The sequence below is a fragment of the Siccibacter colletis genome, from assembly GCF_025914095.1.
GTDB lineage: Bacteria > Pseudomonadota > Gammaproteobacteria > Enterobacterales > Enterobacteriaceae > Siccibacter > Siccibacter colletis.
The window spans coordinates 2,283,045-2,339,922 of record NZ_CP074352.1 but is presented as its reverse complement, the minus strand read 5'-3'; the positions used below and the strand labels follow the sequence as shown (position 1 = coordinate 2,339,922).

The window sequence follows — 56,878 nt, the reverse complement described above, 5'->3', positions numbered from 1 at the left end:
GCGCCATCAGTCCTCCCAGCCGCTGCGCGCCCGTACTGCGGATGCGATCCTGCGTCTGATGGGCAATCGTCGTAAGTCTGCCCAGCCGAGCGAGCCTGACAGCAACAGCAACGCGATGGTGCCGGTTCCGGCTGAGGCCTTCGCCGAAGAAGAGCGCTACATGATCAACGGCGTGCTGACACTGGCTCAGCGTTCACTGCGCAGCATCATGACCCCGCGCGGCGAAATCAGTTGGGTAGACGCCAGCCTGAGCGTGGACGAAATTCGTCAGCAGCTGCTCTCGTCACCGCACAGCCTGTTTCCGGTGTGTCGCGGCGAACTGGATGAAGTGATTGGTATCGTGCGGGCGAAAGAGCTGCTGGTGGCCCTGGATGATAACGTCGATGTGGCGGCTATCGCCTCTGCCTCGCCGGCCATCGTGGTCCCGGAGACCCTCGACCCGATCAACCTGCTTGGCGTGCTGCGTCGCGCCCGCGGCAGCTTCGTTATCGTCAATAACGAGTTTGGGGTGGTGCAGGGTCTGGTAACGCCGCTGGACGTGCTGGAAGCGATTGCCGGTGAGTTCCCGGATGCGGATGAAACCCCGGAAATCGTCCATGACGGCGACGGCTGGCTGGTAAAAGGGTCCACCGACCTGCATGCCATTCAGCAGCAGCTGGATGTCGATCATCTGGTGGATGAAGATGAAGATATTGCGACGGTCGCCGGGCTGGTGATCGCGGCTAACGGACGTATCCCGCACGCCGGGGACGTAATCCACGTCGCGCCGCTGCATATCACCATCGTCGAAGCGAACGACTACCGCGTCGATCTGGTGCGCATTACCCGCGATAAACCGCTGCACGAAGATGAAGAAGAGTAATCGTAGCGGCATAGCATGACCGCTGTGTCCGGCAGGTGGATGCGTTCTGCCTGCCAGCACGGCGTAAGATGATGCCGGAGAAATAAAAAAGCGCCGCTTAGCGGCGCTTTTTTTAATCAGTCACACTGGACCTTGATGGCGAGGCCACCGCGCGAGGTTTCGCGGTATTTGGCATTCATGTCTTTGCCGGTCTCGTACATGGTTTCGATAACCTTATCCAGCGATACGCGCGGCTCGCTGGTGCGACGCATCGCCATGCGCGCAGCGTTGATCGCTTTCACCGAGGCGATAGCGTTACGCTCGATGCACGGCACCTGCACCTGGCCGGCGACCGGATCGCAGGTCAGACCGAGGTTGTGCTCCATGCCGATTTCTGCGGCGACGCACACCTGCTCCGGGCTGGCACCCAGCAGCTCGGCAAGCCCGGCTGCGGCCATTGAACAGGCCACGCCCACTTCGCCCTGGCAACCCACTTCAGCACCGGAGATGGACGCGTTCATTTTGTACAGCGCGCCGATAGCGCCTGCCGCGAGGAAGTAGCGAATGTAGATGTCCGGGCTGACCGGCTCGATAAAGTGATCGTAGTAAGCCAGAACCGCCGGCACGATCCCGCAGGCACCGTTGGTCGGGGCGGTTACCACGCGACCGCCTGCGGCGTTCTCTTCATTCACCGCCAGCGCAAACATGTTCACCCAGTCCACCACGATCATCGGATCGTTGGAGAGCTTATCGCTCGACACCAGCAGACGGCGCAGCGCCGAGGCGCGACGCGGCACGCGCAGTGGGCCTGGCAGCACGCCTTCGGTATTCATACCGCGGTCGATACAGGCGCGCATGGTCTGCCATACGTCAGCGAAGTAAGCCTCGATCTCGCTTTTGCTGTGCAGCGCCAGTTCGTTCTGCATCACCATGCCGGAGAGCGACAGCCCGGTCTCTTTGCAGAAGCCGAGCATCTCTTTGGCGGAACTGAACGCGTAAGGCACCTGCACTTCGCCCACCACGTCTTTGCCGAAGTGCTCTTCATCAACGATAAATCCGCCGCCGATGGAGTAGTAGGTTTTGCTGTAGAGCAGCTTGTCGCCGCTGAAGGCGTGGATCTGCATACCGTTTTCGTGCAGCGACAGGTTATCGCTGCTGAAACGCATGCCGTTGTCTTTCGGGAAATCGACCTCGTGCTGACCCTGGGCCAGCAGCAGGCGCTCGCGCGTTTCCACATCACGGATAAAAGCCGGGATGGCGTCGATATCGACGGTCGCAGGCTCGTTGCCGGCCAGACCCATAATAATGGCGATATCGGTGTGGTGGCCTTTACCGGTAAGCGAGAGGGAACCGTAGACGTCAACCGCGAGGCGGGTCACGTCATGCAGAATGCCTTTTTCGACCAGATCATCGACGAACTGCTTCCCGGCCTTCATCGGCCCGACGGTGTGGGAAGAGGAGGGGCCAATGCCCACCTTGAACATGTCGAATATACTAATCACGTTTAAACTCCTGCCAGGGTCATCGGGTTGTCGCGATGACGATGTTAGATCAGCGGCTAGTGTAAGAGGTTATTGGTTCCGGAAGGCAACTATTCACATGAATTAAACTAATCGATAAAGCAAAAAACGCTAATATACTATTTTACTTAAGGCGCTGTTTTGCAGCATTTATCTCTGAAGTATAGCCTGGCTATGATGTAAACAACTGGGGGCAGCGCACAGATTTCACGCCTGGCCCGCGCTCAGACCTCGCCTTCCGGGCGAAGCCCGAGCTGAAGCGCCAGCTCGCGAATGATCCCCGCCGTCATACCCCAGACAAAGTAATGCTGATACCACGACAGCCAGACCCGATGCGCATTCCCGCGCCGATGAATATCCAGCGGATGGTAGCGCCCGAGGTTGAGCGCCTCGGCCAGCGGCATTTCAAACACCGCCGCCACTTCATCTTCGCTGGCGTGATAGTGCAGATCGGGCGGAATAATGCCCACTACCGGCGTGACCTGAAAACCGGTGACGCTGTCCACCGGCGGCAGAATGCCAATCACCTCGACACACTCCGGTGGGATCGCCACTTCTTCTTCGGCCTCACGCAGCGCGGCGGCAATCAGCGAGGCGTCGCTGGTATCCACCGCGCCACCGGGAAACGCCACCTGACCGGCGTGTTTACGCAGCCGTACCGAGCGCTGGGTCAGCAGCAGTCCGGGCTGCGGGCGACGCACTACCGGCACCAGTACGGCAGCCTGGCGCTGGTTAAGCGCGCCGCGCCCGGGGGCCGGACGCAGCAGCTGAAAACGGGATAAAAAAGTATCAAGCGTCAGATCCATCGCACGACTCCAGATTGCGTAAGATACGGTTAACTTTATCAAAAGTTTCCTGATATTCCGCGGCTTCCTCGCTGTCGGCCACGATCCCGCCTCCGGCTGAGCAGTAGAGCGTGCCCGCCGTGGCGGTAAGGGTGCGGATGGTGATGCTGGTATCCATAGTGCCGCAGGCGCTGATGTAGCCGATGCTGCCGCACCAGGCGTTGCGCCGCTGCGGCTCCAGCGCTTCGATGATCTCCATCGCCCGCACTTTTGGCGCGCCGGTAATGGAGCCGCCGGGGAAACAGGCGCGCAGCAGGTCGGTGGCATGGCGATCGGCGGGCAGTTCGCCGGTGATGGTACTCACCAGATGATGCACCGCCGGGAAGGGTTCCACCACGAACAGCTCCGGCACCCGCACGCTGCCCGGCGTGGCAACGCGCCCGATGTCGTTGCGCATCAGATCGACAATCATCAGGTTTTCAGCGCGATCTTTCGGTGATGCCGCCAGACGTTGCGCCTGCGCCGCATCGGCTTCTGCATCAGCCAGCCGCGGCAGCGTGCCTTTGATTGGGCGAGTTTCGATGCGGCGCTCGGCGAGGTGAATAAAGCGCTCCGGCGACAGGCTGAGTATCGTCTGCTCCGGCAGACGCAGGAAGGCGCTGAATGGCGCGCGGTTCGCGGCGTTGAGCTGAACAAACGCCTGCCACTCGTCCCCGGTGTACCCGGCGCTGAAGCGTTGGGCAAGGTTCACCTGATAACAGTCGCCGCTGGCGAGAAACGCCTGCACCTGACGAAATTTATCGCCATATTCGGCGCGGGTCATGTTCGCCTGCCACGGGGTGGTCAGACGCAGCGGGGCAGTCGCCGGCGCGGTTTGCGCCTCAAGCCACGCCAGCCGGGCGTGCACGTCGGTGCGACTGACCAGCGTCACGTTCTGCAGAAGGTGGTCGACAATCAGCGCCCAGTCATAAATGCCCACCGCCATATCCGGCGTCTGCACGTCGGCTTCGGCCTGTTCAGGCAGCGATTCGAAGCGGCGGCCTAAGTCATAGCCAAACAGGCCCATCGCCCCGCCGGTAAACGGCAACGCCGGGTCGGCCTCGCCGGACCAGTTCATGGCATCCAGCGCCTGCCGTAACAGCGCCAGCGGATCGGCTTGCTCTTCGCGCACGCCGGTGGCACTGGCTATAGCCGTCACCCCACCACGGGTCTGCAGCGTGACGTGCGGCTGGGCCACCAGCATGTCGAAACGATTGTGGGGATGATCGGCAAAACCCGAGTGGAGCAGCATCGCCCAGGGCTGATGGGCCAGCGGCGCAAAATAGCGCGCAGCGGCGTCAGGTTCCCAGGGGAGGGAGAGACGCGAGAGAGTGTGGTTCGATACGGTAGTCATTCACGCTAACCTGAAAGCCTGCGGTGGCGGTCACGGCTGGTAACCCCGCAGGGGACATGAAATAATAACAGCCCGCCAATGTATCAGGAGTCAATCATGTTTGCAGGTTTACCTTCACTTACCCATGAACAGCAGCAGCAGGCTGTAGAGCGAATTCATGATCTGATGACCCAGGGCATGAGCAGCGGTGAAGCCATTGCCCTGGTCGCGCAGGAGCTGCGTGAGAATCATACCGGCGAGCGCGTGGTCGCGCGTTTTGAGGATGAGGACGAGGAGTAACGCCCGGGCCGCCACCGTCACCCGGTAGCGGCAGACCATTACACGGCGGCGATAATCTTGATTTCCACCTTATAGCGCGGGTTCATCAGGCGGGCCTGCACGGTGCAGCGCACCGGCGCGGAGCCTGCCACCACCCACTCATCCCAGGCTTTGTTCATCAGCGCGAAGTCGTCCCCGTCGGCAAGGAAAATGGTGGCATCGAGAATGCGTGATTTGTCGCTGCCCTGCGCGGTTAACAGCGTGTCGATCTGCGCCAGGGTATTCCGGGTTTGTTCATAAGCATCAGCATCCAGATTTTCCGGCACGCCGGTGTAGTAGATAGTCTGATTGTGGATCACCGCGTCAGACCAACGATCTGCGGGATCGATACGCACGATTGTCATCGCTGTTTCCTTTTTCTGTTGTCATCAATGGTCTGCAAGCCTGCCATATTGTGCAGCGCGCGTCATCTCTTCGGCTGGCTAAAATCGGGCTGCCCTGACATAATCACTGGCAATTTCCACAGGGGGTAGTGTGACGGACGATTTCGCAGTCGACGGGCAACTCGCAAAAGCGATTCCCGGTTTTAAACCGCGTGAGCCACAGCGTCAGATGGCAGAAGCGGTCTCCGGGGCCATTGCACGCGGCGAGCCGCTGGTGGTCGAGGCCGGTACCGGCACCGGGAAAACCTACGCCTATCTCGCTCCGGCGCTGCGCGCGGGCAAAAAAGTCATCATCTCTACCGGCTCTAAAGCCCTGCAGGATCAGCTCTACAGCCGCGATCTGCCTACCGTCGCCCGCGCGCTTGAATTTAAAGGCAAGCTGGCGCTGCTGAAAGGCCGCTCCAACTACCTGTGCCTGGAGCGCCTGGAGCAGCAAACCATCGCCGGCGGCGATCTGCCGGTACAGACCCTGAGCGATGTGGTGATCCTGCGCAGCTGGGCCAACCAGACGGTGGACGGCGACATCAGCACCTGCGCCAGCGTTGCCGAAGACTCCCAGGCCTGGCCGCTGGTCACCAGCACCAACGACAACTGCCTCGGCAGCGACTGCCCGCTGTATAAAGACTGTTTCGTGGTCAAAGCGCGTAAAAAAGCGATGGATGCCGACGTGGTGGTGGTCAACCATCACCTGTTTCTCGCCGATATGGTGGTGAAGGAGACCGGCTTCGCTGAGCTGATTCCCGAAGCCGAGGTCATGATCTTCGACGAAGCCCATCAGGTGCCGGACATCGCCAGCCAGTACTTCGGCCAGTCCATCTCCAGCCGCCAACTGCTCGATCTCGCCAAAGACATCACCATCGCATACCGCACTGAACTGAAAGACACCCAGCAGCTTCAGAAGTGCGCCGACCGTCTGGCGCAGAGCGCCCAGGATTTCCGGCTCCAGCTTGGCGACCCCGGTTTTCGCGGCAACCTGCGCGAGCTGCTGGCCGACCCGAACATCAGCCGGGCGCTGCTGCTGCTCGATGACGCCCTGGAGCTGTGCTACGACGTAGCGAAGCTCTCGCTGGGCCGCTCGGCGATGCTCGACAGCGCCTTTGAGCGCGCGACGATCTACCGTGGCCGCCTGAAACGGCTGAAAGAGATCAACCAGCCGGGGTACAGCTACTGGTACGAGTGCAACGCCCGTCACTTTACCCTGGCGCTGACGCCGCTCACCGTGGCGGAGAAGTTCAAGGACGTCATGGCCCGCCAGCCCGGCAGCTGGATTTTTACCTCGGCGACGCTGTCGGTGAACGATGAGCTGCACCACTTCACCAGCCGTATCGGGGTGGACGAGGCGCAGACCCTGCTACTGCCCAGCCCGTTCGACTATGCCAGCCAGGCGCTGCTCTGCGTCCCGCGCAACCTGCCGGAAACCAACCGGCCTGGAGCAGGGCGTCAGCTGGCACAGATGCTCAGGCCGCTGATTGAGGCCAACAACGGGCGCTGCTTTATGCTCTGTACCTCCCACGCCATGATGCGCGATCTTGCCGAACAGTTCCGCGCTACCATGACGCTACCGGTGCTGATGCAGGGGGAGACCAGCAAAAGCCAGCTGCTGGACCAGTTCGTCAGCGCCGGTAACGCGCTGCTGGTAGCAACCAGCAGCTTCTGGGAAGGGGTGGACGTGCGCGGCGATGCGCTGTCGCTGGTGATTATCGACAAGCTGCCCTTTACCTCGCCGGACGATCCGCTGCTGAAAGCGCGCATGGAAGATTGCCGATTGCGCGGCGGCGATCCTTTTGCCGATGTGCAGCTGCCGGATGCGGTGATCACCCTGAAACAGGGCGTTGGCCGTCTCATTCGCGATACCGACGATCGCGGCGTGCTGGTGATCTGCGATAACCGTCTGGTGATGCGCCCTTATGGCGCGGTATTTCTCGCCAGTCTGCCGCCCGCGCCGCGCACCCGGGATATTAATCAGGCCGTTGCGTTTCTCGGCAAGCGCGAAGCCAGGTAATGTGGCGCGGAATGTGGTACTATCCGCGCCACTTTTTCTTTAGCTGACTGCGAGAGCGCTTATCTCATGCGAATTCTGGCAATTGATACTGCGACGGAAGCCTGTTCCGTTGCGCTGCTGGACAACGGCACCACCCACGCCCACTTCGAACTCTGCCCCCGGGAACACACGCAGCGCATTCTGCCAATGGTGCGCGATGTGCTGAACCAGGCGGGTGTTTCACTGTCTGATATTGATGCCCTGGCCTTCGGACGTGGGCCGGGAAGTTTCACCGGCGTGCGTATCGGGATCGGTATCGCCCAGGGGCTGGCATTCGGCGCGTCGCTGCCGATGATCGGTGTCTCTACGCTTGCGACCATGGCCGAAGGTGCGTGGCGCAAGACCGGGGCCACCCGCGTGCTGGCTGCCATTGATGCCCGCATGGGTGAAGTCTACTGGGCAGAGTACCAGCGTGACGAAAACGGCCACTGGCACGGGGAAGAAACCGAAGCGGTGCTCAAGCCGGAGGCGGTGACCGCGCGCCTGACGTTACTTGACGGTGAATGGGCTATAGTTGGCACAGGGTGGCAGGCGTGGCCTGACATGGCCGCCGGGTCCGGCATCACGCTGCGCGACGGCGACATGCTGCTTCCGCAGGCGCAAGATATGCTGCCGCTGGCGGCAACGAAACTGGCCCAGGGGCTGACCACCGCGGTGGATCAGACCGAGCCGGTCTACCTGCGTAATGAAGTGGCGTGGAAGAAACTTCCAGGCAGAGAGTAATTGCTCATCGCCCCCGGGCGGAGTTAAGGAGTTGCACATGGCAAGCCATAAGCTACTGGCAGGTTGTCTTCTCGCAGCGGCGACGCTGCTGTCCGGCTGCGTGACCGTGCCTGATGCCATCAAAGGCACCAGCCCGACCCCGCAGCAGGATCTGGCGCGGGTGATGAACGCGCCTGAGCTGTTTGTCGGCCAGGAAGCGCGCTTCGGCGGCAAGGTGATGGCGGTGGAAAATCAGCAGGGGAAAACCAGGCTGGAGATCGCCACCGTACGCCTGGATGAAGGCGCGCGCCCGACCCTTAATGAGCCGTCCCGCGGGCGTATCTATGCCGAGGTGACCGGTTTCCTCGACCCGGTAGATTTCCGCAATCAGCTGGTCACCGTCGTGGGGCCGATCACCGGCACCGCAGAAGGAAAAATCGGCAATACGCCGTATAAATTCCTCGTGATGCAGGCCCAGGGTTACAAACGCTGGCGCGTCACCCAGCAGGTAATGATGCCGCCGCAACCGATGGATCCCTGGTTGTGGGGACCGCATCCCTGGCGCGGCGGCTATGGTTATGGCGGGTGGGGCTGGTACAACCCCGGCCCGGCGGTGATCCAGAACGTTGTTGAATAACATCTTGATTTAGCAAGTAAAGAGACAGCGGCCGGTCCGCTGTCTCTTTGTTTGTACAACATCATAAAAATAATTAGTGACGCGCTTCGCAACCTGACATCGGGTTAATTAATAAACTGGTACGCTGAGTTAATATAATGTTAACGGCTTGTTTATTTGGTTGGGGTTGTGATGACGACAAACAGCAATTTCAGAGGTGAAGTAGTGAATAAGGTATGGCTTAACCGCTATCCATCCGACGTACCGGCCGAAATCAACCCCGACCGCTATCAGTCGCTTGTCGAAATGTTTGAGCACGCTACCGCGCGCTATGCCGATCAGCCCGCGTTTATGAACATGGGCGAGGTGATGACCTTCCGCAAGCTTGAAGAGCGCAGCCGTGCCTTTGCCGCTTATCTTCAGCACGGTCTGGGTCTGCAGAAGGGCGATCGCGTAGCGCTGATGATGCCCAACCTGCTGCAGTACCCGGTGGCGCTGTTCGGTATTCTGCGCGCCGGTATGACGGTGGTGAACGTTAACCCGCTCTATACCCCGCGCGAGCTGGAGCACCAGCTCAACGACAGCGGGGCCAGCGCGATCGTCATCGTTTCCAACTTCGCGCATACCCTGGAGAAGGTGGTCGCTAAGACCCAGGTTCGACACGTGATCCTGACCCGCATGGGGGACCAGCTCTCCAGTGCTAAAGGCACGCTGGTGAACTTCGTCGTCAAATACATCAAGCGGCTGGTGCCGAAGTACCATCTGCCGGACGCGATTTCGTTTCGCAGCGCGCTGCAGGCGGGCTACCGCATGCAGTACGTGAAGCCGGAACTGCTCGGTGACGACCTCGCGTTTCTGCAGTATACCGGTGGCACCACCGGGGTGGCGAAAGGGGCGATGCTCACCCACCGCAACATGCTTGCCAACCTGGAGCAGGTGAATGCCACCTACGGCCCGCTGCTGCATCGCGGTAAAGAGCTGGTAGTCACCGCGCTGCCGCTGTATCACATCTTTGCCCTGACCATGAACTGCCTGCTGTTTATCGAGCTGGGCGGTAACAACCTGCTGATCACCAATCCGCGCGACATTCCCGGCCTGGTCAAAGAGCTGGCGAAATATCCGTTCACTGCCATGACTGGTGTGAATACCCTGTTCAATGCGCTGCTGAATAATAAAGAGTTCCAGGCGCTGGACTTCTCTACGCTGAACCTCTCCGCCGGCGGCGGTATGCCGGTGCATCAGGCGGTCGCCGATCGTTGGGTGAAGCTTACCGGCCAGTTCCTGCTGGAAGGCTACGGCCTGACCGAATGCTCGCCGCTGGTGAGCGTCAACCCGCACGACATCGACTACCACAGCGGCAGCATTGGTCTGCCGGTGCCGTCCACCGAGGCGAAGCTGATTGATGATGCGGGCAACGAAGTGCCGCACGGCGAGCCGGGTGAGCTGTGCGTGCGCGGCCCGCAGGTGATGCTCGGCTACTGGCAGCGTCCGGACGCCACCGACGAGATCATTCAGGACGGCTGGCTGCGCACCGGTGATATCGCGGTGATGGACGACGAGGGCTTCCTGCGCATCGTCGATCGCAAAAAAGATATGATTCTAGTTTCCGGCTTCAACGTCTACCCGAATGAGATTGAAGACGTGGTGATGCAGCACAGCGGCGTGCGTGAAGTCGCGGCGGTCGGCGTGCCGTCCGGCGTCAGCGGCGAGACGGTGAAGATCTTCGTGGTCAAAAAAGAGGATGCGCTCACCGCCGAGGCGCTGATCGCGTTCTGTCGCCGCCACCTTACCGGTTATAAAGTGCCGAAGCTGGTGGAGTTCCGCGATGAGCTGCCGAAATCCAACGTCGGCAAAATTTTGCGGCGAGAATTACGTGACGAAGCGACAAAGCCAGGCAACAATACCCCCTGAGCGTTGATTACGTCGCCTGACGCCGGCTAAGCCGGCGTTTTTTATGGGCGCAAACCAAAGAGAATGTAATTTGAATTATCAGATGATCACCACCGACGACGCGCTGCGCACCCTGTGTGACGCCGTGCGTCAGTCACCCGCCATCGCCCTGGATACCGAATTCGTTCGCACCCGCACCTATTATCCGCAGCTGGGCCTGATTCAGGTGTTTGACGGCGAGCAGCTGGCGCTGATCGACCCGCTGCCCATCACCGACTGGGCGCCGTTCAAAGCGCTGCTGACCGACAGCGCCGTGACCAAATTCCTGCACGCGGGCAGTGAAGATCTTGAAGTGTTCTCCTCGCGCTTTGGCGTGATGCCGGAGCCGATGATCGATACCCAGATCCTGGCGTCGTTTACCGGTGAAGCGCTCTCCTGCGGTTTCGCCACGATGGTTGAAACCTGGACCGGCGTAAAACTCGATAAGAGCGAGTCCCGCACCGACTGGCTGGCGCGCCCGCTGACCCAGCGTCAGTGCGACTACGCTGCCGCAGACGTCTGGTATCTGCTGCCCATCGCCAACAAGCTGGTGGCAAAAACCGAAGCAGCAGGCTGGCTGCCCGCGGCGCTTGATGAGTGCCGTCTGATGATCAAACGCCGCAGTGAAGTGCTGACGCCAGACGACGCGTGGCGTGAGATTGGTAACGCCTGGCAGCTGCGCCCGCGTCAGCTCGCCTGCCTGAGGCTGCTGGCCGCCTGGCGTCTGCGCCATGCCCGCGAGCGCGATATGGCGGTGAACTTCGTGGTGCGCGAAGAGAATCTCTGGCAGGTGGCGCGTTATCTGCCGTCGAGCCTCGGTGAGCTGAGCAGCCTCGGCCTCTCCGGCAGCGAAATCCGCTTCCACGGTAAGACGCTGGTGGATATGGTCGCTCAGGCGCAGGCCTTGCCGGAAGAGGCGCTGCCCGAGCCGCTGGCAAATCTGGTGGATATGCCCGGCTATCGCAAAATCTTTAAGGCGATTAAAGCGCTGGTGCAGCAGGTGGGAGAAGAGAAGGGCGTTAGCGCGGAATTACTGGCATCGCGTCGTCAGATTAACCAGCTGCTGAACTGGCACTGGAAGCTGAAAGCGCAAAATAATATGCCGGAACTGATTAGCGGCTGGCGCGGAGAATTATTAGCTGAGCCGTTAAAAGCCGTGCTGAATGACGCCTGAATGCGCTGGATATAATTACAGGGGTCTGGCTGTGTATGCGCTAAATAATTTGCGCTGACGGCAAAATGGCTAAAAAAATAACCCAGGGCATGCCCTGGGTTATTTTATTGCGATTATTTTGTCTCTTCGGCTTCCGGCAACGTAACGTTGAGTTCCAGAATCGAGATATCGTCGCCTTTTTGTTCGAGCTGGACGGTGACCATTTCCGGATCTATCTGTACATATTTACAGATCACTTCCAGAATATCCCGCTTCAGCTGCGGCAAATAATGCGGTTCGGCATCGCTACGACGACGCTCGGCAACAATAATCTGCAATCGCTCTTTCGCGATATTTGCGGTGGTCTTTTTTCTGGAGAGAAAAAAGTCGAGTAATGCCATAACTTATCCTCCGAACAGGCGTTTGAGGAATCCTTTCTTTTCTTCTTCAATGAAGCGGAAAGGGCGTTCTTCTCCCAGAAGACGGTCAACGGTGTCGGCATAGGCTTTGCCGGCATCAGCATCGGAATCCAGAATAACCGGCTCGCCCTGGTTGGAGGCGCGCAGCACGGACTGATCTTCAGGAATGACGCCAACCAGCGGAATACGCAGGATTTCCAGCACGTCTTCCATGCTCAGCATATCGCCTTTGCTCACGCGGCCCGGGTTGTAACGCGTCAGCAGCAGGTGCTCTTTAATCGCGTCCTGGCCACGTTCGGCGCGGCGCGATTTTGAAGCCAGAATGCCGAGAATGCGGTCGGAGTCACGCACCGATGACACTTCCGGGTTGGTAGTGATGATGGCCTCGTCAGCGAAGTAGAGCGCCATCAGCGCGCCGGTTTCGATGCCCGCCGGGGAGTCACAGACGATGAAATCAAAATCCATGGTCTGCAGTTCATCCAGCACCTTTTCCACACCGTCGCGGGTCAGGGCGTCTTTGTCGCGCGTTTGCGAAGCCGGGAGAATAAACAGGTTGTCGGTACGCTTATCTTTGATCAGCGCCTGGTTTAAGGTGGCGTCGCCCTGAATCACGTTAACGAAGTCGTAAACCACGCGGCGTTCACAGCCCATGATCAGGTCAAGGTTACGCAAACCGATATCGAAATCGATAACCACGGTTTTCTTACCCTTCTGGGCCAGACCCGTAGCGATGGCCGCGCTGGAGGTGGTCTTGCCAACGCCTCCTTTACCCGATGTAACAACAATAATGCGTGCCATAAAGGTGTTCCTTGTTAAAAAGGGCTTAACTCAATGTGTCGACAGTAAGCACGCCGTCAGTCAGTTTCAACCGCGCTGCTTTGTCATAAAATTCGGCCGGGATTTGATCGCTCAGCCAGTATTCACCCGCAATAGAGACCAGCTCCGCCGCCAGGTGGGTACAAAATATTTGTGCGTCCCTGTCTCCGCTTGCGCCAGCAAGGGCGCGCCCGCGCATGTGACCGTAAATATGGATATTGCCATCGGCAATCAGTTCGGCACCGGCGCTGACGTGACTGGTCACAATCAAATCACAGTGTGGGGCATAAATGCGCTGACCGGAACGTACCGGAGCGTCAATTAAGCGTGATTTTGTGACCGGAGTAACAACAGGCGCAGCGGGAGAGGGGGCGTCGGTCTCGGGGGCCTTCGCAGCACGGGGGGCTTTCTCTTTGCCTTCAGTCAGCAACGGCAGGCCCGCCCGGGCGATCGCTGATTTGAGGCGTTCGTCTTTACAGCCGCTGATGCCCACCACGCGCAGACCACTTTGCGCGATAATGTGCTGCAGCTGCGTCCAGTCTGCTTCGCCATTGAGCTGTGAAACGTTCAGTACCACCGGCGCATTTTTCAAAAAAGCGGGCGCCTGGGCAATTTTGTCTTCCAGAGCCTGACGGATTACCTCGGGTTTTGCATCATGCAAATGAACCACAGATAAGGTGAAACTACTTCCTTTAAGCTCAATCGGCGTGTTTGACATCCTGGCCTTACTCAATTCAGTTTGAATCACCCATCACTGGATGATATTCCGAAGACTATCAGGCATGTTATAGTCACTATTATATTGAGGCAAGTCACCATCCGGACAAATTCGAGTAAAAATATGTTTTGTGCGATCTACCGAAGTAACAAACGCGATCAGACCTATCTGTATGTTGAAAAAAGAGACGATTTCTCTCGTGTGCCGGCGGAACTGATGGAAAGTTTTGGTCAGCCGATTCTGACGATGTTATTGCCGCTGGACGGTAAGAAAAAATTAGCCCACGCCGATTTGAGTAAAGTGAAAGAAATGCTCAACGCCCAGGGATATTATTTGCAAATACCGCCGCCGCCGGAAAATTTGCTCAAAGAACATTTAAAGTTACAAAACAATAAATAGTATTTGCTGCACATCCCGGCGCTTTCCTGGCTAAATTAACCAGATGTTATGGTGTAAACGTTCAGGAAAGCGCATGAAATACCTCACCCCAGGCCTCGTTGCCAGTACTGTTTTTTTCTCTGGCCTCTGTGCGGCGCAGCCCGCTGCTACCGCCCCGGCTCCTGAGCCCGCCACCACCCAGCGTCTGGCAGAGACGGGCCGTAACCCCGCTGAGTTTCCGGCCTACGTCGAGACCCTGAGAAGTAAAGCGCGCGCCGCAGGCATCAGCGACGCGACGCTCACTGCCGCCTTCGACAATATTCATTTTGTTGACCGGGTAATCAAATCCGACCGCGGTCAGCTCGAAAATAAAATCCTGCTTGATGATTATCTCACAAGGGTTATTACCCCTGAGAAAGTGCGCGACGCCCGGCGTATGGCACACGAGCATCGCCACGCTCTGCAGCGCATCAGCCGGGAGTACGGCGTACAGGCTCACTACATCGTGGCGCTATGGGCGATGGAAAGCCGCTTCGGTAAAATTCAGGGTAAAGAGGATGTCTTCTCGGCGCTGGCCACCATGGCCTTCGAAGGGCGGCGCGAGGCATTCTTTACCGGGGAGCTGATCGCTGCCCTGAAAATGGTGGATAAAGGTGAAATCACCGCTGATCAGATGAAAGGCTCGTGGGCCGGCGCGATGGGGCAGAACCAGTTTATGCCCAGCTCCTATCTGCGCTATGGCGCGGACGGGGATGGCGACGGCCGGATCGATATCTGGAACAATCTCGACGATGTGTTCGCCTCGACGGCCAACTATCTGGCGGAAGAGGGCTGGCAGATGGGGGAAGGGTGGGGGCGCGAAGTGCGGCTTCCCCAGGGCTTCGATAAAACCGAGGCTGGCACCGACAGCGGCCAGGGGAAAACCGTTAACGCCTGGCGCACCGCCGGCGTAACCCAGGCCGACGGGAGCCCGTTACCTGCGATTGACCGGCAGGCCTGGATTATTCTGCCGGAAGATGGTCAGCAGCGTGCTTTTATGGTCTATCCCAACTTCCGCACGCTGATGCACTGGAACCGCTCGTGGTACTTCGCGATCAGCATCGGTACGATGGCCGACGCCATTCTCAGCGATTGACAGCAGCCCGGCCGGACGCGGATAGTGTTTTTTCTAAATGACGACAGGGGAAGGATATGTATCAGCATCATAACTGGCAGGGCGCTCTGCTTGATTTTCCGGTCAGCAAGGTGGTGTGCGTCGGCAGCAACTATGCGAAGCACATTCAGGAGATGGGCAGCGCGACGCCGGAGGAGCCGGTGCTGTTTATCAAACCGGAAACGGCGCTCTGCGATCTTCATCAGCCGCTCTCGCTGCCCCAGGGGCTGGGCTCCGTTCATCACGAAGTGGAGCTGGCCGTGCTGATTGGCGCTACGCTGCGTCAGGCAACGGAAGAACACGTCAGCCAGGCGATTGCCGGTTACGGCGTGGCGCTGGATCTGACCCTGCGCGATCTGCAGGGCGCGCTGAAAAAGGCGGGGCGGCCCTGGGAAAAGGCCAAAGGCTTCGATAACTCCTGTCCGATCTCCGGCTTTATTCCCGCGGCGGCCTTTGACGGCGACCCGCAGAACGCGACGCTGGCGCTGAGCGTGAACGGCGAAATCCGTCAGCAGGGCACCACCGCGGAGATGATCCATAAGATCGTGCCGCTTATTGCCTATATGAGCCGCTTTTTCACTCTGCGCGCCGGGGATGTGATCCTGACCGGTACGCCGGAAGGCGTCGGCCCGCTGGCAAACGGCGATGAGCTGGTGGTCAGCCTTAACGGCGAATCCGTCACCACCCGGGTGCTGTAAACGCACCTCCCACCCGGCCCGCTTTGCGTGCGGGCCGTGCAGCTGATAGAATTCGCCTCCTTTTTGTCCGCCTGCAGCGCGGACGTCCGTGCAACAAAATGTGGTAAACGATATGGCTGACATCCCGTTCTGGCAGAGCAAAACCCTGGATGATATGAGTGACGCAGAGTGGGAATCCCTGTGCGACGGCTGCGGTCAGTGCTGCCTCCATAAGCTGATGGATGAAGACAGCGATGAAATCTACTTCACCAACGTTGCCTGCAGCCAGCTCAATATCAAAACCTGCCAGTGCCGCAACTATGAGCGCCGCTTCGACTACGAGCCGGACTGCATCAAACTGACGCGCGAAAACCTGCCGACCTTCGAGTGGTTACCGCATACCTGCGCCTATCGTCTGCTGGCAGAAGGCAAACAGCTGCCCGCCTGGCACCCGCTGATTGCCGGCTCCAAAGCCGCCATGCACGGCGAGCGTATCTCGGTGCGCCATATTGCAGTGCGTGAATCGGAAGTCCGCGACTGGCAGGACCATATTTTGAATAAACCGGATTGGGCACAGTAAACCCTTGAGGGGCCCGATAAACGCCCCCCCCGGTTCTGGTTATTACCCGCAAAATTAATTAGCCTGATAAATATTATTTTTTACCCGCTAACGATCGCTAATTAATATTCGCAATATATGTATTGCCCGCAGCCACGACACGCTATTTCATTATTGCCGTGAATCAATATTCACCGCATGATGGCGTGCTACCGTGGCGGTTCCCCTCTCTACAGGATAACCATGATGAACATCAGGGCGTCAGGCGTTGTTGTGTTTGTGGTAATTGGATTAATATTCAGCGATGCGGCGTTAGCAAAGGGTAGCCGCCCGTCGGATAACAAGATAAAAGAAGAAATTATTGCGGACTCGATTGCCGGGTACGATGGCAACTGTCCGTGCCCGTATAACCGGGCGCGCAACGGCAGTTCCTGCGGCAAGCGCAGCGCGTGGAGCCGCGCCGGAGGCGAAGCACCGCTCTGTTATAAAGATGATGTCAGTCAGGAGATGGTTGACGAGTGGCGCGCCACACACCATTAAAACAGGAGTAATCCGCTGGTGTGAATCACTGGTTCACACCCGGACATACTCTTTTGATTGGTTTACGAAAAAAGAGTATCTATTTAATGCGCTTCAGTGCATCGTAAGCACTCGTTGCGAAACCGTCGCTGCAGTCGCTTCTGCCTTTCCTCTTTGTCAGAAACATTCTCCTCCGCGGTAATAACACCCTTTCTATACCTGATGGCTGTTAATAACTCGTAATAACGTAGCGCCGTGCGGCACATTATTTGTGACCACAACCGCTACCACTTTTTTATTGCTGGTAGATGACACTGAATGCCTCAAAATTTTAAAACTGAATTTTTACATCCGCGCCACTGGATGACCTGGACTGGCGTAACCATTCTCTGGTTGCTGGTGCAGCTGCCTTATCCGCTGCTGGTAAAACTTGGCCGCACTCTGGGCCGCCTGGCGCGCCCGTTCCTGAAAAAACGTGAGTACGTTGCCAACCGCAACCTGGAATTGTGCTTTCCGGCGATGGATAACTTCTCGCGCAGCACGCTGCTGACCGATAACTTTACCTCGCTTGGCATGGCGCTGATCGAAACCGGCATGGCCTGGTTCTGGAGCGATGCCCGACTACGCAAGCACTTTGACGTAGAAGGCTTTGCCAACCTGCAGCGCGCCCTCGATCAGGGCAAAGGCGTGATGGTGGTCGGCGTGCACTTTATGTCGCTGGAGCTGGGCGGCCGAGTGATGGGCTTATGTCGTCCGATGATGGCGACCTATCGCCCGCACAACAACCCGGTGCTGGAGTTTGTGCAGACCCGGGGTCGCCTGCGTTCTAATAAAGCCATGATCGATCGCCGTAATCTGAAAGGCCTGGTCAGCGCGCTGAAGAAAGGCGAGGCGGTATGGTTCGCGCCGGATCAGGATTATGGCCGCAAGGGCAGCGTGTTTGCGCCGTTCTTCGCAATGCAGAACACTGCCACCACGAACGGCACCTTCGTTATCTCACGCCTCTCCGGCGCGGCGATGCTGACCATCACCATGATTCGGCGTAAAGATAACGCCGGCTATTGTCTCTATATCGGCGATATGCTTACCGATTACCCGTCGGGTAACGAGCAGGCGGCAGCAGGGTACATCAATAAAAAAATTGAAGATGAAATTCTGCGCGCCCCGGAACAGTATCTCTGGGTGCATCGCCGGTTTAAAACCCGTCCGCTGGGCGAAGCCGCCTCTTATTAATCGCCGCCTTAAGTCAGCCTGGCTGGCTTGCAGGCAGTAACAGCCGCACGCGAGAATTCCTTAATAAACGTGCGGCTTATTTTTTCATTCCGGTTATTTCCGCGTTAAATGCTTCGTAATCAAAAAACTCTTTCACCCTGACCTGTATTTTTTCCTTCCGCTGTCGATAACTTCTTCAGAACAATTTTTTGTAGCGCACGTGTCTGACAGCGATGTGGATATTCCGTTAACCATCATTCCTGACGCCTCATGAGCTAACAACGACCCGCATACCGTGGAGGGAAAAGTGGATAACTTTCAGAAAGAGATTGATGAGAGGGCGAACCTCGCCCTGTCAAATAAGTTTGAGCTGCTGCTGTTTCGCCTGGGCACCGCGCTGCACTCTGACAAGTCAGAGCTGTTTGGCATCAACGTCTTCAAGCTGCGCGAAATTGTCCCGATGCCAACCATCACCCGCGCGGCGGGCATGAAATCCCCGTTGCTGGGCGTGGTGAGCATCCGCGATCAGATTATCCCGGTTATCGATCTGCCTGCGGTTGCGGGCTGCACGCCCACCACCGGCCTGAACCTGCTGCTGGTCACCGAATATGCGCGCAGCACTCAGGCGTTCGCCGTGGAAGCGGTGGACAATATCGTGCGCCTCAACTGGAACCAGGTACATCCGGCCGAGTCGGCGATGAGCACCCGCAACATCACCAGCATCGCCTGTCTCGATGATGACCAGCAGGCCAACGAACTGGCGATGGTGCTGGACGTGGAACAGATCCTGTATGACATCATTCCGTCGGCCCGCGACGTGCCGATGAAAGAGGTGAAGGATCGCACCTTTAACATCAAACCGGGCGCGGTGGCCATCGTGGCAGAGGATTCGAAGGTCGCCCGCACCATGCTGGAGCAAGGGCTGAAGAGCATGGGCATTCCGGCGCTGATGCACAACACCGGGCTGGAAGCCTGGGAAAAGATCAAGCTGATGGCGAAAGAAGCGCAGGCAGAGGGCAAACCGATCGGCGATAAAATCGCCATGGTGCTGACCGATCTGGAAATGCCGGAAATGGATGGTTTTACCCTGACGCGCAACATCAAGCTGGACGACAAACTGAAGCGCATTCCGGTGGTGATCCACTCCTCGTTGTCGGGAAGTGCTAACGAAGAGCACGTGCGTAAAGTGGGCGCGGATGCTTACGTCGCCAAGTTTGAAATCAACGAGCTTTCTGCGGTGATCCACCGCGTGCTGGACGCCCCGGTAAGTTAACTGCTGAAGCGTATCCTGGCCACAGGAGATAAAAAAGGTCGCCGAAGCGACCTTTTTTTACTACTTTTTCGTCGGAACCGGTTGTTTATCGCCGGATTCCGGCGCATCGTTCGGATTGTCTTTCTCTACCTGCATCAGAAAATAGTGCATTCATTCCTCCTCAGTTGCCGGACACAGGCTAAGTATAGAAAAGCCTGCGCCAGACAAGCCAGGCGGCAGAGACAAAAAACGCGCCCTGAGGCGCGTTCTGCTTAGCGACCAAACAGATCGCGACGTTTCGGTTTGAACGGCTGGGCTATCAACACCAGCAGCGCGACCAGCATGTAAGCGGCGAAAATACCGATCAACCACTGCGGCATTTCCAGAGAGAGAAACTCCCACTGGCGCACCGAGCAGTCGCCGGAAGCGACAAACACCTGCGGCAGCCATTTGTCGAGCGGCAGCCAGGTGGGGAATTTTGCCGCGAACGGGCAGACGGCAAACGGCGACGGGTGCAGCTGCAGCATGGTGTGCTCATACGAGAGCCGTAAGCCTTCCCAGGCGCTGTAAATCCACAGGGCGATAGCCCCATAGCGCAGCGGTGATTTCGGGGCGATGGCACCCAGCAGGCCCGCACCCATCACGCCGAACAGCGCGCAGCGCTCATAGATACACAGCACGCACGGCTTCAGCAGCATGACGTGCTGGAACCACAACGCCACCATCTCCAGGGCAAACGCCGTCAGGGCCATTAAAAGCCAGGCGCCACGTCCGCGCGAGCACTGATTCAAATATCGCAACATAATCTGATTTCCCTGCATTATGCGGTAAAGCGGCAGTGTAAACGAAAACCGCTCTGCCGCCACCTGGCAGCCAAAAAATATCTGACGAAACGGGAGTTTATTGACGTGAAGCGGCATATCGGGCGGTATTCACCCGATATGCCAGGAGCAGGCGTTATTTCGCGATAAGACCGCTGGCGAGCAGCCAGTCGGTAAACGGCACCAGCGTGTACTCCACGCACAGCCAGCCGGTGAGGGTGAGCACTATGGTGTAGGGCAGCGCCATCCACACCATTCGCCCGTAGGAGAGCCGGATCAGCGGTGCCAGCGAGGAGGTCAGCAGGAACAGGAACGCCGCCTGGCCGTTGGGCGTCGCTACCGAAGGCAGGTTAGTGCCGGTGTTAATCGCGACCGCCAGCAGGTGGTACTGCTCCAGCGAAATGATGCCCTGTTCAAACGCATGTTTCGCCTCGTTGATATAGACCGTGCCGACAAACACGTTATCGGAAACCGACGACAGCAGGCCGTTGAACAGGTAGAACAGCGACAGCTGAGACTGCGGCTCCGCCTGCAGCACGTAGCCGATAATCGGCGCGAACAGCTGCTGATCGATGATCACCGCCACGACAGCAAAGAACACGGTGAGCAGGGCAGTAAAGGGCAGCGACTCGGTAAAGGCTTTGCCAATGGTGTGTTCATCGGTAACGCCGCACAGCGAGGTGGCGAGAATAATTACCGACAGGCCAATCAGCCCGACTTCGGCCAGGTGCAGGGCGAGGGCGATAATCACCCAGACGCCGATAAGCCCCTGAACCACCAGGTTGAGGCGCTCCTGGCGGGTGCGTCTGGCGCTGGCATCCTGTTCGTAATCGCGCAGAATATGGCGCACCTTCTCCGGCAGCGGCTCGCCGTAACCGAAGCGATGACTCTTCTCCAGCAGTACGCAGGTCAACAGGCCCAGGACCAGCACCGGCATGCTCACCGGAGCGACGCGCAGCATAAACTCGCCAAACGACCAGTCAACGGTGCGGGCGATCAGCAGGTTCTGCGGCTCGCCGACCATGGTGACTACGCCGCCAAGCGCGGTACCCACGCCGGCATGCATCATCAGGCTGCGCAGAAAGGCGCGAAATTTATCAAGCGTCTCGCGGCTGTCATGGGCGAGGCCGGAATCGTCATGCAGTTCACCCGGTTCGTCGCCGCGCGAAGCGACGCGATGGTAAATGCCATAGAAACCCAGCGCGACGCTAATGACCACCGCCACCACGGTGAGGGCATCCAGGAAGGCAGAGAGAAACGCCGCCGCACCGCAGAACGCCAGCGACAGCAGGGTTTTCGAGCGAATGGTCAGCAGCAGTCGGGTGAAAATCAACAGCAGCAGCTGTTTCATAAACCAGATGCCCGCCACCATAAAGATCAGCAGCAGCACCACTTCGAGGTTATTCGCGATCTCCTCGCGCACATGGTCGGCGCTGGTCATACCGATGGCGACCGCTTCAATCGCCAGCAGCCCGCCGGGCAGCAGCGGATAGCATTTGAGCGCCATCCCGAGGGTGAAAATAAACCCCACCACCAGCAGCCAGCCGGCGATAAAGGGGCTGACGAGGAATACCAGTGGGTTAATAACCAGAAAAGCCAGCAGCGTCAGTTTGTACCAGTCGGGCGACTGGCCGAGGAAGTTGCGATACAGAGCACGACCAAATGAGATATCCACACGCGTTTCCCTTGCGGGTTCCATGAAAAGAAGTACGTAACGGCTGAGCCTAGAGGACGTGCGCCTGTCAGGCAAGACGCAAATCTGCATTACGCTGACATTCATTGACAAAAATCGAAGAACGATCCCCTTTTTGGCCCCCGCAGCGGCTATCTGCGGGTCCGGGGCTCTGGTATGATGAGTGAATTTGCTAAAGCAATGTAATGGAAATCTCTCTATGGTGATTAAGGCGCAAAGCCCTGCGGGTTTCGCGGAAGAGTATATTATCGAAAGCATCTGGAACAGCCGCTTCCCCCCGGGATCGATCCTGCCTGCTGAACGTGAACTCTCTGAACTGATTGGTGTTACCCGCACGACGCTCCGTGAAGTATTGCAGCGCCTCGCCCGTGATGGCTGGTTGACCATCCAGCACGGCAAGCCGACAAAGGTGAATAACTTCTGGGAAACTTCCGGCCTCAACATCCTGGAAACCCTGGCGCGTCTCGACCACGAAAGCGTGCCGCAGCTTATCGATAACCTGCTGTCGGTGCGGACGAACATCTCCACCATCTTTATTCGCACCGCCTTCCGTCAGCATCCGGAAGAGGCGCAGAAGGTGCTGGCCACCGCCGATGAAGTGGAAGATCACGCCGATGCCTTCGCGCTGCTCGACTACAACATCTTCCGCGGCCTGGCGTTCGCCTCCGGCAATCCGATTTACGGGCTGATTTTAAACGGCATGAAAGGGCTGTATACCCGCATTGGTCGCCACTACTTCGCGAACCCGGAAGCCCGCAGCCTGGCGCTCGGCTTTTACCACAAGCTTGGCACGCTGTGCCGCGACGGCCTGCACGACCAGGTGTATGAAACCGTGCGCCGCTACGGCCACGAGAGTGGCGAGATCTGGCACCGCATGCAGAAGTCGCTACCCGGCGATCTGGCGATGCACAGCCGCTAAATAAAAGGCCACCCCAGGGTGGCCTTTTTACTGCATCGTGCCGGGCTACAGCCTTGTAGGGCGGGTAAGCCTGCGCACCCGCCGCAGCTGCATTTTCAAAGGTGGGTGCGCTACGCTTACCCACCCTATAAGCTGAACTGTTCGATGGCCTTTGTACTGCATAGCCCGGGCTACAACGTATTCAGCCGCGGCGGGCAGCGCTCCAGCAGTTCCACGCTGCCGTCGTCGTTCTGCTGCTCCAGAATCACGTCAAATCCCCACAGGCGATGCACATGCTTCAGCACCTCGCGACGGCCCTTGTCCAGTGGCGCACGGTTCTGCGGAATGTAGCGCAGCGTCAGGGAGCGGTCGCCGCGCAGATCCACATTCCACACCTGAATATTGGGTTCCAGGTTGCTGAGGTTGTACTGCGACGACAGCTTGTTGCGGATCTCGCGGTAACCGTCTTCGTTATGAATCGCCGAGATCTCCAGGTAGTTCTGGCGATCGTCATCCATCACGGTAAAGAAGCGGAAATCGCGCATGATTTTCGGCGACAGGAACTGGCTGATAAAGCTTTCGTCTTTGAAATCCCGCATCGCAAAATGCAGCGTCTCCAGCCAGTCGCTGCCGGCGATTTCCGGGAACCAGTACCGGTCCTCGTCGGTCGGTGACTGACAGATACGCTTGATGTCCTGGAACATGGCAAAGCCGAGGGCGTAGGGGTTAATACCGCTGTACCACGGGCTGTTATAGGGCGGCTGAAATACCACGTTAGTGTGGCTGTGGAGAAACTCCAGCATAAAGCGGTCGGTGACCTTCCCCTCGTCATACAGGTGATTGAGAATGGTGTAGTGCCAGAAGGTGGCCCAACCCTCGTTCATCACCTGGGTCTGCTTCTGCGGATAGAAATACTGGCTCACCTTGCGCACGATGCGCAGGATCTCACGCTGCCAGGATTCGAGCAGCGGGGCGTTTTTCTCCATAAAGTACAGCAGATTCTCCTGGGGCTCGGCGGGATATCGCCGCGCTTCGGCGACGGTCTTCTCTTCGTCGCGTTTCGGCAGGGTGCGCCACAGCATGTTCACCTGGCTCTGGAGATACTCCTCGCGGCTTTTCTGGCGCGCTTTTTCCTCCTGCAATGATATTTTCTGCGGACGCTTGTAGCGATCGACTCCGTAGTTCATCAGGGCGTGGCAGGAATCGAGTAGCTTCTCCACTTCCTCAACCCCGTAGCGCTCCTCGCACTCGGTGATGTAGTTGCGGGCAAAGATCAGATAATCGACGATGGAGCTGGCGTCAGTCCAGCTGCGGAACAGGTAGTTATTTTTAAAGAAGGAGTTGTGCCCGTAGCAGGCATGCGCCATCACCAGAGCCTGCATGGTGATGGTGTTCTCCTCCATCAGGTAAGCGATGCAGGGGTTAGAGTTGATGACGATCTCGTACGCCAGCCCCTGCTGGCCGTGCTTGTACAGCCGCTCGGTCTCAATGAACTTTTTACCGAATGACCAGTGGGTATAGTTGATTGGCATCCCTACGCTGGAGTAGGCGTCCATCATCTGCTCGGAGGTGATGACTTCAATCTGATGCGGATAGGTGTCGAGACGGTAGAGTTTCGCCACGCGGTCAATCTCCGCCAGGTAGTCATCGAGCAGCTCGAACGTCCAGTCGGGTCCGTCGCTCAGTCGGGTGGCATCCTTCATACTGTAATCAGTTACTGTAGCCATTAGCGCGCCCTCATTGTCACGGGCTCTTTTTCAGGTAAGAGCCTCATTCACAAGCATAGAACACGGCGTCCAGTTAGCGCGTGCAGCAAAAATTTTTTGTTTGCGATTTCGCATTTGAAATGCGCCGCTTCTGCCGCTTCCGGCAGAGTTTTACGCTACGGAAAATTGAAGTGCAGAAGGAGATCCTGAAACCAGCCATCCCGCACCGGTGCAGCGATGTGTGAGGCAAGTCACCATAAAAAAGCCGTATGTTGAATAACATTTTCAACTGAGTTATCAATTTGTAATCAGAAGATTATTCTTTACCTCGAAGCGGAGTCGATATGCGTGTAGTGGTGCTGGGAAGTGGGGTGGTCGGCGTGACCACCGCCTGGTATTTGAATCAGGCAGGTCATGAGGTTACGGTGATTGACCGCGCGGAAGGATCGGCGCTGGAGACCAGCGCGGCCAACGCCGGGCAGATCTCACCGGGCTATGCGGCCCCGTGGGCAGCGCCAGGCGTACCGCTGAAGGCGATCAAATGGATGTTCCAGCGCCATGCCCCGCTGGCTATCGGCCTCGACGGCAGCGCCTTCCAGCTGAAATGGATGTGGCAGATGCTGCGCAACTGCGACATGCGCCACTATCAGGAGAATAAAGGGCGCATGGTGCGCCTCGCGGAATACAGCCGCGACTGCCTGAAAACGCTGCGCAGCGAGACCGGCATCGAATACGAAGGGCGGCAGGGCGGCACGTTACAGCTGTTCCGCACCGCGCAACAGTTTGAAAACGCGGCAAAGGATATCGCCGTGCTGGAGGAGGCCGGGGTGCCGTGGCAGCTGCTGGAGTCGCATCGCCTGGCCGAAGCCGAACCGGCGCTGGGGGCTGTGGCGAACAAGCTGACCGGCGGCCTGCGTCTGCCCAACGATGAAACCGGCGACTGCCAGCTGTTTACCCAGCGCCTGGCGCGTATGGCGCAGGACGCCGGCGTGGTATTTCGCTACAACACGCCGGTGGATCGCCTGCTGTACGAAGGACATAACATCTACGGTGTGAAGTGCGGCGATGAGGTGATTAAGGCCGATGGCTACGTGATGGCGTTCGGCTCCTATTCAACCGCCATGCTCAGGGGGCTGGTGGATATTCCGGTCTATCCGCTGAAAGGTTACTCGCTCACGATTCCCATCGCCGACGAGAGCGGTGCGCCGGTCTCGACGGTACTGGATGAAACCTACAAAATCGCCATTACCCGCTTCGATAACCGTATTCGCGTCGGCGGCATGGCGGAGATCGTCGGCTTCAACACCGATCTGCTGAAACCGCGCCGCGAAACCCTGGAGATGGTGGTGCGCGATCTCTATCCGCGCGGCGGGCATATCGAGCAGGCTAGCTTCTGGACCGGCCTGCGCCCCATGACGCCGGACGGCACGCCCATCGTTGGCCGCACGCCGTTTAAAAATCTCTGGCTTAACACCGGCCACGGCACTCTCGGCTGGACCATGGCCTGCGGTTCAGGTCAGATGCTCAGCGACGTTATTTCCGGGCGCACGCCGGCTATTCCGTTTGAGGATCTCTCGGTGGCGCGCTACGACGCCCGCTTTACGCCGCAGACCGCCCGGGAGTGGCACGGCGCGCATCAGTAACAAGGAGCTGTCATGTCACGTCCCATTACGGCGAGCCTGAACCTCGAGGCGCTGCGCCAGAATTTACAGATTATCCGCCGCGCCGCGTCCGGGGCGCGGGTCTGGTCGGTGGTGAAAGCCAACGCTTACGGTCACGGGCTGGATCGCGTCTGGAGCGCTCTCGGCGCCACCGACGGTTTCGCGCTGCTTAATCTTGAAGAGGCTATTCTGCTGCGCGAGCGCGGCTGGAAAGGGCCGATCCTGATGCTGGAAGGCTTTTTCCATGCCGATGAGCTGGAACTGTTCGACAAATACCGGCTCACCACCAGCCTGCACAGCAACTGGCAGGTGAAAGCCCTGGCCAGTGCGAAGCTGCACGATCCGATCGACGTCTACCTGAAGATGAACAGCGGCATGAACCGACTCGGTTTCGCCCCGGAGCGGGTGCACAGCATCTGGCAGCAGCTGCGGGCTATTCCCAACGTCGGCGAGCTGACGTTAATGGCGCATTTTGCCGATGCTGAAAAGCCGGACGGCATTATCGAACCGATGAAGCGTATTGAGCAGGCCGCCGAAGGGCTGGCATGCCGCCGCTCGCTGGCGAACTCTGCCGCCACGCTCTGGCATCCTGAGACCCATTTTGACTGGGTGCGTCCGGGCATTATTCTCTATGGCGCCTCGCCGAGCGGGCAGTGGCAGGATATTGCCGCCAGCGGCCTGAAACCGGTCATGACCCTGAAGAGCGAAATTATCGGTATTCAGACCCTGCATGCCGGGGCCTGCGTCGGATATGGTAGCCGTTTCCGGGCGCAGGGCGAGCAGCGCATCGGTATCGTGGCGGGGGGCTATGCTGACGGTTATCCGCGTCATGCCCCGGACGGCACGCCGGTGCTGGTGGAAGGAGTGAAAACCGGGATTGTCGGGACAGTGTCGATGGATATGCTGGCCGTGGATCTGACGCCGTGCCCGCAGGCGGGAATTGGCAGTCCGGTAGAGCTCTGGGGCGAAGAGATCAGAATTGACGACGTGGCGGCCGCCAGCGGCACTGTGGGGTATGAGCTGATGTGCGCCCTGGCCCCACGTGTGCCTGTAGTGACGTTGTAACCTTTAGCCGGGGCGGATTACTCCGCCTCGTCTTCCGGGGTGCGCACGCCGACCTTGCGCACGTCGTTATTTTCCTTCTCTGCTACGGTCCAGATCATCCCGGCAAACTCAATCTGGTCGCCCACCACCGGTGCGGCCCCGAGTTTGCGCTGCACCATTTCGCCCAGTGTCTGCTGGGTATCAAAGCCCTCATCCAGATCGAGACCGTAGATCACCGCGATATCCGCAAACCGTGCGCTGGCTTCAAGAATAAAGTCGCCGAAGAAGCGCTGATCCAGCGCTACCGGCGGCGACTGGCTGAACAGCTTGCCGAGCGCTGGCAGGTCACGCTCGCGGCCAATCACGCACAGCACATCCCCTTCCTGCAGCCGGGTGCTGCCGGTGGGGTGCAGCAGGGTATTATCCCGGAACAGCGCGGCAATACGCGTATCGGCGGGCATATGCAGGTCGCGCAGGGCGGCGCCCACGCACCACTTGTCGGCGCTGAGCTGATAGACAAATTGCTCCCACGGGTTTTCCGGGTGAATATCCAGCCCGACGCGCGAAACCGGGCGGCCCACCGGCGGCACCACCACTTTTGCACGCTTCGCCGCCCAGCCGAGGGACGTCCCCTGCAACAGCAGCGAGACCAGCACCACAAAGAAGGCGACGTTGAAGAACAGGCGCGAATTCTCCAGACCGGCCATCATCGGGAAGACGGCAAGAATGATCGGCACTGCACCGCGCAGACCCACCCAGCTGATGAAGATGCGCTCGCGCAGGTTGAAGCCGCGGAACGGCAGCAGGGACGCAAACACCGACAGCGGACGGGCGATGAAAATCATGCAGGCCGAAAGCAGAATGGCCGGGAGAGCAATCGGCAGCAGATCCGAGGGCGTGACCAGCAGGCCCAGCACCAGGAACATGCCAATCTGCGCCAGCCAGGCCATACCGTCGAAGGTCTGCAGAATACCGAAGCGGTTGCGGATCGGGCGATTCCCCAGCATAAAACCACACAGGTAAACCGCGAGAATGCCGCTGCCTTCCAGCGCGGTGGTAACGGCAAATACCAGAATACCGCCGCTCAGCGCCAGCAGGGGGTATAGCCCCTGCGGCAGGTCGATGCGGTTGATGGTCTGCAGCATCAGATAGCCGCCGCCAAGCCCCAGCGCGATCCCCAGGCCAAACTGCTGAATGATGTGCACCACGAACATCCAGTCGAGCTGAACGTGATGCAGCTTGATCATTTCGATAAGCGTGATGGTGAGAAAGACCGCCATCGGGTCGTTGCTGCCGGATTCGATCTCAAGCGTCGCGCCGACGCGCTCGTTGAGGCCTTTGCCGCCCAGCAGCGAGAAGACCGCTGCCGCATCGGTCGAGCCGACGATAGCGCCGATCAGCAGCCCTTCGATAATCGGCAGATTGAACAGCCACGCCGCGGCCATCCCGGTCAGACCGGAGGTAATAAGCACGCCGACGGTGGCCAGCGACAGCGCCGGACCGAGGGCGACCCGGAAGGAGCTGGCCTGGGTGCGCATCCCGCCATCCAGCAGGATCACCGCCAGCGCGAGGTTACTCACCAGGTAGGCGAAAGGGTAGTTATCGAACGGAATACCGCCGATACCGTCTTCACCCGCCAGCATGCCGATGGCGAGAAAGATGACCAGAATAGGGATACCGAGACGGGATGAAAACGAACTCAAAAGAATACTGAAGGTTACCAGTACCGAACCCATGATAAATAAACTAACGACCGCCCCTGCGTCCAAAGTGCATCATCTCCTCAAAGCAAATGTAAAACCTGATACCCGGTGTGATCAGACCCGCGGCAGCGCGGCGCGCGTGGTCTGCACCATTATGGGTATACCACAATTATCAACGAGGTGATTGTTCAATAAGCGTGGTGAATATGATTTTTCACTCAGCGCAGCACCGGATGGCCGGTCAGGGTAAGGGTGGTCTGCTCCCCGTCATGGGCTAAACGGCCCTGCGCCCCGAGCGGCAGCGTTACCGTCTGCGGCTCGTGCCCGAACGCCAGACCGCTAATCACCGGGATTGGCAGCCGCGCCCGCAGCCCGGCACACATCTCATTGAAATCATAACCCGCGTCGTAGTCGTTCGGTGACGAACCGCTGAAGCTGCCCAGCACCAGCGCGCGCTGCTTGTCCAGCACCCCGGCATAGAACAGCTGGAGCAGCATGCGTTCCACGCGGAACGGATGCTCGTTGATATCTTCCACCACCAGAATGCCGCCGTCGATCGCCGGCATCCACGGCGTGCCCATCAGCGAGGCGATCATCGCCAGATTGCCGCCCCACACCTGGCCGCTGACCGTACAGGCCGGGCCGCTGCCCTGCCACGCAAGCGTAAAGGTCGGCTCGCGCAGCGCCAGCCAGAAGTGGTGCCGGGTGAAGGCATCGAGAGTCTCCGCACCGAAATTCCCCGCCAGCATCGGCCCGCTGAAGGTAATGGCATTCCCTTTAGCCAGCAGCGCCAGCTGGAAGGCGGTAAAGTCGCTGTGTCCGCAGATAAGCAGCGGATCGGCCGCCTGACGCGCCAGCAGAGCATCATAGTCCACGCCATCCAGCAGGCGGCTCATGCCGTAGCCTCCGCGCACCGGCATCACAATATCCACCGCGCAGGGAAGTGTAGCGAGTGCATTGAGATCCGCCAGCCGTTCGGCATCGGTTCCGGCAAAACGCTGGTGGCGACGCGCGATCGCTGTCTGATGCTCCACCTGATGGCCTTCCGCCTCCAGACGCGCCACGCCGCGCTGGGCAGCCTGCTGTTGCAGGCAGTAGCCTGACGGGGCAATCAAATGAAATACGGACATGGCAACTCCCTGCGTAGCGGTAAGAGGGAAATATGATGCCGCGTCGCGCCCGGCTTGTCATCCGCCGGTTATACTTCTGCCCAGCCGCTCCGCTGTCTGGGCATTTTGGGAGCGCGTGCCCTTGCGGCGCAGCGGCACCAGGCAGTATGTTGTGCGGGCCTGTTTATCTGATGTGATGAGGGAGTGAGCGTGAAGTTTAGTGGAATCATTGTTCTGATGTTGCTGCTGGCGGGCTGTAGCAGCAAGCCGGACTATAAAAGTGTGCCGTGGCAGGCCCAAGCGCCGACCAGCCGGGCACTGCAGTGGATGCCGTTCAGCGAGCAGGCAGGCGAGGAGTATGGCGTCAGCCCGCGCCTGATCACGGCGATTATCGCCGTCGAATCGGGGGGCAAACCCGAGCTGGTAAGCGCATCGAATGCGGTCGGTCTGATGCAGATTAAAGCCTCAACCGCCGGAAAAGAAGTGTATCGCCATATGGGATGGGCCGGACAGCCTTCCACCCGCGAGCTGAAAGATCCGCAGCGCAATATCGCTATTGGCACCGCGTATCTGAGCGTGCTGGAGCATGGCATCCTGGCGGGGATTGAAGATCCGCAGACCATGCAGTATGCGCTGGTGGTGTCCTATGTGAACGGCGCAGGCGCGCTGCTGCGCACCTTCTCTTCCGATCGCAAAGCGGCCATTGAGAAGATCAACGACCTCAGTCCGCAGGAGTTTTACCAGCACGTGGTAGACAATCATCCATCGCCGCAGGCACCACGTTATCTGTGGAAGGTCCAGCAGGCGATGGCAGCGATGTGATCAGCGAACGCGGCTGGCCTTTTCGTGGGCCGCGCGTTCCAGCGAGAAGATAATGCGTTGCAGTTCACGCTCCGTCGCCGGGTTCACGTTCAGGAAACGGAAGCTCAGACGGGGCGTGCTGACGGTGTGGTTCTTGCTGTCCACAAAGGTGCGGCTGGAGAGCGTGAGCAGCTGCATATCGAAATGGTATTTCCCGCGATCCAGCAGATCGACCTCGCAGTGCGGAAACATCATGCCTTCGGTCAGATTCTCCGGCATTTCCCCTTCTACCAGCGCCCCCATACCGCCAACCGAGATATCAGACACGCGAAAGCGCAGGCGGCTGCCGTCCGGCATCACGGCGGTACAGTGGCAGGCGGGTTGCACCGGGGCGCTGATACGGAAAAATTCGCGGCGCTGAACGAACCACAGCGAGGCGGGCAACGGGGTAATAAATGCCGGTAGCCCCTGATACTCCCCGGCCTCCACAGCGGAAAGGGCAAATTCTACCTTCGCGCCGTCGGTTTCAGCCCCAACATCAATGTGTTCCGCACGTAGAATGCTCTGATTTTCCCAGGTCTGGCTGCCAAAATCGAGCACCAGCCGTTCGCTGCTGGCATCAAGGATACGGCTGATCAGCTGACCGCCGCTCCAGGACAGGCGCACCGGAACCTGCTGCTTTTGCAGATCCCGCAGCACGCCTGATATGGCAAGGGGATGTTGTTTTAAAAACTGCTCATTGTAATTGCTCACACCAGAAGCCTCGCCAGAATTTAAAAAGAATCTCAGCGCCAGTTATCGGCACTGAAGCAGAAAACTTAATACAAACTACTTAACTTTTTTGTAGCCCCACTTAATATCAATTCGTGATATTCCTCACCTTTTTCAATTCCTTGCCTATACTTAGTTCACGACGGCCTCAGCAACTGGTCTGAGACGTCATCCGGAATCACAACTAAAGAGGACGTTAAACATGGGTATCCTGGCGTGGATTGTATTCGGCCTGATCGCAGGTGTAATCGCTAAATTCATCATGCCTGGCCGTGACGGTGGCGGTGTCATCCTGACCATTATTCTCGGTATCGTGGGTGCGGTTGTCGGCGGCTGGCTCGCCACTTTCTTTGGTATCGGTGGGGACGTAACCGGATTCAACCTGGGCAGCTTCATGGTCGCCGTAGTGGGTGCGATTGTGGTACTGGCTATCTATCGACTTGTGCGTCGCAACTAAGTCGCTATTTTGAAGAAAACGGCCCTGATGGGCCGTTTTTTTTATCACCAGTCATCCTCGACGGTGCTACTACCGTGCGTTCGACCATTAATGCACAGGGTCGGTAAGCGCAGCGCATCCACCTTCGTATGGGTAGCGGGTGCGCAGGCTTACTTCTCCCGGGGCAGTAATACGCCGTTTTTAATCAGAAGTCGTAGCCGACGGTTGCTACTACCGTGCGTTCGGCACCCCAGTAGCAGTTAGTGGTGTAGCAGCCCGACACGTATTCGCGGTCGGTGAGGTTATTGGCATTAACCTGCACGAACGCCCCTTTCAGTGCGCTGTTCCACGCGCCCAGATCCGCTTTCACCATCGCATCCATCAGCGTCACTGACCCGATACGGTTGCTGTTCTGATCCTCGGCCCACTGTTTACCGATGTAACGCACCCCGGCGCCGGCGCTGATGCCGTAGTCGAACTGATAGTGTGCCCAGAACGAGGCCATCTGATCCGGCGTCATCAGCGGCGTATTGCCGTCTTTGCCGCCGAGCGAATTTTCAAACTTGACGCGGTTCCAGGTGTAGCCCGCAATGGCGCTCAGACGCGGGGTGATCTGGTTACGCGCTTCCAGTTCCACGCCCTGGGAGTGCACGTCCCCGGCCGCGTAGTAAGTGGCTGGCTCTACGTTCTCATCACGCTGGGAGACATCTTCCTGGGTAAGATCGAAGATGGCGATGCTGTACATATCACTGGTGCCTGGCGGCTGATACTTCAGGCCGGCTTCGTACTGCTCGGCGGTGCTCGGCTGCAGCAGTTCACCGGTGGCGCTTTGCAGGATCGACGGCGTCAGCGCCTGGCTGTAGCTCAGGTATGGCGAGAGGCCGTTCTCAAAGGCGTAGAGCACCGATGCACGGCCGCTAACCTTATCATCTGAACGGCGATATGCGGTGTTAAAGGTATTGCTTACCTGCTTCGACACCACGCGATCGTAGCGCCCGGAGAGCGCGACGTGCCAGCGGTTCCACTCCAGATCGTCCTGCAGATAAACCCCGGCCTGGTAGTAGCGGCGGTTGTTGTCGTTGGTATAGGCATCGTTGATGACGTGACCCGTTTGCGTGGCTTCGCCGGTGAACGGGTTCAGAAGCGCGGCGCTGCCTACGGTGCTAAGAATATCATTACGGAAGCGGTGATATTCCGCACCCAGCGTCAAGGTGTGCTTCACCTCGCCGGTAGCGAAATCGGCCTGCAGGCGGTTATCGGTGGACCATGCATCGAGCGAGTCCTGCGAGCCAACGTAGCCGCGGTTCAGCAGATTGCTGTCGCCCTCCCAGCCTTTCTGATACACCTGAGCGAGATTCGCGTTGCTGTGGGTGTAGCTCCCGCTGGAGTGTAGCGACCAGACATCGTCGAAGCGGTGATTGAACTCGACGCTGTAAAGCTGTTCGCGGCGCTGGTAGCCATCGAGGCGGTCGCCTTCGTTGTAGCTGTTGGGCAGCTTGTGGCCGTTACGGGCATACAGCGCCCCTTCGATCGGCGCCGAACCGTGATAGCCGCCGGAGGGATCTTTCTGCAGGTAGGCGCGCAGCAGCAGGCTGGTGTCTTCGCTCGGCTGCCACAGCAGCGACGGGGAGATGGCGTAGCGCTCTTCCCGGGTGTTGTCGTACTGGGTATCGGTATTGCGCGTGATGCCGGTGATGCGGAAGGCCCACTGGTCGTTGATGGCATCGGTATAGTCGAAGGCACCGGATTTCGTGTTCTGCGTCCCGGCGGAGAGGCGGAAGTGGCCTTCAGAGCGGAACTGCGGGCGCTTTGAGGTCAGGTTGACCAGCCCGCCGGGGATAGTCTGACCGTACAGCGACGAGGACGGACCCTTGATTACGTCCACGCGCTCAATAAACCACGGATCGATCTGCAAAATATTATGGCTGCCGCCATCGCTCATCAGGCGCATACCGTCGAGGAACAGGTTATCGACGTCGCCGCCGTGGAAACCGCGCAGGCCGATGGCGTCGAAACGTGACGCGCCGCCGCCGATGTTGCTGAACACGCCGGGGGTGTAGCTTAGCGCTTCGTTAAAGTTGCTGGCACCCTGATCTTCCATCTGCTGACGCGTCACCACCGACACCGACTGGGCAGTGGTGATCAGCGGCTGGTCAGTTTTGGTAGCACCGGTGCTGCTCTTTACCGTATATCCCTCAGTGGGAGAGGTAGCGGTCTGCGCCGGTGCGGCGGTGACCACCACGGTATCTTCCGCCGCAAAAACCTGGCTGGTGGACAGCGCCAGCGCGCACAGCAGCACCGGGCGCTTAAGTTTAAAAACCTTCGTCATGTTCATATCCCTGGCATCAAGGTGGCAAAGCAGCTCCGCCGCCCGGCGATAAGCGGGCCGCAGAGGCAGAAGTGAAAACAGAATGCGAATTATTATCGTTATTGTTTGTTGGTTTCAAGCGGTGAATGTTTGAAACGCGAAGCGTAAAGCCGTTGATTTACTGCGGATTTAACTGCAATCCCGCAGCACGTCAGGCGAGAGCGTAAAAAGGGGTAAAAACCCTGCTACCAGAAATGGTAGCAGGGGGAGGGGTTACTGCGCGGAAGCCGGGGCGGCAGTTTGCGGTTGTGCAGCGGGCTGCGCCGCCTGTGCTGGTGTCGTGCTCGGCGTGCTGCCCGGACGGGTTTCCGGCACCTCGTCGCACGGCGTCTCTTTGCCACACAGCAGATCGAGCATTTTCAGCGTCACGCCGTTGGTCCAGCCAAAGCCGTCCTGCAGCGGGTATTCACCGCCGCCGCCACCGGTGCCGGTAGAGCTGATATCATATTTCTCCACCAGCTTGTGCTCGCGGTTGTAGGTGTGCTGGACGTTGGTCAGGAAGCGCCAGGTGACGTCCATCGCCAGGTCCTTCTGCCCGTAGTTGATGAGCCCTTCGGTCGCCACCCACTGCAGCGGCGCCCAGCCGTTCGGGGCATCCCACTGCTGACCGCTGTTCACGGTGGTGGTTGCCAGCCCGCCGGCTTTCAGCAACTGCGCCCGCGTGGCGGCGGCTACTTTGTCGGCGCGATCCCGGGCAGCGGCTTTCACGTAGAGCGGATACAGGGCGGCTGCCGTCAGCTGATCGCGTACCGCCTGCTTGCGCAGATCGTAATCCGCATACCACCCCTGTTTGTCGTTCCACAGGTTGGCTTCAATTGCCCGCTGGCGGTCATTCGCCAGCGCGTTATAGCGTGCAGCACCCGCGCTGTCGCCTGCCGCAGTACTGGCGCTGGCAAGGGTTTTCTCCAGCTGATAGAGCAGGGCGTTGAGATCCACCGGCACGATGTGCGTGGTGTGTATCGACCCCAGCTGCTGCGGATTATCCATCCAGCGCGAGCTGAAGTCCCAGCCCGAGGCCGCTCCGGCACGCAAATCGCGATAGATTTCGGTGGCCGGGCGATCCGGGTTGTTTTTCGCGGTGGTGACATCATCGAGCCAGGATTCGGTGCGGGGTGTGTCGCGATCGTCCCAGTAGCGGTTCAGCAGCGAGCCATCCTTCAGCTTCACCACCCGTTTGTGCGCTTCGCCCGGAGCCAGCGCATCGCTGCCTTCCATCCAGTACGCATACTCTTTTTTGAGCTGCGGCAGGTATGTTTTCAACGCGTCCTTATCATGGGTCGCCAGCAGTTCGACCATAAAGGAGAAGAATGGCGGCTGGGAGCGGCTCAGGTAGTAGCTGCGGTTGCCGTTAGGGATGTGTCCCCAGGCATCGATCTCATGGGCGAAGTTCGCCACCATGTCTTCGATATTGTCCCAGCGCCCACTTTCGGCAAGGCCCAGCATGGTGAAGTAGCTGTCCCAGTAATAGACCTCGCGGAAACGTCCACCCGGCACCACGTAGGACTCCGGCAGCGGCAGTAGGGAATCCCACTTGCCGGCGGTATCGGTGGTGCGCGTCAGCACCGGCCACAGGCCGTCAATATGCTCGCGCAGGTTCTGGCCTTCCGGCGGCACATACTTTTCGCCCTCGGCAGGGAGCGTGAAGTTGACGTTGACGAAGTGGCGCAGATCGAAGCCGGACTGGTTACGCTGCATGCGGTAGTCGGCCAGAATCATCAGCGGATCGCTTTTTGGCACCGCGTCGGCAAAAGTTTTCTGATCCGGGAACAGCTTCGCACTTTGTACTGCGGTAAACAGTGGGCCAAGCAGCACGTCAGGCGGCTGCGGTTGGCTCTGTGCCTGGGCTTCCTGTGCCAGCGCAGTCGGCGTGGAAAGCATAAAGAATGCGCCACCCAGAGCCAGTTGTACGGCAAACAGCAGCGAGGTGGAACGACGCAAAACGGGTGTAGTCATCGATAAATCTCCTTTTCGGGTGGGTTGCCGAACCCACTGCGATTGCGATCAACCCAATGAAAACCTTAGACGAATTTTGCCGACGCGGGGGCGCGCTGCGCCATTTTTGTCAGCGCGGCCCGCTAAAATGCCGCAGGCCCGTCACCAGCGCCTCGCACCAGCCGCTGTAATCATGTCCGCTGGCGGTGGGATGAAAACTGACCGGGTAGCCTTTGCTGCGCAGCACCTGCTCAAATTCAAGATTGTTCAGGTAGATGCCGTTGTCTGGACCGTCGATCTCGAACGTGCCAGCCTGCAGCCAGAAGCGTATCGGCTGGCGTGGCGCACGCTGGTATTCCCGGGTGAGCCAGCTGGCGGGTTCACCTTTCGGTGCCCACCAGTAAGATCCGGAGAGGCTCAGGACGTTGCCGAACAGTTGCGGATAGCGCAGGGCCACCCATGCCGCGGCGAGGCCACCGTAGCTGGAACCGGAAAGGATCGTGTGCGAGGCATGCAGGGGCAGCCCACGGGCGCTCAGCCAGGGACGCAGCTCCTGCGCCATCACATCGGCAAATACCGGGTTCGGGGTCAGCTCCTGAGCGCGGCGCGCCAGATCGAGGCTGTCGATCAGCACCAGATTGACCGGAGGGAGTTCGCCACGGGCAATAAGCGCATCCAGCACGTTAACGATGCGCTGCTCCTGCTGGTAGACGTTGCCGTCGAACAGCATCAGCGTCCATGCCGCGGCCCGATGCGGACGATAGATCTGAATATCACGCTCGTTGTCCAGTCGGTCGCTGTAGAAGCGGCTGCGGGTCAGTGCGCCTGCGGTCAGCGGATGTGCCATCGCTGCGGCAGTGCAGTCGCGCTGCCGGGTGAGATCGAGTAAGGACGCGTGGTTCCAGCGGTCGTGGGAACCCGGTTTGCCGCTGCGCGGGTTGAGCGGATCGGCCTGGGCGTTGACCAGAATCGCGCGATGCTGCGCGAGGGGCGAGTCGGGTATTGCCGGTACGTCGGGGGAAAAACGGTACTGCATCAGCGTATCGGCGGGGACAACGAAGCTGCGAAACCAGACGTCGCTGTCGGCAAGGCGAAACAGCGGCACCTGATCCCCCGCCGGGGAGCCAAACAGGTAGACATTGCGCTGGTCGCCGCGCCACAGGAAGGTCACCCGCTTGTGGCGCGCATCGTAAGGCTCTATCAGCGGCGTGCCCCGGGTCGCTATGCTGCGCCAGAACGCCTCGCTGCTTTCCCCGGCGGCGAGGCGGGCGCTGAGACGTTGCAACGTGGGGCTGACCGGAGCCGGAGTCTGGCGACGCTCAAGGGGCGTGGCGGCCCTGATATGCCAGCTCAGACTCCACGGCTGGTTTGGCTTACCGGAGAGGTGCAGGGTTGTGGTCTGCTGATGCGGTAGCGCGAACAGTAGCTGATGATTACCTTCTGACGGCCCGTGGCGCAGCAGCTCGCGATATGGCTGCTCCCCACGCCGCAGCCCGGCGTCGATGGCCCCGCTTAATTCAGCGGTAACGTAGTTCTCAGCGACTACCGGCAGGGTAAAGCAAAGTTTACCGCTGGCATCAAAGTGCCCCTGTTTTTTGCCGGTCATGGGCAAAGGCTCGCAGGCCAGTGCTTCGCCCGAAGCCATCAGCGTTCCGGTCAGTAATCCCAGCGTGATCCAGTTCATGCGCATCACCTTCATCCGATGAAAGCCGTTACGCTAATGTAAATGCGAATTATTTTCAACTGGACGCTGCGTTACTGCCAGGTGAGATCGACAGAAAACGTGTGTGCGCTGGTGGTGTAACCAGTATTCTGAAAACTGGTGCTGTCGATATTACCAAACGGAACCTGAATATTGCGGTTACTTAGCTGACAGCCAACGGAACTGGTAACGACATTACTGGTGCCATTCCACAATGGCGGTCCGGAAAAATTATATCCCCCGACACAAAAAAGTTTGTGCCTACAATTGGTATCGTTGTAATTTTCCCGGCTTGCGTTTCGTTTTTAGTTTTTACAACTACGACGCTCCCTGTTATATCGAAAGGTTCGGTAGCGTTAGTAGGTATCTTATTCTGTAACTTGCGTGCTGGTTGCGCGTAACCTGTAAAAAAAATCCACGCCGCAGCGTGGATGGTAAGCGTACATCAGCGTGTCAGGATCGTGGATTGAGCAACCAGGTACCCGGTGTGCCGATGGTCAGCCTGACGCTGCGCGACTGGCTGCGGCTGCGCAGTTCAATCTGGTAGTTGCCGGGCGGGAGCTGCACAAAACCGTAGCCGTTAGCGGCAGGCACCACCTTCTGAACTTTATCATTGACGATCAGCTGTTCGCCCTCGTACATGCGCACGTAGACCCGGGCCGTGCGATCTTCATCGGCTGGGGCAGCGCTGTCTGCAGCAGGCGCTGCCGGCGCAGACGCGGGGTGTGCCGGTGCCGGGGTGTCCGCCTGCTCAGGCGCGCTGCCACCGCCAAAAATCAGCGCACCGGCAATCACACCCACCAGCACCCCGGCAGCGATCTGTAGCGGCGTCAGGTAACGTTTCCAGGCGGGCTGCGCGACCTCGGTTTTTTCTTCCTCTACCGGCACCAGCATAGTGCCCGGGCGGGTAATGCCCGGCGCGCTGCTGGCGGCGGACGGCGTAATATCCGCCAGCTCGGCGAAGGCGGCGATTGACTGCGGGCGATCTTCGGGCTTCAGCGCCAGGGCGCGATCCACCGCGGTTAACAGCGCGGTGGAGTAACCCTGCGGCTGCAGCTCGGTCAGCGGTTTGCAGGTGTCCTGAATGCTGCGCGTGACGCTGGCCGGCGGGCAGGTGCCGGTAATCAGGGTATAGAGCACCGCCCCCAGGGCATAGATATCGGTCCAGGGACCAATCTGGCTTTCCAGGTCATCGGTGTACTGCTCAAGCGGCGCGAAGCCGGGGTGCAGCAGGCTTTTGCTGTTATCGGCAATGCCGGTCAGGTTGCGGCGCGAGGCCCCGGAGTTGAGTAGCAGCGGAATGCCGCTGTCCTGGATCTGAATGCTTTTCAGGGTGATGTCGCGGTGAATGTAATCGCCCTGGTGCAGGGTATCCAGCGCCCCGCACACCATCGGCAACATGCGGCGGATCCAGGCTTCGTCGATGGTTTCAGGCTGCTGCTGGTGTAGCTCCGCCAGGGTAATGCCGCTGTAAAAAGGGGTGGCGGCGTAAGCGGTTTCGTTAATCAGCCAGAAGCGCAGTACCTGAATCAGGTTAGGGTGGTTGAACTGCGCCAGCTGGCGCGCTTCCTGCACGAAGTTGTTCAGTCCACTGGTGAAGGCGGCGGTGTCCTGCTTGCTGCGCAGCACCAGGCTCATGTCGTCGTTACGCACCGTCAGCGCGCGGGGCATAAATTCCCGCAGCGCCACCTGGCGCTCCAGATGCCGGTCCCAGGCGCGGTAGACGATGCCTTCGTTGGTGGAATCAACCACTTCCTGGATTTCAAACTCATCAAACTGATAACCGGGCGGCAGAGCATCGGGAATGCGCGGGGTGATATCGTTGTTTGTCATGGTGAAAGATCTCTGCTCGATAGTAACGAAAGTTCAGGTTTATTTCTGCGCGCGCCAGGCGCCAACCGCCGGATCGCGCAGCTGCGGGTGCAGAGAATCAATCAGCAGCAGCGTAATGGTGATATCCGACTCAAGCCAGGCTGACCAGAACTTGCGTACCTCGTTCAGGCGCGCCTGCAAACGCGGCTCGTCGAGAGCCATATCGCGCGATACCTCTACCGCCACGGTGCCGGTAGATTGCCAGCCGTTGAGCTGAGGGTTATAGGGCAGAATCATCCAGCTTTGCGGGGCGTGCTCGTTGCTCACCACCATGCGTTCATTATTAAGGGTGGTGATAAGAAGTGTATCGGCATTGGCATCGCGACGCAGGCCCACCACCGGGAAGCCGTGCACGAAGGTCATTTCCAGCCGCTTTTCACCGTGCTGGCCGCGCTGAACCACTTCGCTGCGCCCGTTGAGCCAGCCGCCTTTTTCACACTTGCCGTCAGGAATAAACAGCGCTGAGGTGTTGGCATCGCCCTGCCAGAAGGTGCGCAGATGGCAGCCGTCTTTAAGGGTGAACTCCAGCCACGGAGTACGATCGGCAAGGGGAGAGAGATCTTCGGCGCGCTCACCGCTATTGGTTTCCAGTGCCGGGCCAGGGGCGATGGTGATCTCCCACTCGCTGGCTTTGGTGGCGGTTCCCTGGGCGATGGGTTTGTCCTGCGGGGTGGTCAGCTGCCAGTTCACCAGCTGCAGCCTGGCGCACTGGCTTTCCAGCAGCGCCCCGAGACGCGGCATAAAGGCGTTTAAGATGGTGGCGTCCTGTTCGCCGTTGGCGACGATTCGCAGCGGCAGTTCGGCGGCGCACCAGCTTTGCGGCGTGTTATCGCTGATGTTGTCGATCCAGACGTCCAGCTTCTGGGAAGGTGACTGCACGATACGGTAATTCCCTGCCCAGACGCTGGAAGATGCCAGGAGCAGCGCCAGACCTGAAAGCCAGACTTTCATAAAAATCCTTCTTAACCTGAATGAGTGATGCCGAAAAGCGGTGCCGTTGCGTCGAATTTACCGGGCACAAGCGGATAAGCGTCCGGTAACTGCTTGTTTTACCGATTTTCACGCTAATTTTCCAGGGCTATTTCTGATAGACATACTGCAAATTTCATGCGCGGGGTCGGGGAGGTCCGGAAACATGGCACCAGGCGAAGCGGGTAACGCCCGGTACCATGCAGATATTGCGCGTGGTGTTTAATCGATAATCCAGGTACCGCTGTTGGCGTTCTGACAGGCTTTGCTGGCACCATCGATCGCCACGCAGGTTGATTTCTTCGCGGCACGACGCGGTTTCGGACGGTCGCTTTTGATGGTCTGCGCATACAACTCGCTTTTCACCAGCGCGCGCAGCGGCACGTAGCCAATAAGCTGCTCCTGATCCTGCTCGGCCACTGCCAGCCAGTTATGCTCCACCTGACCCAGTACGGTGTAGGTCTGGCCGTTTTCCAGCTGGGAGATCACCTTGCCGCCGAAATCGGGCTTGCTCATCACATAGCCGGGATAGAGCGCGCGGTAGCTGGCATTAACCGGGGTGAACTCCGTCGGGGGGCTGACGGCGTAACGGTGCGTGAGGGTCACGCCGTTAATTTCACTGGTCACAATGGTATCGTCGGTCATTTTGGGCGCGGGGGCTTTACAGCCGACTACGCTGGCAACAATAAGAAGTGCTAATACATTACGCAATTTCATCGTGACTTTCCCTGGATAGATGGTGTAAACCCGACTGCCGTGGCGTGCGGGAGTGAGGCGCAAGAAATGCCACGACGGGGAATCAGCCCGGTCGATGCTGTCGCCGCCGTTCATCAGGAATTGTTTCCCGCTGAACCAGCACGTTATCGCCCGGGTAATAAATGATAGCCGTGATTTTACATAGCCTGATTGACAATTCAATGCCGTTATTGCCCCGGCACAGCATTAAATGCGACCTGTGGATTGCGGCGGCAAAATAATGGCGATGGCGGCAGTCAATTTACGTCCAGGCTGGTAATGATAAGCCAGACTTTATTAATAATTCCGGTGAATTATTCACGTGCCGTCTTGCTTATCACCGCCACCGATTCACGCAGGATCAGCGTGCCTTCATGACGCCGTGCGCTGCCGGGTTCGTCGGTGGCCAACAGAATGCGCACCGCGTCGCTGATCATCTCATCCATGGGAATGTGCAGCGTGGTTAACGCGGGTGTGTAATAGCGGCCAATAATCGAATCATCGAATCCGGCAAGGGAGATATCCTGCGGTATACGGCGCCCGGACTCGCTGATGGCTTTCGCCGCGCCGATAGCCATATCGTCATTGGCGGCCAGCACGCAGGTCACCGCAATACCGTTTGCCAGCAGCGCGCGTCCGGCTTCGTAGCCGCTTTCAGTGGTCCAGCTGCCCGGCAGGATCAGCGCCTCATCACAGGCAATACCGGCTTCGCGCAGCGCGTCCTGATAACCGGCAAGGCGGCTGTCACCGGTGGGGGAATCGGGCGCGCCAGCGATAAACGCGATGCGCTGATGGCCCTGGCTAATCAGGTAGCGCGTCATGCGCTGGCTGCCTTCCCGGTGATCGACGAATACCGAACTGGCGCGGTGGCGATTAAGCTCGCGGTTGATCACCACCACCGGCACGCTGGCGGTATCGATCAGCGTGTCCAGCTCCTCAACGCTGAGAAACTTAGGGTAGATCATGATGGCGTCGCAGCGCAGCTGCTGGAGAAAGGCGATGGCGTCGCGCTCATCCTGGCTGCTGTTTTTGCCGTCGGCGAGGATCAACTGGCGCTGGTTGCGTTCGCTGAGGGTGGCGGCCTGATAGATCATGCCGGAGAAGAACGGGCCGTTATACAGGCGGTTGGTGATCACCAGCCCCACCGAGTTAGATTCGCGGGTCGCCAGCTTGCGCGCCAGCAGGTTAGGGCGGTAGCCCGTTTCGGCAATCGCCTTGTCGATGCGCGCTCTCACCTCGTCGCTGACGAACACTTTGCCGTTCAGCGCCCGGGAAACCGTGGCTTTTGAGACGCCAGCTTTTCTGGCGACGTCCAGTATTGTGACCATAACATCCTCAGTAACAGTGACGCATCGCGCCGGGCAGTGCGCCTGACGCGGCGGGGACATCATAGTGCAGGCGGTGCGGTGCGCCAATGGCGGGCGCGCTACGCTGTGCGCTGCGCCCGCCCTGGGTCACCGGTCGAGGCTATGCCAGCTGCATCAGCGGCATCTGCTGACGAATATCGCCCGCCTCGTGCAGCTTCGTCAGCCGGAAATCGTCGCTGTTGACCACCAGCACCGGGGTGGTGAGGTCGTAACCGGCCTGCACAATCGCCTCTCTGTCAAACTCCAGCAGCGGCGTCCCGGCCTTCACCACATCGCCTTCTTTTACCAGCGGCCGGAAATGCTGACCCTGCAGCTCGACGGTGTTCAGCCCGACGTGGATCAGCAGCTCCGCGCCATTGTCGCACGACAGGCCAATGGCGTGGTGCGAGGCGATCAGGGTCTCAACCCTGGCATCGCAGGGTGCCACAACCTGGCCCGTGCTGGGGCGGATGGCGAGGCCATCGCCGAGCGCTTTCCCGGAGAACGCCTCATCGTTCACCGTTTCCAGCGCGATCACCTCGCCGTTGAGCGGGCTGAACAGGCTCAGGCCGGAGGTCGCCGCCGCAGGCGCAGCGATCGGTGCGGCGGCCGGTTGCTGCGGCTCCGCTGGCGTCAGGGTTTCTTCCTCTACCGGATCGTCAAAGCCCACGAACTGCACCATAACAATTGTGAGAATAATGGCCGTGGCGCTGCCCACCAGCTCGCCGATAAACGACATCGGCGCCTCCGGGCTGATGGCATTCACCAGCGTGAACAGCCCCGGCAGCGCCGCATACGCGTAGTAGAGCGAACCAAACAGGCTGGCGACCACCGCACCCACTGCGCCGCCGATGCAGCCGCAGATAAACGGCTTCTTGAAGCGCAGGGTCACGCCGTAGATGGCAGGCTCGGTGATACCGAAGATTGCGGTCACGCCCGCGGAGAGCGAGGTGGCTTTCAGGGCGCGGTTGCGGGTTTTCAGGAACACGCCGAACACCGCTGCCATCTGGCCGATCACGGCGATGGTCTGGTACGCCTGGAAGGAGTCATAGCCCTGGGTGTCGAAGTTGGCCATGATCACCGGGGTAATCCCCCAGTGCACGCCAAAGATGACGATGATCTGCCATACGCCGCCGATCAGCGCCGCCGCCAGTGCCGGAGCAGTGTCAAACAGCGCGTTGTAGCCACCGGCAATGGTCATCGCCACCCAGTTGGTGACCGGGCCAATCACAATCAGCGTCAGCGGCACGATAATGACAAAGCACACCAGCGGGGTAAACAGCGGGCTTATCACCTCCGGCAGCAGGCGCTCCACGCGCTTCTCCAGCCACGACAGCGCCCATACCAGGAACAGCGGCGGCAGCACCGATGAGGTATAAACCGTTTCGGAGAGTGGGAAGAACAGAAAGCTGATGCTTTCGCCATTGGCGATGCGGCCCGCCATCGCGGTCCACTCCGGGTTGATCAGGGCGCAGCAGCACAGCAGGGCGATAAACGGGTTGCACTTGAAGTGCCGCGCGGCGGTGATGGCGATAAACGCCGGCAGAAACGCGAACGGGGTCCAGGACATAAAGTTAAGGATGCTGTACGCCCCGGAGGTTTTGATGCCTTCGTCAATCAGGCCGACAACGATCAGTATCCCCTGCAAAATCCCGGCAGCGGCAAGGATATAGACGATGGGAGCAAACACCGCCGACATGGTCGCGATCACCGCATCCAGCCAGCGCGTTTTCTGCTTGCTCTCGCCGCCGCTGTGGTTTTCTCCCAGCAGGCCAGACATTGCGCTGAACACATCGGCGACGTGGGTGCCGATGACCACCTGGAACTGTCCGCCGCTCTCCACCACGGCGATCACTCCGGGTAAATTCTGTACCGCGCTTTTCGCTCCGGCAGGCGTTTCATTCAATACCAGGCGCAGACGTGTGGCACAGCGGGTAAAGCTGACGATATTTTCCTCACCTCCTGCCTCGCGCAGGATATCACCAGCTAACTTATTGTAATCCCTGATAACGGCCATGTTATTCACCTCTGGTTTTAGTTATCGGTTGCGTGACGTTGTATGTGAAACCGGTTTCATGCTAGCAACGGATATATTCTGTGCAACCGGTTTCATGGCGGAGTGTGGGCTGACTCACAGAAGTGATCCCTCAGCATTCGGGCTGAGGGATGATGCGGAAGGGGAGCAAAAAAGGGTTACGGTTTATGGGCAAGCCCGGCACGCAGCGCATCGAGAAATAGCGTCATGCTCTGCGTCTGGTGGCGGTTGTGAGGAAAATAGAGATACAGCCCGCGTGATGTCAGGCTCCAGTCATCCAGCACGCTGACCAGCCGACCCTCCGTAAGCCAGGGGCCGGCGCTGAGATCCGGCACGTAAATCACGCCCAGCCCGGCGCAGGCGGCTTCAATCATCAGCTGACTGTTATTAAGGGTGATGGATCCCGGCACATCGAGAGAAAAGGCCGCATCGCCGTTGATAAATTCCCAGGCGTAACGCCGACCGCCCGGCAGACGCTGGCGGATGCAGACGTGGTGCAGCAGATCCTGCGGCACGGTAAGCGGTGGGGCCTGCCGCAGGTAGCCCGGTGAGGCGAGGGCCAGAAAGCGAATGCTGTCGCTCAGCCGCACCGCCACCATGTCCTGAGGAATGTCTTCATAGAGCCGGATGCCCGCGTCAAAGCCCTCCTTTATCACATCGCTCAGCTGATTATCGGCAACCAGATCCAGCTCAATACCGGGATAGCGCTGGCTAAATTCAGGCACCACGTCCGCCAGCAGCAGGCGCAGCGCGGCCTCGCTGCCGTTGATGCGCAGCGTGCCGCCCGGGCGGTTACCCATTGAGGTCACGCTGCTCAATGTGTCGTCCATATCGCGCAACAGGGGAACCAGACGCTGATAAAGATGCTGGCCCGCCTCGGTAAGCGACACGCTGCGGGTGGTGCGATGGAACAGGCGCACCTGCAGCAGCGCCTCCAGCCCCTTGATGGCGTGGCTGAGCGTAGAGGGTTTCATCCCCAGAAGTTCTGCGGCGCGGCGGAAATTCGCCTGCTCGGCAACGGTAATAAACATCACCGTTTCGTTCCACGAAGGTCGTTTCATTGATGAAATATCACCACTAATACAGGCCATTTAGTGGGCATTATCATATCAGCGATTGCGCTGTACGCTGAAACAGAGTTAATCAACGGGAGCGAGCAATGAAAAGATGGCTGATTACCGGGGCATCCTCCGGTCTGGGTTATGAGTGTTGTCAGCAACTGCTGCAGCGGGGCGACAGCGTGGTCGCAACGGTGCGTAAACCGGGAGCGCTGGACGCGCTCAGCGCCCGGTACGGCGCGCGCTTACAGGTGATCCTGATGGATGTGACCGACAGCGCGGCGATTCGCACCGGGGTTGAGCAGGCTTTCGCGGGTGGCGCGCGCATTGATGTGGTGATCAGCAATGCCGGATACGGCCTGTTCGGGGCGGCGGAAGAGCTGAGCGATGCGCAGATCGCGCGGCAGCTTGCCACCAATCTCACAGGCTCGATTCAGCTTATCCGCGCCGTCATTCCCCGGCTGCGTCAGCAGGGCGGCGGGCGGATTGTGCAAATTTCTTCTGAGGGCGGGCAGATCGCTTATCCGAATTTCAGCCTCTATCACGCCACGAAGTGGGGGATCGAGGGCTTTGTTGAGGCGGTGGCGCAGGAGGTGGCGGCTTTCGGCATCGATTTTATCCTTGCTGAACCTGGCCCGACGAGCACCGGGTTTGCCAGCGGGCTGGATTACGCTGAGCCGCTGGCGTGCTATCAGCAGACGGCTTCCGGCGAGATGCGGCGCGCGCTGGCTTCCGGGGAGTTTGCCATCAAGGGGGATGCCGCGCGCACGGTGGCGCTTATCATTGCCCATAGCGATAGCCCCCATCCGCCGCTGCGTCTGCCGCTGGGCAGTACGGCGTTCACTCACATCCGTGACGCGCTGCGTCAGCGCCTGAATGAAATGGAGCCGCTGGAGCAGGACGCGTACCGGGCAGACGGCGTATAACCGAACCCCCACGCCGCAACGTGGGGGCTGCGAATTATTTACAGGCCACCAGATCCTGCATCTGTTGGGCGTTGGGCAGACCGACAATCTGCTGCAGCGCCCGCTCTTTATTGAGGTAGTAGATCGCCGGGGTGCCGTTGGCTCCCAGCGCTTCCATCAGCTGCTGGTTATGCTGGATCTGCCGGAATATCGCTGGCGGGGTGTTGCTGTTGAGCGCCGGTTTTACCTTGCCGTTGGAGGATTCCAGCGCGTGCCAGGTCTTTTGCGGGTCGCTGGACGCAAGCACTGCCGCGGCGTACTGCCCGCTGTCCGGGCGGATCACCCCCACCAGCAGCGTAGTGGTGCTGATGCTGCCATCCTTAATGTACGGCTGCGCCTGATGCCAGAACTTATTGCAGTAGGGGCAGAACGGGTCAGAAAACACCACCACCTGGCAGCTGGCCTTGTCGCTGCCCTCCTTAATGCCCGGTGCGGCGTTGAGCTGCTTCCACATTTCGCGGCCGGCCGGCAGGTAGATCTCTTCGTTGATGATCTTCTCGCTGAGGTTGTTGCCCGCCGCGTCGTACATGTAGCCGGAGATAACATGTTTTTTATCCGGCGTCAGGTACATGGTCACCCCGGTGCCCTGGAATGTCCCCAGCCAGCCCTGAGTGCCGTCCGGCGCGGTAAAGGGTTTGATAATCTCAATCCCCTGTTTTTCGATTTGTTTGATCGGTTCCGGCAGCGGCGTGGTTTGCGCCTGGGCGCTGAGGGTTGCCGTCAGGGCGGCGAGCATAAGTGTCTTTTTCATTATTTTATTTCTCCAGGTGAAGCCGCACCGGCGCGGGCCAGGGCGTTCAGTAAATCATCTTTATTCAGCAGCGGCGACATCACGCTGCCCTCAGGCGTATCAGGGCCAAACACGGCGTTGAAGGGAATACCGCTGGCACCGTGACGGCGCAAGAAGCGCTCGATCTCCGGCGACGGCTGGCTCCAGTTACCCTGAAGCAGCACCACGTCCGGCGCATTCAGCGCCACCACCACATCGGGGCGATGCAGCACCAGCAGCTCGTTAACCCGGCAGTTCAGGCACCAGTCGGCGGTGACATCCACCAGCACGCGTTTGCCATCGGCCACGGCGTCATCCAGCGCCGTCTGGCTGAGCGGCTGCCAGGCGAGTGGGCCGTCATCTTTACCGGCCGGAGGTGGCGCGAGAAAAGCATACACCGCCGCCGCGAAGGCTACCCCGAATCCGAGACTGCGCAGCGACTCCCGGTGGCGCGGCAGCCGGGCGGCACAGCGGTAGAGGAAAAATGCCACCATCGCGCCGCCGATGAGCAGCACGGGACGTGCGCCCCACGGCGCAATCAGCAACGACATCAGCCACAGGCTGGAGCCCAGCATCAGCACTACCAGCGCCGCGCGCAGCTTACTCATCCACGGACCCGGCTTCGGCAGCCAGCGCGCCACGCCGGGGAACAGGGTGACCAGCAGCCACGGCAGGCTCATCCCGACGCCGAGCGTAATGAAGATACCCCACAGCTGCGGCAGCGGCGCGGCCAGTGCGAAGGCCACCGCAGTCCCGAGGAACGGCGCGGTGCAGGGCGTCGCCAGCAGAGTCGCAAACGCGCCTTCAAGGAAACTGCCACCGATGCCGGTTCCGCCGGCGGTTGCCAGCCGGGTGCTCAGGCCTGACGGCAGACGCAGCTCAAACATGCCCGCCAGGCTGAAGCAGAACAGCCAGGTGACCAGCGCCATGGTGGCGATAAAGGCCGGATGCTGAAACTGGAAGCCCCAGCCCACCCACGCACCGGAGAGGCGCAGCCCGGTAATCAGCGCGGCGAGCAGCAGGAAGGAGAACAGCATTCCGCCGCTGGTGGCGAGAAAACGCAGCCGGACCAGGCGGCGCGGCGTACCGGCCAGCGTCATCACCGACGCCAGTTTCATCCCCATCACCGGCAGCACGCACGGCATCAGGTTCAGGATCAGCCCGCCGAGCAGGGCCACCGCCACCGTCTGCCAGAAGGCGAGGGGTGAACTGACATCCACCTGCATCTGCTGGCTGCCGCTGCCAGTGCTCAACACCAGCGACAGGGGCGGCAGCGCGGCAGCGCGCAGCGGTTCGCCCTGTTCATCTGCTGCCCGAAAGCGCGCGGTGAGCCTGTTGCCATCGGTATGCAGTTCAGGCACCGACAGCGTCACGCCCGGCGGATTATCGAGGAACAGATCCGGCTGCGGCCAGCCGTCAGGCGAGGTGGCGCTCAGAGTTATCGTTGCGCTGGCGGTAGTGACGTCGCGCAGCGTAATGGCTCCGCGCTCAGCGGGCACCGTTGCCATTGCCGCCTGCCAGTCGTCAGCAAAGTCGGCGGATGACGCAGTCGGGAGCGCCACCGCCAGCGGCAGGTCGCTGACCACGCACAGGTTGCTGCAGGTGGCGAGCGTCAGGGTGCCGCGCAGCGTGCCGGAGGCTGAGGTGGCCACTTCCAGCGGGAAGGTGACGCGATCCTGATAGCCCACCGAACTGAAGCCGGCGGCGTCGAAGCGCACCGGGCGCGGCCAGTGCCAGTGAGTTTGCGACCCGTCAACCCTGGCGATGGCAGGCTTAACGCCGCCGTCACCGGGTGTACGCCAGTAGGTTTTCCAGCACTGATCCAGCGTGACGTCAAGCAGCAGGCGCACCTTACCGTTGGACGGGGCGTCAGCGCGCACCGCGACCTGCGCATGGGCATTATTGGGGGACGGCAGCCAGCCGGGCGCCGCCGCCGCACCGGCAGACAGGCATAACAGCAGAAGCCACAGGCTTCTGAACAGCATTTTCATAAATTTTCTCCGTGAATGATTAACTAAACAGGTACGGCCTGGTCAGTCATTCACGGAACACGCAGTTTTTGAGGTGTATTCGCAGTAAGGGAGGGCGGGGAACCGCATCGGGCCTGATACGCACCGGGACAATGACCAGCGCGGCGAGCAGCAGCATCAGCAGGCCCGGCAGCAGCAGCACAGTATCAAAATGGAGCGGCTGGGCGCAGAGCAGGGAGTGGGCGCTGAGCTGGCATGGCGACAGCGCGTCGGGGGCGATCTCCTGCCCGCCGTTGGCAACCTGTACGATGGCCGCAGCTTTCACCTGCATCTGCTGCAATACGGACGCGCGTTGGGTCAGGCAGATGAGCATCACGCAGCAGGCGACGACCAAAAGCATCAGCGCTTTTAGCTGTCGGTTTTTCTGGTGGGTGGTGCCGGTCCGGATAGTCATCGGCATGAGGATAGTGAGCGCGCCGGTATCGGGCAAGCCGCGATTTGTAAAGGAGTGCAAGCGCAGCGGGTCAGGATCATAGTCGGCCACGCCGTCTGATGGCATGATACTGCGGCTATCAGGCAGTCAGCACAGAGGATAAACAGACGTGATGAGTGAGTCGGCGACCCCAAGTAAGCACCTGAATTTACCGGCGGGCTATTTTGGCATGGTGTTGGGCACCATCGGCATGGGCTTCGCCTGGCGCTATGCCAGCACAATATGGCCGGTCAGTCCGCATATCGGCGACGGCTTTGTGCTGCTGGCGATGCTGATCTGGAGCCTGCTGACGGCGGCGTTTATCACCCGCGCCGTGCGGTGGCCCCACAGCGTGCTGAGCGAACTGCGCCACCCGGTACAGAGTAGTTTTATCAGTCTGTTTCCGGCCACCACTCTGCTGGTGGCGATGGGGTTGGTCCCCTGGTGTCGGCCGCTGGCGCTGGTGCTGTTTGGCCTCGGGGTGACGCTTCAGCTCGGCTACGCTGCGTGGCAGTCGGCCGGACTGTGGCGCGGTAGCCACCCGGCTGAGGCCACCACCCCAGGGCTGTATCTGCCGACCGTGGCGAACAACTTCATCAGCGCCATGGCCTGCGGCGCGCTCGGGTTCCACGACGCCGGTTATGTGTTCCTGGGGGCCGGGGTATTCTCCTGGCTGAGCCTGGAGCCGGTGATCCTGCAGCGCCTGCGCAGCGCCGGGGAACTGCCTGTGCCGCTGCGCACCTCGCTTGGTATCCAGCTTGCCCCGGCGCTGGTAGCCTGCAATGCCTGGCTGGCGGTCAACGGCGGTGAAGCGGACGTGTTCGCCAAAATGCTGTTCGGCTACGGCCTGTTACAGCTGCTGTTTATGCTGCGCCTGATGCCCTGGATGCTCTCGCAGCCGTTCAACGCCTCGTTCTGGAGCTTCTCGTTCGGCGTCTCGGCCCTCGCCAGCACCGGGCTGCACCTCGGGCACCACAGCCTGGCGGGGTTCTTCCATGCTCTGGCCATTCCGCTGTTTATCTTCACCAACCTGATCATCGCGCTGCTGCTGGTGCGCACGGTAGTGTTACTGGTGCAGGGGAAGCTGCTGGTGTGGGTGGAGTGAATTTAACTGGAGGGTGGTTACAGGCAGGGTTTACCCGATATCACCGGTAAAGCAGCAAAAAAAATCCACGCCGGAGCGTGGATTGTCGTCATCGTTGGTAAGTAATCAGACGTTAAACAGGAAGTTCATCACGTCGCCATCTTTTACGATGTAGTCTTTACCTTCAGCGCGCATCTTGCCGGCTTCTTTCGCGCCTTGTTCGCCTTTGTAGGTGATGAAGTCTTCATAGGCGATGGTCTGGGCGCGGATAAAGCCTTTCTCGAAATCGGTGTGGATCTTACCGGCCGCCTGCGGGGCAGTCGCGCCAACCGGGATCGTCCAGGCGCGGACTTCTTTCACGCCAGCGGTGAAGTAGGTCTGCAGGTTCAGCAGCTCGTAACCGGCGCGGATGACGCGATTCAGGCCCGGCTCTTCCAGCCCCAGCTCGGCCATGAATTCGTCACGATCGGCATCGTCCAGCTCGGCGATGTCAGACTCCACGGCGGCGCAGACGGCAACCACCACGGAACCTTCTTTAGCCGCGATCTCACGAACCTGATCCAGATACGGGTTGTTTTCGAAACCGTCTTCGTTGACGTTAGCGATGTACATGGTCGGCTTCAGGGTCAGGAAGCTCAGGTAGCGGATCGCCGCTTTGTCTTCGTCCGTCAGCGGCAGAGAGCGCAGCATACCGGCGTTTTCCAGGTGCGGCAGGCATTTTTCCAGCGCGGCCAGTTCAGCTTTCGCGTCTTTGTCGCCGCCTTTGGCTTTCTTCTGCACGCGGTGAATAGCGCGCTCGCAGGTATCAAGGTCGGAAAGCGCCAGCTCGGTATTGATGACGTCAATATCTTCAGCCGGATCGACTTTGTTATTCACGTGGATGATGTTGTCGTTCTCAAAGCAGCGCACCACGTGGCCGATAGCTTCGGTTTCGCGGATGTTGGTCAGGAACTGGTTGCCCAGACCTTCACCTTTGGACGCGCCCTTAACCAGGCCTGCGATGTCCACGAACTCCATGGTGGTCGGCAGAATACGCTGCGGTTTAACGATTTCCGCCAGCTTATCCAGACGCGGGTCCGGCATCGGCACCACGCCGGTGTTCGGTTCAATGGTACAGAACGGGAAGTTCGCCGCTTCAATACCCGCTTTGGTCAGCGCATTGAACAGCGTGGATTTACCCACGTTAGGTAAGCCAACGATACCGCATTTAAATCCCATGGTTTACATCACCTTAATAACTTGTTAATCAAAGAGTTAGTATTAACTCATCGACGTTAATACGATTTTGCCCGCTATTATACACGCAAGTGGTTCGCGGCGGGCGTAAATCCCGGCTGCGCAGCGAAAAAGTCGCTTACTGCGCTTTGAACGCGTGCAGACGGTTAGTGGCTTTGGTGAGCCCGTCGCTCAGCCACAGTTCGGTGCAGCGCACCGCTTCGTCTACCGCATCGTCAATCAGCTTCTGCTCAGACGTGGGCGGTTTGCCCAGTACAAAACCAACAACTTTGTTTTTATCGCCCGGATGTCCGATCCCGAGCCGCAGACGGTGAAAGTTAGGGTTATTGCCCAGCTTGCTGATAATGTCCTTCAGACCATTATGGCCGCCGTGGCCGCCGCCGAGTTTAAATTTCGCCACCCCCGGCGGGAGATCCAGCTCATCGTGCGCCACCAGGATCTCATCGGGCGCGATGCGATAGAAGGTCGCCATCGCCGCCACGGCTTTACCGCTCAGGTTCATAAAGGTGGTGGGAACCAGCAGCCGCACGTCGTTGCCTGCCAGCGTAAGGCGCGAGGTATAGCCAAAAAATTTCGCTTCCTCTTTGAGCGGCGCGCGCTGGCGGTCAGCCAGCAGATCCACATACCAGGCACCCGCATTGTGGCGGGTAGCAGCATATTCCGCCCCCGGATTGGCGAGGCCCACAATCAGTTTAATTGTCATCACGACTTCCCGAATCACTCATTTTGCCGCGTAGTGTACGTTGCCCCCCGGCAGATGACAAAGCGCACTGCGAATTTTGGCCGGAAAGTGAATAGTTCAGAACCTCAATCATTCGAAATCCAAGCTTTATCATCAGCTTATTTGTAAATTTTTGTCGATGCGGGATGTGGAAATGTGATCGACCCCGCACCGGGTATCCATAAGCCAGGACTATACTTAACCTCAGGAAATGGGGACGTTCTCCATCGTATGAAAGATCCGGAGGTAACAGATGAAACGCAAAAACGCTTCGTTGCTCGGTAACTTTCTCATGGGGTTAGGGCTGTTTGTAATGGTGGTGGGGGTCGGGTATTCCATCCTCAACCAGCTGCCGCAGCTCGATCTTCCGCAGTATTTCGCCCACGGTGCGGTATTAAGCATCTTCGTCGGGGCCGTGTTATGGCTGGCCGGTGCGCGCGTGGGGGGACATGAGCAGGTATGCGACCGCTACTGGTGGGTACGCCACTATGATAAACGCTGCCGCCGCAATCAGCATCATAGCTAACGGCAAAAACGCAAATGACGGCTCCCGAACGGGGGCCGTTTTTTTATCCTGTACTTGACCCTGACGCTACGTCAGGTTTCACGCGGTCAGTAAGGGTGGGACAAGATGCAGGCGCAAGGGCCTGCATCTCGCAACTAGTAGCCTTTGAGGGCGCTGTCGATATCAGGACAGAAGGTGAGACGCCCTGGCAGGGGCTTGATACCGGCGCGTGCGAGCGTGCGCAGCGGCTGGAACGGCACGGCGCAGATGCGCAGCTCGCATCCTGGGGGCAGTTTATCGATCGTGCGGGTGAAGGCGTCCAGCCCGCCCGCATCCAGCACCGGAACCGTATCCCACACCAGCACGATGGTGCGCGTGGTCTGCGCCATCGCCAGCACCTCGCTGAAAATACGCTCGGCGGCGGCAAAGAACAGCGGCCCGGTGACGCGCATCACCGCTACATCTTCGTTATGGGTCACCGGCAGGGCAACCAGCGTGGTCATACGGGCAATCCGGCGCATAAACAACAGCGAGGCCAGCACAATCCCGACGCTGATGGCAATCACCATATCGAACAGCACCGTCAGCGACATGCAGATCAGCATTACGATGATGTCGTCTTTTGGCGCGCGGCGCAGCAGGTCGACCACTTTGTGCGCTTCGCTCATATTCCATGCCACCACCAGCAGCAGGGCCGCCATCGCCGAGAGCGGCAGCCATGACAGCAGCGGGGCGAGAGCCAGCAGGGCCAGCAGCACCAGCAGGGCGTGGATCACCGCAGAAACCGGCGATGTGGCTCCGGCACGCACGTTGGCGGCGGAACGGGCGATCGCCGCGGTGGCCGTAATGCCGCCAAAGAACGGAGCGATGAGATTACCCAGCCCCTGGCCCAGCAGCTCGCTGTTGGCGTTATGGCGCGTCCCGGTCATACCATCCAGCACCACGGCACAGAGCAGCGACTCGATGGCCCCGAGCATCGCCATGGAAAACGCCGCCGGCAGCAGGGCGCTCAGGCTGTCCCAGCTCAGGGCGAATGCCGCGCCGGGCAGATCCCACGGCAGAGCAAACTGCGGCAGCAGTTGAGGAATACCGTTCCCCTGGCTGCCATCCGCCAGCAGATAGTGAAAGCGCGAACCGATGGTGGCGACGTCACCGCCGCACAGCATCACCAGCCCCATTACGCCGCAGCCGAGCAGCAGCGCCGGAAGGTGGCCCGGGAGCCGAATACCGAGACGTGGCCATAACACCAGCACCGCCAGCGTGGTAATGCCGATCAGCGCATCGCCGATGTGCGCAGAAGGCAGCGCGCCGATAAGCGCGGCGACTTTCGGCAGGTAGTGCTCCGGCACCTGCGCCAGCTCCAGCCCGAAGAAATCTTTGATCTGCATGGTGGCGATGGTAATGCCGATACCGGAAGTGAAGCCCAGCGTCACCGGCAGCGGAATGTACTCAATAAGGCGTCCGAAGCGGGCGAGGCCGAACAGTACCAGAAATACCCCGGACATCAGCGTTGCCACCAGCAAGCCCGCCAGGCCGAACTGCTGGGAAACCGGATAGAGGATCACCACAAACGCGGCGGTGGGACCGGAGACGCTGTAACGCGAGCCGCCGCTCAGGGCGATCGCGATCCCGGCCACGGCGGCGGTATAGAGGCCGTACTGGGGCGGAACTCCGCTGGCAATCGCCAGTGCCATCGCCAGCGGAATGGCAATAATCCCGACGGTGATCCCGGCAACGGCATCGCGGCTTAAGCGTGAGAGGGTATATTTTTCACGCCAGCAGGCGTCAACGAGGGCGCGAAAAGGCAAAACCTGGGAAAAAGTAGCGCGTTTCACAATGTTTCATCCGAAGCTCGCAGCATCTGTGTGATAACGGCGACAGATGACAGCGGCATATGTCATACAAAAGGGGCTGGATCATAAAAAAACCCGCCGGAGCGGGTCTTTAAGCGAAGTCCGATTAATGTTCGAACATGGCTGAGATAGATTCTTCGTTGCTGATACGACGAATCGCTTCGGCCAGCATGCCGGAGAGCGTCAGGGTACGCACGTTCGGCAGCGCTTTGATTTCTGCAGCCAGCGGAATGGTATCGCAGACCACCACTTCATCAATCACCGAGTTACGCAGGTTGCTGATAGCGTTACCGGAGAAGATCGGGTGGGTAGCGTAGGCAAACACACGCTTCGCGCCGCGTTCTTTCAGCGCTTCAGCCGCTTTACACAGGGTGCCGCCGGTATCGATCATGTCGTCAACCAGCACGCAGTCGCGGCCCGCGACGTCACCGATGATGTGCATCACCTGAGACACGTTCGCACGCGGACGACGTTTGTCGATGATGGCCATGTCGGTATCGTTCAGCAGTTTGGCAATCGCACGGGCGCGAACCACGCCGCCGATATCCGGGGAAACCACAATCGGGTTGTCCAGGTTCTGTTGAAGCATATCTTCCAGCAGGATCGGGCTGCCGAATACGTTATCCACCGGGACGTCGAAGAAGCCCTGAATCTGCTCAGCGTGCAGATCGACGGTTAACACGCGGTCAACGCCAACGCTGGACAGGAAGTCGGCCACCACTTTAGCGGTGATTGGCACGCGCGCGGAACGCACGCGGCGGTCCTGACGGGCATAGCCGAAGTAGGGGATAACAGCGGTGATACGGCCTGCGGAAGCACGACGCAGCGCATCAACCATAACAACCAGTTCCATTAAGTTGTCGTTAGTAGGGGCACAGGTTGACTGGATGATGAAAATATCACCACCGCGTACATTTTCATTGATTTGTACGCTGACTTCACCGTCGCTAAAACGGCCGACAGCAGCGTCGCCAAGTGAAGTGTACAGGCGGTTGGCAATACGTTGTGCTAGTTCCGGGGTGGCGTTACCAGCAAAAAGCTTCATATCAGGCACGAGAAGAACCTCAGGCATGCGTCCAGTAGTGGATGAAGATACCGCATCTTGCGGGGGCAAGGGTAATGCTTCATCCAGGCGGTGTATTAAAGAGCGCGATGCAACGTCTGAAACGAGGGTGACGTTGTCACCGGAGCTCAGCGTACCCGGAAATGGCCTGTTGCAGCGGGGAGATGTTGACGCCACGCGCTACGAAACCCTGCAG

At 59.4% G+C, this 56,878-nt stretch carries 52 protein-coding genes and 2 pseudogenes (2 of these 54 only partly in view); 23 read left to right on the top strand and 31 right to left on the bottom strand.

Going from position 1 to position 56,878, the window contains the following annotated elements; translation table 11 throughout:
• A protein-coding gene (yoaE, locus tag KFZ77_RS11290) for a CNNM family cation transport protein YoaE (RefSeq protein ID WP_264384232.1) crosses the window boundary here: on the top strand, positions 1-862 show its 3' portion. 707 nt of this gene lie to the left of the window's left edge; only the last 862 of its 1,569 coding nucleotides appear in the window; its start codon lies beyond the left edge, outside the window; it ends in the stop codon at positions 860-862.
• Positions 863-978: 116 nt separating this feature from the next.
• Here the strand turns inward: yoaE and sdaA are convergent, their stop codons facing one another.
• The 3 genes from sdaA to pabB form a co-directional block, all read right to left on the bottom strand.
• Positions 979-2,343, bottom strand: a complete 1,365-nt coding sequence (sdaA, locus tag KFZ77_RS11285; RefSeq protein WP_264384231.1) for an L-serine ammonia-lyase — start codon at positions 2,341-2,343, stop codon at positions 979-981.
• Between the two features lie 242 nt (positions 2,344-2,585).
• Positions 2,586-3,167: a CoA pyrophosphatase gene (locus KFZ77_RS11280; protein WP_406678774.1), complete on the bottom strand. Its 582-nt coding sequence runs from the start codon at positions 3,165-3,167 to the stop codon at positions 2,586-2,588.
• Positions 3,151-4,539, bottom strand: coding sequence for an aminodeoxychorismate synthase component 1 (gene pabB / locus KFZ77_RS11275; RefSeq protein WP_264384230.1), 1,389 nt, complete (start codon positions 4,537-4,539; stop codon positions 3,151-3,153). Before pabB ends, KFZ77_RS11280 begins: the two co-directional genes overlap by 17 nt.
• Positions 4,540-4,635: 96 nt before the next feature.
• On the opposite strand from pabB, the gene KFZ77_RS11270 reads away from it, so the two are divergent.
• The gene (locus tag KFZ77_RS11270; protein WP_035891534.1) at positions 4,636-4,818 is read left to right on the top strand and encodes a YoaH family protein; all 183 of its coding nucleotides are present in this window, start codon (positions 4,636-4,638) and stop codon (positions 4,816-4,818) included.
• 38 nt (positions 4,819-4,856) lie between these two features.
• On the opposite strand, the gene KFZ77_RS11265 is transcribed toward KFZ77_RS11270, so the two are convergent.
• Positions 4,857-5,201: a RidA family protein gene (locus KFZ77_RS11265; RefSeq protein WP_264384229.1), complete on the bottom strand. Its 345-nt coding sequence runs from the start codon at positions 5,199-5,201 to the stop codon at positions 4,857-4,859.
• A gap of 130 nt (positions 5,202-5,331) precedes the next feature.
• On the opposite strand from KFZ77_RS11265, the gene KFZ77_RS11260 reads away from it, so the two are divergent.
• The 5 genes from KFZ77_RS11260 (at position 5,332) to rnd (ending at position 11,702) form a co-directional block, all read left to right on the top strand.
• Positions 5,332-7,242: an ATP-dependent DNA helicase gene (locus KFZ77_RS11260; protein ID WP_031523504.1), complete on the top strand. Its 1,911-nt coding sequence runs from the start codon at positions 5,332-5,334 to the stop codon at positions 7,240-7,242.
• Positions 7,243-7,308: 66 nt separating this feature from the next.
• Complete coding sequence (gene tsaB, locus KFZ77_RS11255) at positions 7,309-8,004, top strand: tRNA (adenosine(37)-N6)-threonylcarbamoyltransferase complex dimerization subunit type 1 TsaB (protein ID WP_264384228.1); 696 nt, start codon at positions 7,309-7,311, stop codon at positions 8,002-8,004.
• Positions 8,005-8,041: 37 nt separating this feature from the next.
• Positions 8,042-8,620: a Slp/YeaY family lipoprotein gene (locus KFZ77_RS11250; protein ID WP_031523509.1), complete on the top strand. Its 579-nt coding sequence runs from the start codon at positions 8,042-8,044 to the stop codon at positions 8,618-8,620.
• Positions 8,621-8,824: 204 nt separating this feature from the next.
• Complete coding sequence (fadD, locus tag KFZ77_RS11245; RefSeq protein WP_264384227.1) at positions 8,825-10,510, top strand: long-chain-fatty-acid--CoA ligase FadD; 1,686 nt, start codon at positions 8,825-8,827, stop codon at positions 10,508-10,510.
• Between the two features lie 70 nt (positions 10,511-10,580).
• Positions 10,581-11,702 carry a ribonuclease D gene (rnd, locus tag KFZ77_RS11240; RefSeq protein WP_264384226.1) on the top strand — a complete coding sequence of 374 codons (1,122 nt, stop codon included), beginning with the start codon at positions 10,581-10,583 and terminating at the stop codon, positions 11,700-11,702.
• Positions 11,703-11,815: 113 nt separating this feature from the next.
• Here rnd and minE read toward each other — a convergent pair whose 3' ends face one another.
• The 3 genes from minE to minC are packed head-to-tail and all read right to left on the bottom strand — an operon-like array spanning position 11,816 to position 13,634.
• Positions 11,816-12,082, bottom strand: coding sequence for a cell division topological specificity factor MinE (gene minE / locus KFZ77_RS11235; RefSeq protein WP_031523515.1), 267 nt, complete (start codon positions 12,080-12,082; stop codon positions 11,816-11,818).
• Between the two features lie 3 nt (positions 12,083-12,085).
• Complete coding sequence (gene minD / locus KFZ77_RS11230) at positions 12,086-12,898, bottom strand: septum site-determining protein MinD (protein ID WP_031523517.1); 813 nt, start codon at positions 12,896-12,898, stop codon at positions 12,086-12,088.
• Between the two features lie 25 nt (positions 12,899-12,923).
• Entirely contained in the window at positions 12,924-13,634 is a 711-nt protein-coding gene (minC, locus tag KFZ77_RS11225) for a septum site-determining protein MinC (protein WP_031523519.1), read from the bottom strand.
• A gap of 123 nt (positions 13,635-13,757) precedes the next feature.
• On the opposite strand from minC, the gene KFZ77_RS11220 reads away from it, so the two are divergent.
• The 7 genes from KFZ77_RS11220 to KFZ77_RS11190 all read left to right on the top strand — a co-directional run bounded on the left by KFZ77_RS11220 (position 13,758) and on the right by KFZ77_RS11190 (position 19,405).
• Complete coding sequence (locus tag KFZ77_RS11220) at positions 13,758-14,033, top strand: YcgL domain-containing protein (protein ID WP_031523521.1); 276 nt, start codon at positions 13,758-13,760, stop codon at positions 14,031-14,033.
• A gap of 73 nt (positions 14,034-14,106) precedes the next feature.
• The gene (locus tag KFZ77_RS11215) at positions 14,107-15,147 is read left to right on the top strand and encodes a lytic murein transglycosylase (RefSeq protein ID WP_264384225.1); all 1,041 of its coding nucleotides are present in this window, start codon (positions 14,107-14,109) and stop codon (positions 15,145-15,147) included.
• A gap of 56 nt (positions 15,148-15,203) precedes the next feature.
• The gene (locus KFZ77_RS11210) at positions 15,204-15,863 is read left to right on the top strand and encodes a fumarylacetoacetate hydrolase family protein (protein ID WP_264384224.1); all 660 of its coding nucleotides are present in this window, start codon (positions 15,204-15,206) and stop codon (positions 15,861-15,863) included.
• Positions 15,864-15,975: 112 nt separating this feature from the next.
• Positions 15,976-16,422: a YcgN family cysteine cluster protein gene (locus tag KFZ77_RS11205; protein WP_264384223.1), complete on the top strand. Its 447-nt coding sequence runs from the start codon at positions 15,976-15,978 to the stop codon at positions 16,420-16,422.
• A gap of 225 nt (positions 16,423-16,647) precedes the next feature.
• A complete protein-coding gene (locus KFZ77_RS11200) occupies positions 16,648-16,941 on the top strand; it encodes a hypothetical protein (RefSeq protein WP_264386181.1) in 294 nt (97 codons plus the stop codon).
• A gap of 297 nt (positions 16,942-17,238) precedes the next feature.
• On the top strand, positions 17,239-18,153 hold the full coding sequence (gene lpxP / locus KFZ77_RS11195; RefSeq protein ID WP_264384222.1) for a kdo(2)-lipid IV(A) palmitoleoyltransferase: 915 nt from the start codon (positions 17,239-17,241) through the stop codon (positions 18,151-18,153).
• A gap of 286 nt (positions 18,154-18,439) precedes the next feature.
• Positions 18,440-19,405: a chemotaxis protein gene (locus KFZ77_RS11190; RefSeq protein WP_031523532.1), complete on the top strand. Its 966-nt coding sequence runs from the start codon at positions 18,440-18,442 to the stop codon at positions 19,403-19,405.
• A gap of 60 nt (positions 19,406-19,465) precedes the next feature.
• Here the strand turns inward: KFZ77_RS11190 and KFZ77_RS19745 are convergent, their stop codons facing one another.
• The 3 genes from KFZ77_RS19745 to nhaB all read right to left on the bottom strand — a co-directional run bounded on the left by KFZ77_RS19745 (position 19,466) and on the right by nhaB (position 21,880).
• Positions 19,466-19,555, bottom strand: coding sequence for a hypothetical protein (locus KFZ77_RS19745; RefSeq protein WP_390901274.1), 90 nt, complete (start codon positions 19,553-19,555; stop codon positions 19,466-19,468).
• A 101-nt stretch (positions 19,556-19,656) separates the two neighbouring features.
• Positions 19,657-20,187: a disulfide bond formation protein DsbB gene (dsbB, locus tag KFZ77_RS11185; RefSeq protein WP_031523534.1), complete on the bottom strand. Its 531-nt coding sequence runs from the start codon at positions 20,185-20,187 to the stop codon at positions 19,657-19,659.
• A 154-nt stretch (positions 20,188-20,341) separates the two neighbouring features.
• Positions 20,342-21,880: a sodium/proton antiporter NhaB gene (nhaB, locus tag KFZ77_RS11180; RefSeq protein WP_031523536.1), complete on the bottom strand. Its 1,539-nt coding sequence runs from the start codon at positions 21,878-21,880 to the stop codon at positions 20,342-20,344.
• A gap of 217 nt (positions 21,881-22,097) precedes the next feature.
• Between nhaB and fadR the strand changes: the two genes are divergently transcribed.
• Positions 22,098-22,817 (top strand): fatty acid metabolism transcriptional regulator FadR, encoded by a 720-nt coding sequence (gene fadR, locus KFZ77_RS11175; protein WP_031523538.1) that lies wholly within the window; start codon positions 22,098-22,100, stop codon positions 22,815-22,817.
• 170 nt (positions 22,818-22,987) lie between these two features.
• On the opposite strand, the gene KFZ77_RS11170 is transcribed toward fadR, so the two are convergent.
• Positions 22,988-24,523 carry a SpoVR family protein gene (locus KFZ77_RS11170; protein WP_031523540.1) on the bottom strand — a complete coding sequence of 512 codons (1,536 nt, stop codon included), beginning with the start codon at positions 24,521-24,523 and terminating at the stop codon, positions 22,988-22,990.
• A gap of 323 nt (positions 24,524-24,846) precedes the next feature.
• Here KFZ77_RS11170 and KFZ77_RS11165 point away from each other — a divergent pair, with 323 nt between their 5' ends.
• From KFZ77_RS11165 to KFZ77_RS19820, 3 genes and pseudogenes are all read left to right on the top strand, one after another.
• Positions 24,847-26,145 carry a D-amino acid dehydrogenase gene (locus tag KFZ77_RS11165; RefSeq protein WP_031523542.1) on the top strand — a complete coding sequence of 433 codons (1,299 nt, stop codon included), beginning with the start codon at positions 24,847-24,849 and terminating at the stop codon, positions 26,143-26,145.
• Between the two features lie 12 nt (positions 26,146-26,157).
• The gene (gene dadX, locus KFZ77_RS11160; protein ID WP_264384221.1) at positions 26,158-27,228 is read left to right on the top strand and encodes a catabolic alanine racemase DadX; all 1,071 of its coding nucleotides are present in this window, start codon (positions 26,158-26,160) and stop codon (positions 27,226-27,228) included.
• A pseudogene (locus KFZ77_RS19820) lies at positions 27,189-27,311 on the top strand (hypothetical protein); the annotation flags it as partial. The gene dadX and the pseudogene KFZ77_RS19820, both read left to right, overlap by 40 nt.
• On the opposite strand, the pseudogene KFZ77_RS11155 reads toward KFZ77_RS19820, so the two are convergent.
• Both KFZ77_RS11155 and ldcA read right to left on the bottom strand, forming a co-directional pair.
• Positions 27,264-28,976, bottom strand: a pseudogene (locus KFZ77_RS11155) (potassium/proton antiporter); the annotation flags it as partial. The pseudogenes KFZ77_RS19820 and KFZ77_RS11155 sit on opposite strands and share 48 nt — an antisense overlap.
• 152 nt (positions 28,977-29,128) lie before the next feature.
• Positions 29,129-30,040: a muramoyltetrapeptide carboxypeptidase gene (ldcA, locus tag KFZ77_RS11150; protein ID WP_264384219.1), complete on the bottom strand. Its 912-nt coding sequence runs from the start codon at positions 30,038-30,040 to the stop codon at positions 29,129-29,131.
• 189 nt (positions 30,041-30,229) lie between these two features.
• Between ldcA and emtA the strand changes: the two genes are divergently transcribed.
• A complete protein-coding gene (gene emtA, locus KFZ77_RS11145; protein WP_072002043.1) occupies positions 30,230-30,841 on the top strand; it encodes a membrane-bound lytic murein transglycosylase EmtA in 612 nt (203 codons plus the stop codon).
• On the opposite strand, the gene ycgR is transcribed toward emtA, so the two are convergent.
• Positions 30,842-31,573: a flagellar brake protein YcgR gene (ycgR, locus tag KFZ77_RS11140; protein WP_031523553.1), complete on the bottom strand. Its 732-nt coding sequence runs from the start codon at positions 31,571-31,573 to the stop codon at positions 30,842-30,844.
• A 220-nt stretch (positions 31,574-31,793) separates the two neighbouring features.
• Here ycgR and KFZ77_RS11135 point away from each other — a divergent pair, with 220 nt between their 5' ends.
• Positions 31,794-32,048: a GlsB/YeaQ/YmgE family stress response membrane protein gene (locus KFZ77_RS11135; protein WP_264384218.1), complete on the top strand. Its 255-nt coding sequence runs from the start codon at positions 31,794-31,796 to the stop codon at positions 32,046-32,048.
• Between the two features lie 184 nt (positions 32,049-32,232).
• On the opposite strand, the gene KFZ77_RS11130 is transcribed toward KFZ77_RS11135, so the two are convergent.
• The 9 genes from KFZ77_RS11130 to KFZ77_RS11090 all read right to left on the bottom strand — a co-directional run bounded on the left by KFZ77_RS11130 (position 32,233) and on the right by KFZ77_RS11090 (position 46,047).
• The gene (locus KFZ77_RS11130) at positions 32,233-34,356 is read right to left on the bottom strand and encodes a TonB-dependent siderophore receptor (RefSeq protein WP_264384217.1); all 2,124 of its coding nucleotides are present in this window, start codon (positions 34,354-34,356) and stop codon (positions 32,233-32,235) included.
• Positions 34,357-34,608: 252 nt separating this feature from the next.
• Positions 34,609-36,348: an alpha,alpha-trehalase gene (locus KFZ77_RS11125; RefSeq protein WP_264384216.1), complete on the bottom strand. Its 1,740-nt coding sequence runs from the start codon at positions 36,346-36,348 to the stop codon at positions 34,609-34,611.
• 109 nt (positions 36,349-36,457) lie between these two features.
• Positions 36,458-38,017 carry an alpha/beta hydrolase-fold protein gene (locus tag KFZ77_RS11120; RefSeq protein WP_406678773.1) on the bottom strand — a complete coding sequence of 520 codons (1,560 nt, stop codon included), beginning with the start codon at positions 38,015-38,017 and terminating at the stop codon, positions 36,458-36,460.
• 465 nt (positions 38,018-38,482) lie between these two features.
• On the bottom strand, positions 38,483-39,862 hold the full coding sequence (locus tag KFZ77_RS11115) for a serine/threonine protein kinase (protein WP_264384214.1): 1,380 nt from the start codon (positions 39,860-39,862) through the stop codon (positions 38,483-38,485).
• A 39-nt stretch (positions 39,863-39,901) separates the two neighbouring features.
• Positions 39,902-40,852 carry a hypothetical protein gene (locus tag KFZ77_RS11110; protein WP_264384213.1) on the bottom strand — a complete coding sequence of 317 codons (951 nt, stop codon included), beginning with the start codon at positions 40,850-40,852 and terminating at the stop codon, positions 39,902-39,904.
• 240 nt (positions 40,853-41,092) lie between these two features.
• Complete coding sequence (locus tag KFZ77_RS11105; protein ID WP_031523567.1) at positions 41,093-41,587, bottom strand: SH3 domain-containing protein; 495 nt, start codon at positions 41,585-41,587, stop codon at positions 41,093-41,095.
• 332 nt (positions 41,588-41,919) lie between these two features.
• Positions 41,920-42,933 carry a LacI family DNA-binding transcriptional regulator gene (locus KFZ77_RS11100; RefSeq protein ID WP_264384212.1) on the bottom strand — a complete coding sequence of 338 codons (1,014 nt, stop codon included), beginning with the start codon at positions 42,931-42,933 and terminating at the stop codon, positions 41,920-41,922.
• Between the two features lie 139 nt (positions 42,934-43,072).
• On the bottom strand, positions 43,073-44,968 hold the full coding sequence (locus KFZ77_RS11095) for a beta-glucoside-specific PTS transporter subunit IIABC (protein WP_264384211.1): 1,896 nt from the start codon (positions 44,966-44,968) through the stop codon (positions 43,073-43,075).
• A gap of 176 nt (positions 44,969-45,144) precedes the next feature.
• Positions 45,145-46,047: a LysR family transcriptional regulator gene (locus KFZ77_RS11090; RefSeq protein WP_264384210.1), complete on the bottom strand. Its 903-nt coding sequence runs from the start codon at positions 46,045-46,047 to the stop codon at positions 45,145-45,147.
• A gap of 98 nt (positions 46,048-46,145) precedes the next feature.
• Between KFZ77_RS11090 and KFZ77_RS11085 the strand changes: the two genes are divergently transcribed.
• Complete coding sequence (locus KFZ77_RS11085; protein ID WP_031523574.1) at positions 46,146-46,970, top strand: SDR family oxidoreductase; 825 nt, start codon at positions 46,146-46,148, stop codon at positions 46,968-46,970.
• Between the two features lie 34 nt (positions 46,971-47,004).
• Here the strand turns inward: KFZ77_RS11085 and dsbG are convergent, their stop codons facing one another.
• The 3 genes from dsbG to KFZ77_RS11070 are packed head-to-tail and all read right to left on the bottom strand — an operon-like array spanning position 47,005 to position 50,307.
• A complete protein-coding gene (gene dsbG / locus KFZ77_RS11080) occupies positions 47,005-47,760 on the bottom strand; it encodes a thiol:disulfide interchange protein DsbG (RefSeq protein WP_264384209.1) in 756 nt (251 codons plus the stop codon).
• Positions 47,760-49,769 carry a protein-disulfide reductase DsbD family protein gene (locus KFZ77_RS11075; RefSeq protein ID WP_264384208.1) on the bottom strand — a complete coding sequence of 670 codons (2,010 nt, stop codon included), beginning with the start codon at positions 49,767-49,769 and terminating at the stop codon, positions 47,760-47,762. The genes dsbG and KFZ77_RS11075 overlap by 1 nt, the downstream gene beginning before the upstream one ends.
• Before the next feature lie 46 nt (positions 49,770-49,815).
• Positions 49,816-50,307, bottom strand: coding sequence for a copper-binding protein (locus KFZ77_RS11070; RefSeq protein ID WP_264384207.1), 492 nt, complete (start codon positions 50,305-50,307; stop codon positions 49,816-49,818).
• Positions 50,308-50,353: 46 nt separating this feature from the next.
• On the opposite strand from KFZ77_RS11070, the gene tehA reads away from it, so the two are divergent.
• Entirely contained in the window at positions 50,354-51,325 is a 972-nt protein-coding gene (tehA, locus tag KFZ77_RS11065) for a dicarboxylate transporter/tellurite-resistance protein TehA (protein ID WP_264384206.1), read from the top strand.
• Between the two features lie 105 nt (positions 51,326-51,430).
• Here the strand turns inward: tehA and ychF are convergent, their stop codons facing one another.
• Together ychF and pth are read right to left on the bottom strand one after the other, a co-directional pair.
• Positions 51,431-52,522, bottom strand: a complete 1,092-nt coding sequence (gene ychF / locus KFZ77_RS11060; RefSeq protein ID WP_031523584.1) for a redox-regulated ATPase YchF — start codon at positions 52,520-52,522, stop codon at positions 51,431-51,433.
• A 136-nt stretch (positions 52,523-52,658) separates the two neighbouring features.
• Positions 52,659-53,243: an aminoacyl-tRNA hydrolase gene (gene pth, locus KFZ77_RS11055; protein ID WP_031523586.1), complete on the bottom strand. Its 585-nt coding sequence runs from the start codon at positions 53,241-53,243 to the stop codon at positions 52,659-52,661.
• A 271-nt stretch (positions 53,244-53,514) separates the two neighbouring features.
• Between pth and ychH the strand changes: the two genes are divergently transcribed.
• Positions 53,515-53,787 carry a stress-induced protein YchH gene (gene ychH, locus KFZ77_RS11050; protein ID WP_031523588.1) on the top strand — a complete coding sequence of 91 codons (273 nt, stop codon included), beginning with the start codon at positions 53,515-53,517 and terminating at the stop codon, positions 53,785-53,787.
• Between the two features lie 134 nt (positions 53,788-53,921).
• On the opposite strand, the gene dauA is transcribed toward ychH, so the two are convergent.
• The 3 genes from dauA to ispE form a co-directional block, all read right to left on the bottom strand.
• Entirely contained in the window at positions 53,922-55,601 is a 1,680-nt protein-coding gene (dauA, locus tag KFZ77_RS11045) for a C4-dicarboxylic acid transporter DauA (protein WP_264384205.1), read from the bottom strand.
• A 124-nt stretch (positions 55,602-55,725) separates the two neighbouring features.
• Entirely contained in the window at positions 55,726-56,673 is a 948-nt protein-coding gene (gene prs / locus KFZ77_RS11040) for a ribose-phosphate diphosphokinase (protein WP_031523592.1), read from the bottom strand.
• Between the two features lie 127 nt (positions 56,674-56,800).
• On the bottom strand, positions 56,801-56,878 hold the 3' portion of the coding sequence (gene ispE, locus KFZ77_RS11035) for a 4-(cytidine 5'-diphospho)-2-C-methyl-D-erythritol kinase (RefSeq protein ID WP_264384204.1). Its footprint extends 792 nt past the window's final position; the window shows 78 of its 870 coding nt (coding positions 793-870); its start codon lies beyond the right edge, outside the window; its stop codon occupies positions 56,801-56,803.

What these genes read in the sequence shown, in the direction of transcription:
- KFZ77_RS11280 (WP_406678774.1), bottom strand. Translation starts at nt 3,167, where the DNA reads ATGGATCTGACGCTTGATACTTTTTTATCCCGTTTTCAGCTGCTGCGT.
- pabB (WP_264384230.1), bottom strand. Translation starts at nt 4,539, where the DNA reads ATGACTACCGTATCGAACCACACTCTCTCGCGTCTCTCCCTCCCCTGG.
- KFZ77_RS11270 (WP_035891534.1), top strand. Translation starts at nt 4,636, where the DNA reads ATGTTTGCAGGTTTACCTTCACTTACCCATGAACAGCAGCAGCAGGCT.
- KFZ77_RS11265 (WP_264384229.1), bottom strand. Translation starts at nt 5,201, where the DNA reads ATGACAATCGTGCGTATCGATCCCGCAGATCGTTGGTCTGACGCGGTG.
- tsaB (WP_264384228.1), top strand. Translation starts at nt 7,309, where the DNA reads ATGCGAATTCTGGCAATTGATACTGCGACGGAAGCCTGTTCCGTTGCG.
- KFZ77_RS11250 (WP_031523509.1), top strand. Translation starts at nt 8,042, where the DNA reads ATGGCAAGCCATAAGCTACTGGCAGGTTGTCTTCTCGCAGCGGCGACG.
- minE (WP_031523515.1), bottom strand. Translation starts at nt 12,082, where the DNA reads ATGGCATTACTCGACTTTTTTCTCTCCAGAAAAAAGACCACCGCAAAT.
- minD (WP_031523517.1), bottom strand. Translation starts at nt 12,898, where the DNA reads ATGGCACGCATTATTGTTGTTACATCGGGTAAAGGAGGCGTTGGCAAG.
- minC (WP_031523519.1), bottom strand. Translation starts at nt 13,634, where the DNA reads ATGTCAAACACGCCGATTGAGCTTAAAGGAAGTAGTTTCACCTTATCT.
- KFZ77_RS11220 (WP_031523521.1), top strand. Translation starts at nt 13,758, where the DNA reads ATGTTTTGTGCGATCTACCGAAGTAACAAACGCGATCAGACCTATCTG.
- KFZ77_RS11215 (WP_264384225.1), top strand. Translation starts at nt 14,107, where the DNA reads ATGAAATACCTCACCCCAGGCCTCGTTGCCAGTACTGTTTTTTTCTCT.
- KFZ77_RS11210 (WP_264384224.1), top strand. Translation starts at nt 15,204, where the DNA reads ATGTATCAGCATCATAACTGGCAGGGCGCTCTGCTTGATTTTCCGGTC.
- KFZ77_RS11205 (WP_264384223.1), top strand. Translation starts at nt 15,976, where the DNA reads ATGGCTGACATCCCGTTCTGGCAGAGCAAAACCCTGGATGATATGAGT.
- KFZ77_RS11200 (WP_264386181.1), top strand. Translation starts at nt 16,648, where the DNA reads ATGAACATCAGGGCGTCAGGCGTTGTTGTGTTTGTGGTAATTGGATTA.
- lpxP (WP_264384222.1), top strand. Translation starts at nt 17,239, where the DNA reads ATGCCTCAAAATTTTAAAACTGAATTTTTACATCCGCGCCACTGGATG.
- KFZ77_RS19745 (WP_390901274.1), bottom strand. Translation starts at nt 19,555, where the DNA reads ATGCACTATTTTCTGATGCAGGTAGAGAAAGACAATCCGAACGATGCG.
- dsbB (WP_031523534.1), bottom strand. Translation starts at nt 20,187, where the DNA reads ATGTTGCGATATTTGAATCAGTGCTCGCGCGGACGTGGCGCCTGGCTT.
- fadR (WP_031523538.1), top strand. Translation starts at nt 22,098, where the DNA reads ATGGTGATTAAGGCGCAAAGCCCTGCGGGTTTCGCGGAAGAGTATATT.
- KFZ77_RS11170 (WP_031523540.1), bottom strand. Translation starts at nt 24,523, where the DNA reads ATGGCTACAGTAACTGATTACAGTATGAAGGATGCCACCCGACTGAGC.
- KFZ77_RS11165 (WP_031523542.1), top strand. Translation starts at nt 24,847, where the DNA reads ATGCGTGTAGTGGTGCTGGGAAGTGGGGTGGTCGGCGTGACCACCGCC.
- dadX (WP_264384221.1), top strand. Translation starts at nt 26,158, where the DNA reads ATGTCACGTCCCATTACGGCGAGCCTGAACCTCGAGGCGCTGCGCCAG.
- ldcA (WP_264384219.1), bottom strand. Translation starts at nt 30,040, where the DNA reads ATGTCCGTATTTCATTTGATTGCCCCGTCAGGCTACTGCCTGCAACAG.
- KFZ77_RS11135 (WP_264384218.1), top strand. Translation starts at nt 31,794, where the DNA reads ATGGGTATCCTGGCGTGGATTGTATTCGGCCTGATCGCAGGTGTAATC.
- KFZ77_RS11130 (WP_264384217.1), bottom strand. Translation starts at nt 34,356, where the DNA reads ATGACGAAGGTTTTTAAACTTAAGCGCCCGGTGCTGCTGTGCGCGCTG.
- KFZ77_RS11125 (WP_264384216.1), bottom strand. Translation starts at nt 36,348, where the DNA reads ATGACTACACCCGTTTTGCGTCGTTCCACCTCGCTGCTGTTTGCCGTA.
- KFZ77_RS11120 (WP_406678773.1), bottom strand. Translation starts at nt 38,017, where the DNA reads ATGCGCATGAACTGGATCACGCTGGGATTACTGACCGGAACGCTGATG.
- KFZ77_RS11115 (WP_264384214.1), bottom strand. Translation starts at nt 39,862, where the DNA reads ATGACAAACAACGATATCACCCCGCGCATTCCCGATGCTCTGCCGCCC.
- KFZ77_RS11110 (WP_264384213.1), bottom strand. Translation starts at nt 40,852, where the DNA reads ATGAAAGTCTGGCTTTCAGGTCTGGCGCTGCTCCTGGCATCTTCCAGC.
- KFZ77_RS11105 (WP_031523567.1), bottom strand. Translation starts at nt 41,587, where the DNA reads ATGAAATTGCGTAATGTATTAGCACTTCTTATTGTTGCCAGCGTAGTC.
- KFZ77_RS11100 (WP_264384212.1), bottom strand. Translation starts at nt 42,933, where the DNA reads ATGGTCACAATACTGGACGTCGCCAGAAAAGCTGGCGTCTCAAAAGCC.
- KFZ77_RS11095 (WP_264384211.1), bottom strand. Translation starts at nt 44,968, where the DNA reads ATGGCCGTTATCAGGGATTACAATAAGTTAGCTGGTGATATCCTGCGC.
- KFZ77_RS11090 (WP_264384210.1), bottom strand. Translation starts at nt 46,047, where the DNA reads ATGAAACGACCTTCGTGGAACGAAACGGTGATGTTTATTACCGTTGCC.
- KFZ77_RS11085 (WP_031523574.1), top strand. Translation starts at nt 46,146, where the DNA reads ATGAAAAGATGGCTGATTACCGGGGCATCCTCCGGTCTGGGTTATGAG.
- dsbG (WP_264384209.1), bottom strand. Translation starts at nt 47,760, where the DNA reads ATGAAAAAGACACTTATGCTCGCCGCCCTGACGGCAACCCTCAGCGCC.
- KFZ77_RS11075 (WP_264384208.1), bottom strand. Translation starts at nt 49,769, where the DNA reads ATGAAAATGCTGTTCAGAAGCCTGTGGCTTCTGCTGTTATGCCTGTCT.
- KFZ77_RS11070 (WP_264384207.1), bottom strand. Translation starts at nt 50,307, where the DNA reads ATGCCATCAGACGGCGTGGCCGACTATGATCCTGACCCGCTGCGCTTG.
- tehA (WP_264384206.1), top strand. Translation starts at nt 50,354, where the DNA reads ATGAGTGAGTCGGCGACCCCAAGTAAGCACCTGAATTTACCGGCGGGC.
- ychF (WP_031523584.1), bottom strand. Translation starts at nt 52,522, where the DNA reads ATGGGATTTAAATGCGGTATCGTTGGCTTACCTAACGTGGGTAAATCC.
- pth (WP_031523586.1), bottom strand. Translation starts at nt 53,243, where the DNA reads ATGACAATTAAACTGATTGTGGGCCTCGCCAATCCGGGGGCGGAATAT.
- ychH (WP_031523588.1), top strand. Translation starts at nt 53,515, where the DNA reads ATGAAACGCAAAAACGCTTCGTTGCTCGGTAACTTTCTCATGGGGTTA.